The organism is Sinorhizobium sp. CCBAU 05631, from assembly GCF_002288505.1.
GTDB classification, from domain to species: domain Bacteria; phylum Pseudomonadota; class Alphaproteobacteria; order Rhizobiales; family Rhizobiaceae; genus Sinorhizobium; species Sinorhizobium fredii_C.
Genome location: NZ_CP023065.1, coordinates 688,069 through 742,373 on the forward strand (window position 1 = coordinate 688,069; position 54,305 = coordinate 742,373).

The following is a 54,305-nucleotide window of genomic DNA, read 5'->3' on the forward strand; positions in this document are numbered from 1 at the left end:
AACGGCCGAATGGACGACCTTTGGGCTCTGCATGCCGATGAAGCCCGCCTCGAAGCCGGCATCAAGGAGGCCTTGGGGGTCATCTCGACATCGCAGGCGGATCTCTTGACCCCCGCCACCGCGTTCGACAAGTCGATCTCCACGCAGGAAGACGACGCCAAGGAGAAACTGCGTGACGCGCAAAGGATCCTCTCTGCGACAAGCTTTGTCGTTGCGCTCAGAGATGCATTTGCCGCGCGCAAGGACGATGGCGAGGGCTATCGGGCGCTCGCCGCAGCCATGGGCGACCTGAAGATTCACCAGAAGCTGCTACCGATCGCGTTGCCGAAGAAATCCAAGCCGCTGGGCAAGGCCTTTTCGGTCAACGTCAGGGCCTTGAGTGCGCTGGTGGATGACAAGGCGCGCCCGCCGGAAAACATAGAGAAAATCCTGGATGTCTTCGCTGAGCTCAAAGCGCTTAAGGAGCCGTTGGAGGCGGCGGCGACCGCGAAGATGCAGGATGTGTCGACGACTTTCGAGGAGCTCGATGCCTCGGTTGCCAAGGCCGGGCTCGTAATGCAGGACACGCGGCATCTCACCGATGCCATCTACCTGACGCGCATCGCACTTGCCGAATTCATGCTCGACCGTTCCGCAGAAAAGCAGTCGACATTGGCAATGCACCTCGCGCAATGCCGCAACGCGCTCTTTGCGCTGAGCTCCACGGCGGGCGATCTCGGCTTCGCCGGGGAGCAGTCGACCAAGCTCGCAACCTCCTTCGACCGGATTGAACAGTCCGCCGTCGAACTTGTCGGCGCCACCGGCAAGCGCACACAGCAATTCCAGGCCGCTGCCGACGAGATCGACCATATCGGCGAGCAGATATCGCTGTTCGCCGACCTGCAACGGAGCGCCGCCGGGCGCCAGAGCCAGGATGCCAATAGGCTGTCCATCGGCGCCATGGTTCTGGGCGTGATCATCGCTCTCGTTTCCGGCGCGGCGCTGGTGCTGACGCTGAAGGGGCCGATCGGGGAGATCACCCAGACGATGCGCAATCTGGCCGGTGGCCTGCTCGACACGGCTGTCGCTAACCGGAACCGCGCCGACGAGATCGGCGAGATGGCGCGTGCCCTCGACGTCTTCAAGACCAATGCGAAGGCGAGGATCGCGCTCGAACAGCGGTCCGAGCAGGAGCGCGCCGCCGCCGATGCCGAGCGTGAGCGAAACGAGGCGGAAAAGTTGCGCCGCGACCAGGAAATCGCCTTCGCAGTCGACGCACTGGCAGATGGGCTCGACGCCATGGCAAAGGGCCGGCTGACCTCAACGATCGAGACACCCTTCGCCCCGGCGCTTGACAAGCTGCGCACCGATTTCAACGCCGCCGTCGCGGGCCTCAGAGTCGGACTCGAAAAGAACTCAATGGTAGCAATACCTTGCAAGGCGTCGGGTGACGAGGCGAATGTGGGCGATCATGATCCACGCCTCGGCTGAAGCGACTGATTTCTCAAAGTCCTTCGCCAGTCTACGGCATCTGCCAAGCCACGCGAAAGTGCGTTCCACGACCCATCGGCGCGGCAGAACCTCAAAGCCCTTTGCCTTGTCGGTGCGCTTGATGATCTCCAGAGTCCAGCGCCCGATTTTCTTCAGCCGCCTCTTCAGTTTGTCGCCAGCATAACCGCCATCGGCAAAAACATGCAGCAACCACGGCCATCTATGGCGGATGGATTTCAAGAGGTCTGGAGCACCGTCCCGGTCTTGAATGTCGGCGCAGTGGACCATGAGACCGACCAAATCACCCACTTCTTTTTGAGGCAGCCTCTCAGGCAAACCCTCCTCGACATCCGCACGACGTCGTCCGTCATCCGAAGCGGCCGTCAGATGGCCGAGGGCGCCAAGGCGCTCTCCGGTCGCACCGAGCAGCAGGCCGCGTCGCTCGAAGAAACAGCCGCAAGCGTTGATGAGATCGTCGCCACCATCCGCAGGGCAGGCGACCAGGCGGCCAATGCCGACAATACGGTCTCCAAGGCCAAGCAAGACGCCGATCACTCCACCGTGGTCGTGGGCAATGCGACTGCGGCCATGGGGCGGATTGAGGCCGCCTCCAGCCATATCGGCCACATCATCGAGGTCATCGACGACATCGCATTCCAGATCAATCTGCTGGCGCTCAACGTGGGCATCGAGGCGGCGCGCGCCGGCGAGGCCGGCAAAGGTTTTGCCGTGGTCGCGCAGGAGGTGCGGGAACTCGCGCAGCGGTCCGCCGGGGCTGCTCGGGAGATTGCCGCGTTAATCGGAAACTCCACGGCCGAAGTCGCCAAGGGCGCCGGCCTCGTCTCCGAAACCGGTGCTGCGTTGCTGGATATCTCCAAGCACATCCTCGAGATCTCGACCCAGATCGAAGCAATCGCGCTGTCGAGCCGGGAGCAGGCTTCGTCGATCGCCGAGGTGAACGTTGCAATCACGCGGCTTGATCAGCTGACGCAAAGCAACGCGGCCATGGCCGAGGAGACGCAAGCCGCGAGCTGGACGCTGTCGGGCGAGGCGGACTACCTGATGCAACTCGTCGACCGATTCGATCTTGGTGAGAACAGCGGCAGCGCATCGGAAACAATGAAGGCTGCCTGATGGAACCCCGTCAAAATATTTAACAGCAAGCACCATTGCCATTTGGATTGCGGCGCGGGGATCAGGGGCGGTGAAAACGACCCCTCTTCCCGCCGGTCGATTGAGTGTCGCACGCGCCCCACCATCAGGCGATGCCTACCCATTCGTCTTCAAGGCCTTGATATGACCACCTGCACATTATATATTCCGACGGATCGGAAGCATTAATATGGAGGCCCACATGCCCGCAGTTGCGGAAATGCTGAAGGCGAGCGAGGCTGCCGTCGTCTCGCGCGTGAGCCTACGCGACGTCAATCGCGTCATCGATGAGCATATTCTGCCAGAAGCCTTCGTGTCGCTTGACAACGGTCGCCATGTCCTGGCCGGGGCCTGCTCCCTCATCGCCTTCTATTTCGAGAGCGCGCGTCGCCTCACATCGGAAGAGCGACTGTTTGCCATCCGAACCGCAGAGGCCAGGCTGGCAAAGGCGCGCACACTTCCATGGGCTGCCCTGTTGCGAGAGGACTGGACCGTGCACCACGAGTTTCTGACGATCGATCTCATGCCCTTTATGAGAGGGGCGAGCGAACGGCTGGACGACCTTGCCGCAGCACGAGAGATTGTCACATCCTCGCCCGACATTCTTGGCGGTACGCCCGTCGTCCGGGGGACCCGCGTTCCGGTCTACGATGTTGCCGCATCAGTCGCTGCCGGTCATTCGACGGAGCGCATTCTAGAAGCCTGGCCTAGCCTGAACGCGGAAAAGATAAGGCTTGCCTCAATCTACGCGGAAGCTAACCCCTTGCGCGGCCGGCCTCGCGCCTTTGGCGACCTTCCCGAAGGCTCGGTCATCGTCTCAGATCGTCGTGTCCCCCGTCGCAGGAAGACGGGATGAAGTTTCTGATCGACGAGTGCCTCAGTCCTGAACTGGCAAAAATGGCAATCGAAAAAGGCCATGGGGAAACAAGCCATGTGGTCTGGATGAAATTGGGCGGCTTGAAGGACTGGGAGCTTAAGCCAATCACTCTTGAGGGCGACTGGACGTTTGTCACGAAAAACTCGGTTGATTTCCGGGGGCCAAAAGACAGGCCAGGCACCAAGGGGCAATACACCGACGTCGCCATCCATGCCGGGCTAGTCTGCCTTAACGGCCCCCCCGGCATGGACCTCAATATGCAGATCGAGCTATTCGAGCAGGCATTGATTGAACTCGATAACGACGAGGATCTCGTCAATCGAGTGCTGGAAATTTCCCTCGAAGAGGAAGACCTGCGCGTGCTTCGGTACGCTCTCCCGAAAGAATAATCAAAAGGGCTCGGGGGGGAAATGAAGGGTCAGCTAACCGATCCTTCAGCACGGCGATTCGCCCTGTTTCGTTCGGAGCAACGATAGGTTCATTGCGCGGAACACTGTAGTCACGGGTACGAACACCGCGGTAGTGTGCCGAAGGTTCTGCAAATTCTCTGCGAGGGGCGGTCATGGCAGGCTGGTGATGTCGAAGTCACCTGATTCCCTCACGAGGAACGCTACATGACCAAGATTGAAGGTAAGACCGCCAGCACTGCGGTCAAAGACATTCTGCTTTCGAACCCCGATGGGCTGCGCGAGGTAGTCCGCGCGGTCATGCAGGAGGTGCTCGAAGCGGAGATGGACGAGGCCCCGGGGGGCGGTGAAAGGCGAGCGCACGCCAGAGCGGCTCGGCTACCGCTCCGGCTACTACGGTCGGACGCTGATGACGCGGGTCGGCAAACTGGAACTGCGGGTGCCGCAGGATCGCTCCGGGCATTTCTCCACTGAGCTGTTCGAACGCTACCAGCGTTCGGAGCGGGCGCTGGTAGCGCATCCTGGATCGCTTTCGCGCAATGCTAGACGAAGTGGAGGAGTAACGCCGCCTCCCTTGCTGATTATCTCCCCGACGCGATTGCCTATTCACGGATCTGCGTCAGGGTCATCTTGGGCGTCAGCGCTTCCGGATCGATGCGGATCTCGATTAGCGCCGGCTTGCCCGAGGCTTCCGAGCGGCGAAAGGCGTCGACGAAATCTTCGGTCGCCTTCACAGTCTCGCTGTGCAACCCGTAGGAGCGGGCAAGATCGGCGAAGTCGGGATTGCGGGCCGCGTTCCGCAAACGCGGCCCGGATAGCTCCGCTCCTGGTGCATGCGGATTGTGCCGTACATGCCATTATTGATGACGAGGAAGATGACGCGAACGTCGTATTGCATGGCCGTCGCCAGCTCCTGTCCGTTCATTAGGAAGCAGCCGTCGCCGGCAAAGGCCACGACCGTCCTCGCCGGCGCGGTAATTTTGGCCGCAATCGCGGCCGGCACGCCGTAGCCCATGGAGCCGTTGGTAGGGCCGAGCTGGGTGCGGAACGTGCGGTACTGGTAGAAGCGATGCGCCCAGGCAGTGTAATTCCCGGCTCCCATGGTCAGAATGGCATCGTCAGGCAGATGAGCACGCAGCCATGCCATCACCTCGCCCATTTGGACGGGGCCGGGCACCTGCGGATTCTTCAGATAGTCGGCATGGGCAGCCTTCGTCCAATCACCCCAGACTGGCGCAACAGCCGGTTCGAGCCCGGTCGCCTGCGACAGGAAGCCCACGGCGCTGGCATTGATCGGCAGGGTCGCGTGATAAACGCGGCCCAACTCTTCTGCGCCCGGGTGAATATGGACCAGGGTCTGCTTCGGCACCGGGATATCAATGAGCGAATAGGCGCCGGTCGTGATTTCGCCGAGACGGGCGCCAATTGCGATCAGCAGGTCGCAGTCCTTCATGTGTTGAATCAGTTTCGGCCCGGCCGCAATGCCGAGGTCACCGGCATAATTAGCATGTGTATTGTTGAAATAGTCCTGACAGCGGAACGAGGCAGCAACCGGCAGTGAGAAACCTTCCGAGAAGGAACGCAGGTCGGCGACAGCCTGCTGCGTCCAGCCGCCACCACCGGCGACGACCAACGGATGCTTGGCTTTCGCTAGCAGTTCGGTCAGCTCATCGAGTTGCGGCTGACCGGCATAGGTCTCGACGCGCTTGTAAGCGGGTGTATCGGCGACCGTCACGCGATTGGTCAACATGTCCTCCGGCAGCGCGATGACGACGGGTCCCGGCCGGCCATTGGCGGGCGCGATGGAACGCCTGGCTGACGAGTTCCGGGATGCGAGCATCATCCTCGATCTCCACTACCCATTTTGCCATCTGGCCGAACATCCGGCGATAGTCGATCTCCCGAAAGGCCTCGCGCTCCGTCTGTTCACGCGCCACCTGGCTGATGAAGAGGAGCATCGGCGTTGAATCCTGGAAGGCGGTATGCACACCAACGGAAGCATTGGTGGCGCCGGGCCCACGGGTGACGAAGCAGATGCCTGGCTTGCCGGTGAGTTTGCCATAGGCTTCCGCCATATAGGCCGCCCCGCCCTCCTGCCGGCAAATGACGAACTCGATCGCACGCTCGGCATCGTGGAAGGCGTCAAGCGCCGCGAGGTAGCTCTCGCCGGGCACGCCGAAGACGCGTTCCACACCGTGGATCCGGAGGGCGTCGACAAGGATCAGGCCACCGCTTCGCTCCTGTAAGCCGTTTCCCATCGTCTCCGCCTTCCCTTTCTTGCTATCTAGATTCCTATGGGGTCGCGCCAGAAGACCAGGCGCGACCCGAACGCCATCAGGCGTAGATGTAACCACCCGAGACGATCACTTGTTCACCGGTCATGTATGTATTCTTCGGGCCCGCGACCATCACTACGAATTCTGCAATTTCTGCTGGTTCGGCAGCCCGGCCCAACGGATTGGCCGCGGCAAGCTCGCCGAGGAAGCCAAGAGATTTGGCTTTTTCGGTCGCCATGCCCGCCGGCGCGACGGAGTTGATCAGAATCTGATCCTTGGCGAACGCATGCGCAAAGGACCGGGTCAAGCTGACGACCGCGGCCTTGGTCGCGGCGTAGTGTGCGTTCTGCGGGTGCGCCTTGAAAGCGTCGACAGAGGTAATGTTGACGATGCGTCCGGAAACTTCGCCCTCGGCCTTGTGGCCCTGCATGTGCTTCACCGCCGCCACCATCATGTGATAGGTGCCCTTGATGTTGATAGCATTTTCAGCGTCCCACATATCGTCGGTGATTTCGAGCAGCGGTGCGCGCGGATAGATCGCTGCGCAATTGACGAGCGAGTGGATGCGCCCTGCGGCCTTGACCGCAGCGTCGAAGGAAGCGTGCGCGCCTTCTGCCCGTGCGATGTCGCCGACGACCGTGAAAATCTCGGTGCCTTTTCCGGCCAGCTCTGCCTTCGCTGCATCAAGACGCTCCTGATTGATGTCGATGATGACGATCTTCGACACGCCGTCACGGACCATGAGCTTTGCCGTTTCGAGGCCGAAGCCGCTCGCACCACCGACGACGACGATGTTCATACCCTGCATGATCTTTTCCTTCCAAGGTTCGCAGTTAACGAGAAAGTTTGGACATCTGGGCGCCGCCGACTACTTGGCCCGTCGGCATCACTTCCAGGCGGGTTACGTCGACGAAGTCCGTTAACTCCAGCGCCGTACGCAGCAGTCGCGCCATGTGTTCGGGCTGGATCGCCTCATAGTCGTCGTAGAGCTTCTTCTTTGCGCCCTCTTTGCCGAGCGCTGTCCGATAGAGGTTCGTCTCAACGCGGCCGGGAACAAGCTCCGTCACCCTGATCGGTAGACCGATCAGATCGCAGCGCAGTGCAGATGAAAACAGGCTGACGGCCGCCTTCGTCGCGCCGTAAACGGAAGAGTTGGGATGAAGGGGCAAGGCCGCCGCTTGAACCGGTGAAAAAGATATGGCCGCGGCGACGTTCGATCATCTGCTTCAGGACATGCCGCGTCAGCTTGAAGACCGACCGAATGTTGATGTCGATCATTGCGTCAATATCGTCTTCAGACAGGTCGACGAGGCTTGCCGAGGCGGTGAGTAATCCGGCGTTGTTCACCAGCACGTCGATCTTTTCCCCCGCGATTTTCCCATAGACTTCGGAAACGTCAGAGAGATCGCAGACGACGGGCACGATGCCCGCGGTCGAGTGAAGCTCGTCAAGCGCAGCACGGTCCCTGCCAAGAGCAAGGACCCTGAGCCCGGCCGAGGCAAGCTCAAGCGCGATTGCCTTCCCAATACCGCTCGAGGCCCCTGTGACAAGGGCAACTTCGTATCTGTTCATCGGATCCAATCCTCAGTCCTCGAGTGCTATTTGCTAAGCGACGCAACCAGCTTGGCGAGACGTTCACACGCGCTTTCGAGTTCCGCGTCCGAAGCGGCAATCGACAGGCGGATGAACGAAGGCGAGCCGAAGGCAGCACCCGGAACGCTGGACAGACCGAATTCATTGAGGAGATAGGCTGCGATAGCTGTATCATCAGCGAGAACGGTTCCGTCCGGGGTCTTGCGACCAATGAGATTGCCAACGCCGATGAAGGCGTAGAAGGCACCGTCCGGAGGGGTGAATTGGAGTTCGGGGATCTTCGCCAATCCTCTCGCCATCAATTCGGATCGGCGAGCAAACGTCTTGGCGCCCTCAGTCACAAAGGACTGGTCTCCGGTGAGCGCTGCCAGTGCGGGCAGCCTGTGCGACACTGCACACGGACGTGACGCTCTGCGACTGCATCTTGTTGAGGCTGGCGATGAGCGCCTTCGGCCCCGCAGCGTATCCAACGCGCCAACCGGTCATGGCGTAGGCCTTCGACACGCCATTGACGATGAGGGTGCGATCGCGCAGCGACGGGCAGACCGTCCCGAAGGACACGAATGGCTGCGCGCCGAGCAGGATGTGTTCATAGATTTCGTCGGAGATGACCAGGACGCGCGGTTGGCCGGCAAGAACGCGCTCGAGGGACTTGTACTCGGCCTCGCTGTAGATCGCGCCCGTCGGATTGGACGGCGAGTTCAGCATGAGCCACCGCGTGCGCGGCGTGATGGCTTTTTCGAGAATGTCCGCGGTGATCTTGAAGCCGGTTTCCGGTCCGCAATCGACGTAGACTGGTGTGCCGCCGTGAAGAGAGACGATATCGCCATAGGAGACCCAGCATGGCGTTGGGATGATCACTTCGTCGCCGGCCTCAAGGGTGGCGAGGAAGGCGTCGAACAGAATCTGCTTGGCACCATTGCCGATCGTGATTTCGTCGAGCGTGAAGTCGAGACCGTTGTCGCGCTTGAACTTCTCGGCGATCGCCTTGCGCAGGGTCTCATTGCCAGCCGACGCGCCATAGCGGATGCCGCCGGCATGAACGGCGGCGCACGCTGCTTCGCCAACATGGGCGGGGGGTTCGAAGTCTGGCTCGCCGAGCGACAGGTCGACGATGTCGCGACCTTCGGACCGCAGTTTCTTTGCGGCCATGGCAATCGCCATGCTCGGGGATGCCTTGATGCTCGCGGCGCGATGATTTTCGTATGTCATGATGTTTCCCTCGATTGGCGTCATAGGAAAGCTTGGGGGAATGGGATGTCCGCTACATTCGCCCTGCGCGGTCGAAAAAGATGGCCGGCGCGTTGAAGGAGGCGCACCGGCCGAAACGGCCGTCAGGCCCTGGAAGCGATGTAATTGAATTCCACGTCCTGCTTCGCCAACTCGGGCGAGCGTTCGGAGGCTGGGCCGTAGCCGCCGCCACCGGGCAGCTCGAGGATCAACCTGCGACCAGCGGGAACATGCTGGCGTCCCTTCGCGGCGAGTACCGTACCGTCATCGAGTTTAACTGAGCCCGGGGCGCCGTCTTCGCCGCCCTCGCGGCCGCGTGGAGCATTCTTGACGCGGTCAAACATGGCGTTGAAGTAGATCTCGTGCCCCTGCGTCGGCGAGATTTCCACGACCTGGCCCAGACCGCCACGGTACTGACCCGCACCACCGGAACCGTCGCGCAGTTCCTTCCGCCAGAAGATGACCGGGCCGACATGTTCCGTTGCCTCGATCGACATCGACTGAACACCGCTCGGAAACGCCGTTGCACTCGAGCCGTCCAGTTCCGGACGTGCGCCCATGCCGCCGCTGTTGAACAGCAGTACCTCGGCACGCTGGCCGCCTCGGCCGGACCATTGTTGCCCTGGAGCGGGCGGGCGCTGATATGGAGGTTCCAGAGCGCGCCGGATCCTTCGGCAGGGACGCGGCCGGGCAGCATCTTATGGATGGCGCCAAGAACGGCGTCGGGCACGAGATGGCCAAGAACATGTCGAACGGAAACAGGGGCCGGGCGCTGAGCATTCAGGATGCAGTTCGTCGGCGCGGCAATCTTGAACTGTTTCAGCGACACATGGTTGTTGGGGATTTCCGGCGCCAGCGCGCACTTGATTGCGTAGGCATAGGCTGCGGAGTAGATCAACGGGCAGTTGATACCCTTGGGGCTCGGCGGTGAGGTGCCCTCGAAATCGGCAACGATTTGGTCCTTCGAAACGTCCAGGCGGACCGCGATGTCGATCGGTGCGTCGTAACCGTCGACGCGCATCGTGTTGGAGTACGAGCCAAATGGAAGTTCAGCCAAGCGCTCAATTGTCGCGTCGTAGCTGCGCTTGAAGATGAAGACGGCGAGCCCCTCCAGATCCTCCATGCGGAACTCGTCCATCATGTCCATGAGCCGACGCTGGGGGCAAAATTTGCTGCACCATCCCCATCTGGACTGCGTCGTCCCAGGTGGCGGGTTTTCGCCGGACGGTACGCAATGGATCGCCTGCAAGCCTGGGTTTTTCCTGCCGGTCCGGGTGCTCTCACGCCTGTTCCGCCGCTTGTTCCTGCAGCATGTCGCGGAAAGCTCGAAGGTCGCAACGGCGACGGTCGAGCGGATGGCGAAGCTCTGGCAGGTTGAGGAGACCATCCGCAGCCAAAGCCCTGAGGCCCGTGTCGCGGTGCGTCAGCAAACCTCCGCGGCGCTCGTCACCGAGCTCTTCTGATTAGCATTGGTCGAGCATCCGGCCGGCAAAGCCGGAGTCGCGGCCTGGCCCGAGTTTGCTCGTCATCGGATCGACCTCCTTGCCTTGAAAATCTTTTCAATCGTCGTTGAGGCAAGGCCAAAGTTTTGCTTGCCACGACCTAAGAGCCTGACTCGAAAAGGTCTCAACAATATCCGTACCTTGCCAAGCGTCGTGTCAGGACCCGGATGTGGGCGATAGTGATCCAAGCCTCGGCTGATGCGATGGACTTCTCCCAATCCTTAGCCAATCGTCGGCATCTGCCAAGCCATGCGAAGGTGCGCTCCACGACCCAGCGCCGCGGCAGAACTTCGAAGCCCTTGGCCTTGTCGGTCCGCTTGACGATCTGGAGAGTGAAGGCAGCGATCTTTTGGAGTGCGCCCTTCAGCTTCGGTCCGGCATAACCACCGTCGGCGAAGATATGTCTCAGCCACGGCCAGCGCTTGAGAATGGTTTTGAGGACGGCAGGTGCGCCGTCGCGATCTTGGATATCGGCGCTGTGAACCCTGAGGCCGACCATCAACCCGAGCGTGTCGACGACGATATGACGCTTCCGTCCCTTGATCTTCTTGCCCGCGTCATAGCCCGAAATTCCGCCGCTTTCCGTGGTTTTCACGCTTTGACTGTCAATCACGCCAGCAGATGGCGAGGCTTCCCGGCCTTCCAATTCGCGCGCCTCCATCACAAGATGATGGTTGATCCGACCCGGTAATCCTCCCCGCGAATAAGGGGCTTCAAAAGTAGAATTTTCTCGGCAAGATGCTCGAGGAGATTTTGATGAAGAAGAGCCGATTTAGCGAAGCCCAGATCATGGCGGTATTGCGCCAGGCGGAGGGCGGGATGCCTGTTCCCGACCTGTGCCGCGAACATGGCATCAGCACCGCCTCGTTTTACAAGTGGCGTGCGAAGTATGGCGGGATGGACGCTTCCATGATGAGCCAGATGAAGGCGCTGGAAGAAGAGAACCGCCGCCTGAAACGGATGTATGCCGATTTGAGCATGCAAGCCGATCTGCTAAAGGAGGCTCTTGGAAAAAAATGACGCGGCCATCTCAGCGCCGGGAGCTGGCCGAGAAAGCAGTGGCGCAACGCGGTGTGAGTGTCGCGCTGGCATGCCGGACGTTTGGCGTCAGCGAAAGCTGTTACCGGTATAGCCCGCAACGCAATGCCGACAACGAGCAGATCGCCGACCTGTTGCTTGGGCTTGTGAAGGTAAAGAAGACGTGGGGTTTTGGCCTCTGCTTCCTCCACCTGCGCAATGTTCAGGGGCATCGCTGGAACCACAAGCGGGTCTACCGCATCTACCGGGAGCTTGAGCTGAATCTGCGGATCAAGCCTCGTCGGCGGCTGAAGCGCGAGAAGCCGGATGAACTGGCGGTGCCGGATGCGCCGAACATGGTCTGGTCGATGGATTTCATGGCCGACCGTCTCGCAGACGGTCGGCAATTCAGGCTGCTGAACGTGTTGGACGACTTCAACCGCGAGGGCTTGGGCATTGAGGTCGACTTCTCGCTACCCGCCGAACGGGTTGTGCGCAGTCTCAACCAGATCATCGAATGGCGGGGCAAGCCGCTGGCGATCAGGGTTGATAACGGCCCGGAATACGTCAGCGGCACGCTCATGGAATGGGCCGAAACACGGGGAATAGCCCTGAATTACATTCAGCCAGGCAAGCCGCAACAGAACGCCTATGTCGAACGCTACAATCGAACCGTTCGGCATGAATGGCTTGATCTCTATATTTTTGACAGCATAACGGAGGTGCAGGAGATCGCCACAGAGTGGCTTTGGACTTACAATCATGAACGCCCCAACATGGGCATTGGCGGCGTCACACCCGCCCAGAAACTGAAAATGGCCGCGTGAATTCTACAGTCAAACCCCGTTAAAACGGGGAGGATTACCACCCCATAACCCTGTCGCTCGCCATTCGTAGAAATAGGACTGGACAGTTGTAAAAGGCGGAAAATCCTTGGGCATCATCCGCCACTGGCACCCCGTCGTGGCGATGTAAAGCAACGCATTCACGACCTCGCGAAGATCGGTGCTGCGCGGCCTGCCCAACCGCCGCGGTCCAGGCAGGCAAGGCGAGATCAATCCCCATTCCCGGTCCGTCAGATCGCTTGCATACCGCCTTGCGCGTCGGGCATATTGCCGACGGGTGAAATCAGTCCAGCCCATTGTGGTCTCCGTTCGTCCTAAGCAAACAAACAGAATCACAACTGGCTGATTTCACTCAACTCTTTTTCGGTCAGGCTCTAACGATTGGTATTGGTGCTGATCCTATGCTGAGCGACAGAGTTAATGTTCGGTGGCGGATTGCCAGGACTACCTGTACCGCAGGGAGTACTAATTCGACCGGAAAGGTACTGGCCGCTGTTGCAGGGAAGCATGTTCACGTCGAGAAAATAACTTCCCCTCAGCGAATTCTGGTAAGCTATAACTTCCTTCATCGACAAGGGCGCTGAGAATATTGTCGCTCCCTCAAAGCCGGGCAATGCCTCTATTGGCTCGCTCGTCGGCGGGGTTTGTCCGGGCGCACCAGCAGCGCCAATAAGCCATGGCCCGACGGATCCGAAAGTGACGGACTGCGGCCGGTTGGTCGGCGTACCGGTGTCGAAGGGAAAATGCGGGAAGCCACCGTCAAGCACGGCCTCATCCCACTGGTAAGCGGTAAACGCCAGAAAATAGGTGTACGGCGCGAAACGGTCGATGCGAACCTTGCCGTCTGGAGTGAAGGTGTAATAGATCCACTCGGTTCCGGAGAAGTCGCCTGTTGGTCCCAGAAGATTCATATCCCACGGCTTCTGCCAATATGCGGTTTGCGCCTTGTTGCCTTGAAGCAAGCTTTTGGCAAAAGACCACTTTTGCCCACTTGCGCTGGGCTTGGCGCCTAAAGCGAATGACAAGTAAGCGTCGTTGGAATTGGAACTTAATAGCGAGAGTGTGCTACCGCCATTGGGAACCGTATTATCGCGGGTCTTTTCGACCAAAAGGACAGTGAACCCCATGGCCGGGCTGATCGAGGCGATCTCTCTTGTCTCGATTGAAGAGCGACGCGGGAGGTTAAATGAAGTCTTATTCGTATAAAAGTCAAATTCCTGCTTTGTAGTATCAGGCACCGTATAATCCTCATTCGCAGCAGAGTCGTGTATATACAGCTTCGGATAGTCGCCAAAAACAGGCACAACCTTGGGGGTGAGTGTCTGAGACACTTTTGCCGAGGCGCTTTTAAGGCAGTCAGTCTGATTGGCGCATGCGGCAGCTTGGCTTGCGCCAGCACCAAGACACGCTATTACAGAGAGTGGTAGAGAGATTGTCTTTCCAGTTATCATTGGAAGATTCCTCTTTAAGCGGTAGGTCTTACCTTAGCGGCTCAGTTTGCTGGTGTTGCGGCGCCCCAACTGGCGCAGCATGTCGGCAACCACGTCGGGCCAGTCAGTGGTGATCAGATTCGTACGATTGACGATCGCCATTTCCGGTTCGCCGCGATAGTCCGGCACTATACCTCCGTGAGCGACGGATCTGGGATCGGTGTTATGCTCAAAACAACATTTTCCCGCGCTGTTGGCGACGCCCTCCGGATAATAATTACTTTCATGATAGGTGGCGAAGCCCTGCTTTTGATCGACATAGTCGAGATACGCCTGAAGACCGTCACCCTTGTAGAATTGGTTCATTTCAAACTGGACGGGGAACGGCGCCACATTCCACTGATCGTAAATTGTATCTTCGTGAGGATCATAGTTGGATTCCTTAACGTTCTGATCGTCCGGATTTTCAACTATGATCAACCCGCCTATGACGTTGGGATCGTAGGTGGTCCGATTCAGAAACGTACCAATATCCACCGCATCCTTAGCCTTCAGCTTAAACACCACAGCCTTGCTGAGCTTTGGGTTCTTTTTGGCCGCGAGAATATCAAGGCAACGCTGCGTGAGCTCGATGGGATCAGTGGGATCCTGTTCGTCAACCGCCCCTTTCACATCGATGATCATCACATAACCATGCCCATCATCTGTGACGTACTGCGCGAGCAGATCAAGCGCCGCGGAAAACGTCATGAACTTGGCGTTGCGTCCTCGCGAGTCCTTGAACACGCGCCCATGACGGTCGCGTAGATCGGCTTGCTGTACTTGCGAGTAGTTCTGATCGTACAAGAAGCCGGTTCCAGTGGACTCGCGCTCCATCCTGTAATCGTGAGATAGAATGACTTCCTTATCGGCGGTAAACCGGGCATCGACCTCCACGGCTTCAATCTGTGAATTCCAGGCGTCCTGCAAGGCGTAGGCTGAGTTCTCGGGATATACCTCCCAAGATCCGCGGTGCGCAGATAGTAGAACCAAGTCCTGGTCAGGTTTTGGCACTCTAAACATGTTTCTCGTGATGGCGCCGACCAGATATGGTGATGGGTTCACTGGAAGCACCGCCTCTGCCCTGACATTTGACGAACAACATAAGGCAAATATTGACGTAGAAATCAGCGCTACTCGCATGATCAATCCCCGATGAAAACAACGTGACACGCCTGTTCATGACGCCATACTAAGCGCTAATCACCCACGGCCGGCTAATCCACCGAAGATCTGCCGCTGCCGTCTGCTTTAAACGAAATCCTCGCAGCAAGTTCCGTGCCGAATTGGCGCGCCCCTTACGCCGCACCATTTGTCGGCGCCGCGGTCCGGACCTAACGAAATCCTGGCCGGCCACCAACATTCTTGTCCGGCTTAGGACAAACGGTTCGAACAATCTGTTGCAACGAAGATTAATTTGCGCAATGTAATTAAGTGGCAAGGGGGCCCACGCAAGAGGTGTGCATCTTCAAACTTGGGAGAAGCTCATGAAACTGTCACTCGTCCTTGCATTCCGCAGCCATCGCGATTGCTGCGACATTTTCGGCGAGAGCCGGCGCGCTGACCATCAACAGTGCTCAAGGCGGCGGACGCGCGCGCTGTGGCAGCCGGCGCTGCGTATGGCTTTAAACTATCCTGCGCAGGCAGAGGGGATCCTCTCATGGAAAGGTCGGCTTCCTCCCGGAAGCCGCTTTCCTGCTGCTGAGGTCCGAACTCGAACTGAACTCCACGTGGACTAAGTGGCGGAGGGTGGTCTCGCCGGATAGGGGAGGCATTGGGCTTCACTGCGCTCGCCATCCCTCATCAAGAAGTCGGTAGGAGTATATGGCCGCCTGTAAGCCATCCTTTCGCCGGCGATGCTCTTGGTTTCCGAGACCGACGGTCCGTAGTGCATAATCTGGCGGTTGGATTTGGGAAACCATGCTCTCACCCATCAAAAAATCGTGCCTTCGATGGGTGTCCGAAGGTAGATCTGTCGCCGAGATCGCACTGATTCAGGGAAAACGTATCCCTGAAGTCGAACAAAGCCTTGCTCGTGCGCTTGAGGCGCTTGGAGCAAAATCGATAGAGGAAGCGCTCAGAAAGGCCAATATCTCAATATCCAAATAAGATCTCACCTCGAGTGGAGGTGATTGTCTTTCCATCACGGAGGATGGCATGATCCTGCGCCAGGTCGGCGCGACGCAGCCCGGACCCGCGGCAACGCGCATAAGCGAAGACGCTCGACGGCATATCGGCAGACTCGGCCCGCTTCCGGCAATGATTGCGGACCGTGCCCGGCTCCGCACAATGCTCGCGAGCCTCGCGCGAACATTGCATGTCGGGTGCTGGCCGACTGCTTCTTCGATCCCGGCACTGCCGCCTGCCTGAAGCAGGCAACTGATGCCAAAGGCCCGCTGACAGCGCTTTGCCAGCCGACCCTTGTCCTGATGCCTGCATCACCGCAAGACATCGGCCCGCCTGGGCCCGTTCAGCGCAAGAAGCCAGGAGCCTGTTGAACGAGAATCGACTGTCCATCTTCAGCGCAGTATCCTCCAGCAGGACCTCGAGCGAATGATGGTGGTCCTGATCAACATAGACGAGGTTCGGACTGCGTCTGGCTCCTGATGCTGAGCGGGCCGTGGCAGGCTTCGATCGCCGAGCGGGATGCCGTCATCGAGGGGCTGCGGCAGGAGCTGGCCCGATGTGTTGACGCCAGGGTTGTCGCCTTGAAGCGCTCGCGGCGAGACGACGCCGGCTGAGAGAGCCGCGCATCATCTAACCGCCTTGTTCCGCGCGCGCCGATCATGATCCGCGCCTCCTTTAGCTCGCCCGTCGAGGCAGGGCTCGGGTGTGGCAGACGCTGCCAGCCCATCAACCCTGTTCCGCACCAGCACCGAGAACAGGGTGTGACGGGCCGGCCTCCCGCGTCTGCCCCTGCCGCCTCGCCCTCGACGGAGAGGGCGAGCTTAAGGAGGCAGCAATGACCACAGATCGCACCCCTCAGACCCCGACCGATGTCTACGAGCGGGTCACCAGCCAGATCATCGCCGCCATCGAGGCGGGCGCCAGCGACTACCGGATGCCCTGGCATCACGACGGATCGGCCATCACCACGCCCGTCAACGTCGCCTCAAGCAAGGCTTATCGCGGCGTCAACATCCTCTCGCTCTGGGCTGCGGCGCACGCTGAAGGCTATGCCGCCGGCATCTGGGGCACCTACCGCCATTGGCAGGCGCTCGGCGCTCAGGTTCGCAAGGGCGAGCGCGGTCACTTGGTCGTGTTCTGGAAGACCACCGATCGTGACGCGGCGGACGCCCAACACGGCGACGAGGATCGTCACGAGCCCGCCCGGCGTCTGTTCGCCCGCGGCTACACCGTATTCAACTGCGCCCAGGTCGACGGCTACACGCCGCCCGAGATGCCGGTGCTGCCCGAGGCCGAGCGGATCGAGCGGGCCGAACGGTTCTGCGCTTCCCTCGGCATCGACATCCGCCACGGCGGTTCGCAGGCCTATTACCGTCCGTCTACCGATCATGTGCAGATGCCGGTGTTCGCCTGCTTCCGCGACGCGGTCGCCTACTACGCCGTATTGCTCCATGAATGTGGCCACGCTTCCGGCGCCAAGCGTCGCCTCGACCGCGATCTTTCCGGACGCTTCGGCTCGGCCGCATACGCTATGGAGGAATGCACGGTCGAGTTGTTGAGCGCGATGATCTGCGCCGATCTCAACCTCAGCGTCGAGCCGAGACCCGACCACGCCCGGTACATCGCCTCCTGGCTCGAGGTGCTGCGCTCCGACCAGCGCGCCATCTTCACTGCGGCGAGCAAGGCGCAGCAGATCGCCGACTGGATGCACGCGCAACAGAGCGACGCTCAGAGGAACGAGGTCCGGGGCGCTGCATAGGCGCCCCCAGCGATCAGTTGACAGTGCGCTCCTGGAACAACGTTTCGATCAACGGACACTCCGGGAGCGTGCCGTCGCCGCATTGGGCAACGACGGATTTGAGAACGCGCTCCATGCGCCTCAGGTCGGCGATTCGCCGCCGATGCCAAGGCTGAACAGGACAAGGCGAATGATGCAGCAGGACGAGGCGGCGAGCGCGCCGAGAATGCCACCGGCTGCGACCAGGCGCTGTCGTCCGAGCATGAAGCCATAAACAATTGCTGCGCATCCTCCCCCCGGGACAAGGCTGTCATTTCTGTGCCCGCGACACCGCCGAGCTTTGCCGTGCGGCCGGGTGTGACGTTTCCCGACTGGTCGGTCGTCACGTCGCCGGTAGTCCGGAACGCGCTGCTGGCCATGGTCGGCTCCGACCATGTGCTCAAGCGCTGGAGCGGCTATGATACAGCGGCGGACCGCGTGCGCATCGCGCTGGTTAAGCTCTATGCCGAGGGCGGACGAGCCCCAAGCCGGAGCGCGCTTGCGGAGCGCGCCGAACTCAGCGGGGCGGCCATCCGGCCTCTGCTCGCAGAACTTCGCCGGCGCGGTCTGGTCGTTCTCGACGGCGAGCAGATCGTCGGCGCTTATCCCTTCGCCGACCGGGAGACGGGCCATCGGGTGACGCTGTACGGACACGTAGTCAACGCCATGTGCGTCGTCGACGCGCTCGGCATCGGCGCCATGAATCCGACCGCGACATCGCGATCGCCTCGCCTTGCCGCCATTGCGGCGCGCCGATCCGGATCACCACGCGGCAGCGAGGACGGGCGCTGGCCGAGGTCGCGCCGTCGACGGTCGTCATGTGGCAGAGGGTCCGCTATGAACGCGGCTGCGCAGCGAGCTCGCTCTGCGCGACGACGGCGTTTTTCGGCTCTGACGAGCATCTATCCGCCTGGCGCGACGGACGTTCCGCCGACGAGCCGGGCTTCCGGCTGTCGATCGAGGAAGGGCTCGAGGCCGGCCGCGCGCTTTTCGGGCCGAGCCTTGCCGATCTCGATGCGGCATCGAAGAGCGCGACGGTCGCAAGCCGGCCCTTCCCGGCCAACGGCCGCAATGGAGGTGCCTATGACCTCGTCGTGGTTGGCGCCGGCTCGGCCGGCTTCTCTGCCGCGATCACGGCCGCCGATCAGGGCGCGCAAGTCGCGCTCATCGGCAGCGGCACCATCGGCGGCACTTGCGTCAATGTCGGCTGCGTGCCGTCGAAGACCCTGATCCGCGCCGCCGAGACGCTGCACAATGCACGCGCCGCCGCCCGCTTTGCCGGCATCACCGCCGAGGCCGAACTGACCGACTGGTGTGGAACCGTCCATCAGAAGGACGTGCTGGTTTCCGATCTGCGCCGGGCCAAGTATGTCGACCTGCTCCCCGCCTATAACGCTATCGCCTATCGCGTTGAAGGGCCAGCGCGCCTCATCGACGGCGGTGTCGAGGTGAATGGCACGCGCATTCCGGCCGGCAAGATCATCGTCGCCACCGGCGCAAACCGGCGGCCCCCGCCATTCCCGGCATCGAGACCGTGCCGTATCTGACCAGCACGACCACGCTCGACCTCGAGGAACTGCCGCGTTCGCTGCTCGTCATGGGCGCTGGCTATATCGGCGCAGAGCTCGCCCAGATGTTCGCCCGCGCCGGCGTCAAGGTGACGCTCGTCTGCCGGTCGCGCCTGCTCCCCGAGGCTGAGCCCGAGATCGGCGCGGCGCTGACGGGGGTATTTCGAGGACGAGTGTATCACCGTCGTCTCCGGCATCGCCTACCGCGCCATCCGCAGGATCGAGGGCGGCGTTCTACAGACCGTCACGCGCGACGGCCAAGATGTTGCGATCGACGCCGATCAGGTGCTGATCGCGACCGGCCGCACCCCCAACATCGACGGCCTTGCCCTCGCCGACCATGGGATCGCCGTCTCGCTGAACGGCGGCATCGTCGTCGACGGCCGAATGCGCACCACCCGGGTGGCATCTATGCCGCCAGCGACGTCACCGGCCGCGAACGAGTTCGTCTACATGGCCGCCTCCGGCGCAGGCTCGCGGCGAGGAACGTCCTCAACGGCGACGGCCTGTGCTACGACAACAGCGCCATGCCGGCGATCGTGTTCACCGATCCGCAGATGGCGAGCGTCGGGCTGACCGAGGCCGCGGCGCGCGCCGAGCGAAATGCGGTCCCTGTCTTGACGATCGGTCCGACCAGGTGCCCCGCGCGCTTGCCGCTCGCGATACCTGAGGGCTCATCAAGCTCGTCGCCGACGCTGGAACCCGTCGCCTACTCGGCGCGCATATCCTGGCGCCGGAGGGTGCCGACAGCATCCAGACCGCGACGCTGGCGGTCCGGCAGGGCCTCACCGTCGACGAACTGGCGGACACGATTTTTCCGTACCTCACCACCGTCGAAGGGCTGAAACTCGTGGCGCTGGCTTTCGACAAGGACGTCGCCAGGCTGTCGTGCTGTGCCGGCTGATCAACGCTGCTGACAGGGGTTTACTGGGAGAAATCCGTCGCCCCGTCGCTGCTGACGGCTTGACTGTCACGATATGTCGCGGAGCTTGGTAGTTGCTTCCTACGCGCCGATCTCGGTATCGCGCCCGAACTCGAGCCGCGGCCGGATCACGCGTCTGCGGAGCTCCATACGGAGGTGCTCGCGGCAAACGACCAGGCATCCGGAGCGGTTTCACCTATGAGCCGTTTGGACACATTCGATCGAAAGGCGCGAGCGTAGCCAGTCTCATGTTCCTTCTCTTCATTGGTTGCGGCGCTCACTTCTGGCGCTCGATGAGGCATGCCTGACCGGAGAACGGCTTCGCCTCGATTGGCTTCCCGCAACGGCCCTTCAGAACTTTCTTCCCCTGCCGGCTCCGCCGTCATTCCTCACGGAACAACAAAGTTTCTTCCTGCCCGCCCTCCACAATGTTCCGGCCTTTCAGGTGCGGACCGATCGCCCCCCGGTCTTTCCGACAGCCATCGAGGCCGCGAAGGGCGCGGCCCGAAACAACGAAAGGAACATGACAATGGCTACCATCGGCACCTTCACCTCTACCGAAAACGGCTTCACCGGCTCAATCCGCACCCTCGCCCTTAACGTCAAAGCTCGCATCGGCCGCATCGAAAACCCCTCGGACAAGGGCCCGCACTTCCGCATTTACGCGGGTGCCGTCGAACTAGGCGCCGCCTGGCAGAAGCGCTCCGAGCAGGACCGTGACTACCTCTCGGTCAAGCTCGACGACCCGAGCTTCCCGGCCCCGATCTACGCGACGCTGACGGAAGTCGAAGGCGAAGATGGCTACCAGCTCATCTGGTCCCGCCCGAACCGGGACTGATACTCTCGATTAAGGCCTCGCCGCCAGGCGGGGCCTTTCACCGCGGAACTACACAGCATTTACAACAATACTGTAAATGCCGGATTTGCGTCGGTTCTGATGCTATTGTGCCCGCCGGCAAAGACATCTGGAGATCAACATGCCTCGCCCCGGTGGTTCCTACTCAACAAGCGATCTATCCCGGAAGTCCGGCGATATCATCGCCGAGGCGTTGCGCCATCCGGTCACGATCACCCAACGCAACAAGCCGCGCCTCGTCCTCCTTAACATCGACGACTACGAACGGCTGATGCGGCAATACGATGCCCGTTCAGTCGGCACACTCGAAACCCTGCCGGGCGAGCTGCTCAACGAATTCGAGGCGGCGGTGGACGCCTATGGGGAAACCGACGAGACCAATCGATGAGCAGCTATGATGGCATCCAGACCGCGACGGTCATCCGTTATCCCTATTTATGGGCGCGGCAAGCCCGAAAAGGAGAGATAGAGGGGCGGAAGTATCGGCCAGTCGCCGTCGGCGTGAGGCTTGCCCGACCTGATGACGACCTGGTTCTGTTTTTCCCGATCACCACCAAGCAGCCCGAGCAGGCTCGCTGCGCGGCTGAAATTCCGGCCATCGAGAAGCGGCGGGCCGGCCTCGATGCAGACCTGCGCCTCTGGATCATCTTCGATGAATTCAACACGTATATCGTTGGCCGCTCCTTTTACATCGAGCCCGAGCCGCCGATCGGGCGGTTCAGCAAAGCGTTCTTCCTTCCCCTCCTCCGCGAGTTCATCGCGCGCCGCAAATCGCTCACCGAGATCAGCCGGGTCAGATAGCACACCCTGAGATTCGTACCCGGGCGAGTGAGGCCGGACGTCCCCTCCGGCCGGGAAGAACCCATAAGCGGTGGTGGCGCGCCATTCCGATGTCTTCGATGAGGCTGTCGCGGGTGGCGCCTTCGCCAGGCGTTGGATCGGCTTCTTGCCGGAACCCCGCAACATTTCGCGCTGGAAGGGCGCTCCTTTCGGCTCACCGTTGCTGCGACGGCACGCGAGGCAGGGGGCAGCCGTAACACGATTATGCCGAATACAGCGAGTTCATCGATGGATTGGCAAGTCCGCGTGGTCCGGCAATAATCCGCCCGCTCCAAAACAAGAGACTGCCGCGCTGCGGATCTTGATCGGCCAGCTTCAGGAACAAAGCGCCTTCTCGCGACCGAGAATGCCAGGCTTCTCAAGAGGGTGCTCCGGCCGTCGCCAGCGACCCTGAGCTTCGCGCCCAGTACGAGCACCTGAAGATCAGAGGAACCAGGAGGAAGGCCCGTCGACGATATCCCGGTTGTCCTGATGTGTCTCTAGGAGACCTGTGCGCGGGTGTCTGGACTGGCGTGTTGATCTGAGATTCCCTCAATCCGAACAATGGATTGAGGGATGCGATGTCACGTCGGCGCATTGGTCAGGAACAGTTGGGTTTTGCCGTTGCACGCCTTTCGTCGTGCCACAACCTGGCGCCGCCAGAAATCTTCCCCGACGCGTTGCGGCTCCTCGCGAGCCAAAATTCAGGCGGGGGGCAGGTCCTTCACGTCGTTTCGGCCTTTCAGGTGCGTCCCTCCTTCCCAGCCTGCCGCCTGTCCCCGCGATGACCGCAATTGGGACAGAGATCCATCATGCAACAGCTCGCTTAATTCTTCGCCGCTACCGGCCGACGGCTCCGCGTCCTCGGCAAAGGTGAGCAGCCATTCCTTCCGGAAGGGAAAGCTCGGTCTAAAGCTCGCCATCAAGATTCCGTTCTTCATCTAAATCCAAGTGTCCTTCCGGATCTGGAACCGGCGCGGATGAAGCGCTTTCGTGCTCCGCTTCGGCGGGCCATTTTTCCTTCGGCAAGGAAGGTCGCGGACGATAACCGCGTTTTCGTTTCTGTCGGAGCAGATCGAGAAACAATCGGACCGCATCCTCTTCCTGGCCGAAATGATGGACCATCATCTGTCCCTTGGTTCCAATGCGACCCCACTTGCGAAGCAGGCAGATGTCGCCGAAGAGGTTCGGTTCGATCGACATGGCATAGTAGCGGGCCATATTCCTCGAGGGATCCAGGCGCTCGACATAGAGCCGGTAGGGTTGCGAGATCATGAGATCAGAATCGCTGATCCCGACTATCGCGTCCAACGACACTTGTGAATCGGTGGGCACGGATCGATTCATATCGCTGATGTTATGAGAAAGAGCATGTTGGGCGAGACGCCTATGGCGCACGGCTCTACTCGCTGCGCTCACGGAGCCCGCCCGCGGTCCCCGCCCCGTCGGGTGACGATCCTCTCGCGACCTCTCAGTCACACCAGCCGTGTCGCACACCGTCCCAGCGCCTGGCAAGGCCCTCATGAACGAGCGTGCTGCCCCAGCGAGCGCCCCGCTCGTGTCACCGTGCGGAGCTTGCGCCCATACTTGTCCTCATCTCGTAACCCGGTTGAAAGCGAGAATGTCCCCGCTTTGAGCAGGGTGAGAAGGCGTGCGTTCGCCTCCTCCCCCCTTATCCGTTCGGCCTCGCATCGCGGAGGGCGCAACTCAGGTGTGTCGAAATCGGCAATGCGGATTTTTTCGCCCTCGAACCAGAACCGCCATCGACGACGCAGTTGATGTGGCGGCCATCGAAAGCGAAGCCGACAGCAAGTCCGCTTTTGACGTGTTGGCTAAAGTCAGGAGACAAAACTGTGTGCAGAAGCGGGGAGCAGTCGTTCCCGCCTCCCCTTCGGGCCACTATGTTGAGGCTCCTGCGGCTGCCCTGTTTCCCGCTCCTCGCACGACGAGAATGCCCGAAATCCCGCCTGTTGGGCGGCGCTCACGCTGATTTCTCCGATACTCTTCATTCTCCTGGATCCGCCTTGCTCGTTGCACTGCGCGCCGGCTGGATCACGCGGGCTTCAGACATCTTTCCGACCTTGGGAAACCGTTTCGCGCCGCCGCAAGCCTTCATGTCTTCGCGCCGGAACCAGATCGCTCGGCCGCATCGGAGCGGCGCATTGCCGGCCGTAAACACGATCTGTTCATCGGCGCGCATGCGCAGAACTTCGTGTGGCTGGATCAGCGGTCGAGCGGCCAGTTGCTTCGAGCGCGTCCTTGAGGAACCCTTCGCTTGAAAACTGCGGCTGACCTGGTCGATCTCGACCGTGGTCATGCCGCAACGCCTCGAGATATAGTCCGCCGTCTCCGGATCGTTGATCGCGGCAAACGAAATCCAGCTCGCGCTCTCGAACCATTTGCTCGCCGCGTCTCGTCCGCCATAGGTCTCGCGCATCTGGCCGATTGACTGGTAGATCATGGTGAGCATGATGCCATACTTGCGACCGGCATCACGCGCGGTTTCCAGAATCCGCATGTAGCCGAGCCGCGCGACCTCATCGAGAAAGAAGAGCGCCCTCCCCTTTACCTCGCCGTCGCGATTGTAAATGGCGTTGAGGAACGAACCGATGATCACACGCGCAAGACCGGCATGGGTCTCCAATGTCTTCAGGTCGATGTTGATGAACACATCGGTTTCACCGGCCGCAAGCGCGTCGGTCGAGAAGGTCGAACCGGATACGAGTGCGGCGTAGTTCGGATAGGACAGCCAGTGGGTTTCCTTGACCGCATTGGCGTAGACGCCGGAGAAGGTTTCCGGCGTCATATTGACGTACGCGGCCACATTTTCTTTCACGAAATCCGAATTTGAATTGTCGTAGATCGACTGCAGCCGCTCGCGCAGTTTCGGCTCCGGTTCCGCCAGATTGGCCCGAACCTGCCGCAAGGTCTGGTTCTCCTTGTCCGTGTGGCCGGACAGGCAGACGTCGGCAATCAGCGCGGTCAGCAGCTGCAGCGCCGATGCCCGGAAGAAGTCGTCGCGCACGCCGCGCATGCCGCCGCTGTCGCTCATGATCCATGACGCGACCGAGGCGATGTCTTCCTCCTTTGTTCCGCCGAACCGGCCAATCCAGTCGAGCGCGTTGAATCCTGTTTCCGGTTCCTTCGGATCGAGAATGCGGATGAAACGCGCGGCTGCTTTGCGATGCTCATAGACCATCGGGGCCACTTCGTTGGAAGGATCGAGAACGACAAGCGCTCCGCCCCATTTGAGTGCCGTCGGGATTGTCACCGACGTCGTCTTGAAACCGCCCGAACCCGCGAAGACGATCCCGTGCGAGGATCCGAACGAACCGTCGAAGCAAAGCAGCGGCGACTTGCCGCCGGCGCCCCAGGTTTCGGGGTCGCCGGCGCGAAACGACAGCGCCGCCGTGCTGTCCTTGTCGACTCGGTAACGCTCGCCAATGACGATGCCGCCGGTATCGGCAAAGAGTTTTGCCGCTTCCTGCATCTTCATCCAGTCGGCTTCACCGTGGAGCGCCCTTTTTCCCCGGATGCGTTTCGGCTCGGCGTGTGCGAAGGCGGCATTGCCGATCAGTGCGACGCGCAGCGCGAAACATGCGGCCATCAGCGCGCCAGCCGCGCCGAGCATCGTTGCAGGGTCGAGATACGAGGCGATGGACTTGTCCGCCGGCACTTGCCTGGCGAATGCCGCAAGACGTGCCGCCTCGCGTATCCCAGCGATCAGGATCGTTGCCGCGGCTCCGGCCAGGGCGCTCCAGCCGGCGAATTTGATGTTCGCGGAGCCGGCGCTCGCGAACAGGACGATCACCCCGATGGCCGCAGCGGTGACATAGGGCAGAGCGACCCCGATCCGGCCGAGAGTCAGCCTTGCAGCATCGGTCTCGCCGAAGGTGGACAGCCATTGCTCGACGCCGTTCATTCCGATGACGGCCAAGACCATCAGCACGACAGGTGCGACGGCGAGTGTGATCCTATTCACCCTCATCGCCGAAGGCCTCTGCGCCGAGAGCGATCAAACGCGCCCGCTCGCCTTCGTCGGACCTCAACCGGCGACTGAGGTCAACCAACGCCCCGAGCAGGAGCGCGCGCTTCTCGTATCGCAAGCCCGCCTTCACGATCAGGCCGCCGAGTTCGATCTTCTCCCGCGTATCCTTCTTGCGGGCGTCGGATGTCGCAGTCCTCGCCATCCGATCAAGCCTCGACATTGCCGCCCTGAGCCGCGCCAGACCCGACCGCCGTGGTGGATGCGCCGGCGCTGGCGTCTCCATTCCCCTTCTTCCCTCCGGCCGCAAGCCCCTGCCCTCCGCGAAAGCGCTTCGCCAGACTCTCGAAGACTGCCTGAAGTTCGGCTTCCTCGATCTCGATTTCGCCAAGTCCTGCTTTGAGCGCAATCCTGCCGATCCGCTCGGCTTCGCGGGTTTCCGCGGCCTTGAGCTGTTCCTGAAGCTTGGCGATTTCGTCGCGAATTTTCGAGGCAGGTTTCTTCATTCCGTCCGTCTCCGTGGCTGAGAAAGCTTGTCTTTCGAAGCCAGTTTTTCGGAGCGGAGTGCGGAACGCACTACTGTGAATCCTACAATCGCCAAGGGCGATGCTTTGGTGAATGATCCCGGCCGTTCCGAAGGAGCGGCTTCCAAGGGCGCAATTATACGTCGCTGGCGCGACGACTTGGCTTTCGGCCCTGGCGGGGCCACCGCTCCCAACGAACCTGTTGATTTCGTGTGCAATCGGGAAGACTCTGCCGTGGCCGTTCCTCATTTCTCCGTCAGCGTCGTCGCCCGCGGCTCCGGCCGCAGCGCCGTGCTGTCGGCGGCCTATCGGCACTGCGCCAAGATGGACTATGAGCGGGAAGCCCGGACGATCGACTATCGCGCCAAGCAGGGTCTTCTTCACGAAGAGTTCGTCATTCCAGCCGATTCACCCGAGTGGTTGCGGTCGATGATCGCCGATCGCTCGGTCGCCAGCGCCTCGGAAGCCTTCTGGAACAAGGTCGAGGATTTCGAGAAGCGCGCCGATGCTCAGCTCGCCAAGGATGTCACGATCGCGCTGCCGATCGAGTTGACGGTCGAGCAGAACATCGCGCTGGTGCGTGACTTCGTCGAGCGGCATGTCACCGCCAAGGGGATGGTGGCGGACTGGGTCTATCACGACGCGCCGGGCAATCCGCATGTCCACCTGATGACGACGCTAAGACCGCTCACTGCAGATGGTTTCGGGGCAAAGAAGATCGGGGTCCTCGGTCCGGACGGCAGTCCGCTCCGCAACGATGCCGGCAAGATCGTCTACGACCTTTGGGCCGGAAGCCTCCACGACTTCAGTGCGTTTCGCGACGGCTGGTTTGCCTGCCAGAACCGCCATCTCGCACTCGCCGGTCTCGACATTCGCATCGATGGCCGATCGTTCGAGAAGCAGGGCATCGAGCTTACCCCGACCATTCATCTCGGGGTTGGCACCAAGGCGATCGAGCGGAAAGCGACGGCCGATGACCAGGCCGTTTCGCTTGAGCGATTGGAGATGCAGGAGGAGAAGCGCGCCGAGAATGCTCGACGCATCCAGCGCCGCCCGGAGATCGTCCTCGACCTGATCACCCGGGAGAAGAGCGTCTTCGACGAGTGTGACGTGGCCAAGATCCTGCATCGCTATATCGACGACCCCGGGGTCTTCCAAAGCCTGATGGCCCGCATTCTCCAGAGCTCCGAGACGCTCCGGCTCGAACGGGAGCGGATCGCATTCGCGACCGGCATTCGGGTGCCGACCAAATACACGACGCGCGAGCTGATCCGGCTTGAAGCAGAGATGGGATCCCGCGCGATCTGGCTCTCGAGGCGCTCCTCGCATGGCGTTCGGAAGGAAGTGCTCGAGGCGACGTTCACGCGACATTCCCGTCTGTCGGCCGAACAGAAGGCGGCGATCGAGCACGTAGCGGGCGCCGAGCGGATCGCCGCCGTCATTGGCCGCGCCGGCGCCGGCAAGACGACGATGATGAAGGCTGCGCGCGAAGCATGGGAAGCGGCCGGCTATCGTGTCGTCGGTGGCGCGCTTGCGGGCAAGGCCGCCGAAGGCTTGGAAAAGGAAGCGGGGATCACGTCACGCACGTTATCGTCCTGGGAGCTGCGCTGGAACGAAGGCCAAAACCAGCTCGACGACAAGACGATCTTCGTGCTGGACGAAGCGGGCATGGTGTCATCGCGGCAGATGGCGCTGTTCGTCGAGACGGCCACGAAGGCCGGCGCCAAGCTCGTCCTGGTCGGCGATCCGGAACAGCTGCAGCCGATCAAGGCGGGGGCAGCATTCCGGGCGATTGCCGATCGTATCGGCTATGCCGAACTCGAGACCATCTATCGCCAGCGCGAACAGTGGATGCGCGATGCGTCGCTCGACCTCGCACGTGGCAATGTCGGCAAGGTAGTCGATACCTATCGTGCAAATGGCAGGATGATGCGCTCCAAGCTCAAGGCTGAAGCTGTTCAGAATCTGATCGCGGACTGGGACCGGGATTACGATCCGACGAAGACGACATTGATCCTCGCGCACCTTCGGCGCGATGTGCGCATGCTCAACGAGATGGCGCGCGCCAAGCTCGTCGAGCGTGGCATTGTCGATGCTGGTTTCTCATTCAAGACGGAGGATGGCAATCGCCGCTTCGCACCTGGCGACCAGATCGTCTTCCTGAAAAATGACGGAGCGCTCGGCGTCAAGAACGGCATGCTCGGCAAGGTCGTCGAAGCCGCTCGGAACCGCATTGTCGCGGAGATCGGCGAAGGCGAGCATCGGCGGCAGGTCACGGTCGAGCAGCGTTTCTACAATAACCTCGATCACGGTTATGCCACCACAATCCACAAGAGCCAGGGCGCCACCGTCGACCGGGTGAAGGTGCTGGCTTCGCTCTCCCTCGATCGGCATCTGACCTATGTCGCGATGACCCGCCATCGCGAGGATCTCGGGGTCTATTACGGCGCCCGATCCTTTGCGAAGTCCGGTGGCCTCGTCCAGATCCTGTCGCGGAAGAATTCGAAGGAAACCACGCTCGATTACGAGAAGGCAACCTTCTACCGGCAGGCGCTGCGCTTCGCCGAAGCCCGCGGCATGCACCTCGTCAATGTCGCCCGCACGATTGCCCGCGACCGGCTCGAGTGGACGGTCCGGCAGAAACAGAAACTGGCCGATCTGACTCAGCGGCTCGTCGCCATCGGCGCGAGGTTCGGTCTCGCCGTGGGCGCCAAAACAACCAACTCGCAAAACCTCAAGGAGACCAGGCCCATGGTTGCCGGTATCGCGACATTCCCGAAATCGATGGAGCAGGCAGTCGCTGACAGACTCGAAGTCGATCCCGGTTTGAAGAAGCAATGGGAGGATGTCTCGACCCGCTTCCATCTCGTCTATACCCAGCCGGAAGTCGCCTTCAAGGCGGTCAATGTCGACGCGATGCTGAAGGACGAGAGCGCCGCGAAGTCCACGCTATCGAACATGGCCAATCAGCCGGAATCCTACGGTTCGCTGAAAGGAAAAGCCGGTCTGCTCGCAAGCCGTGCCGACAAGCAGGACCGCGAGCGGGCCGAACACAATGTGCCGGCATTGGCCCAGAGCCTCAGTGATTATATGCGCCAGCGCAGCCAGGCCGAACAACGCTATCAGGCCGATGAACTGGCAGTCCGCCGCAAGGTGGCGATCGACATTCCGGCGCTGTCTCCGGGCGCCAGGCAGACGCTGGAGCGCGTGCGTGATGCTATCGACCGCAATGACCTACCCGCGGCGTTGGAGTTTGCTCTCGCCGACAAGATGGTCAAGGCCGAATTGGAAGGCTTTGCCAGGGCGGTCACCGAGCGCTTCGGGGAGCGCGCCTTCCTGCCACTGGCCGCCAAGGACACGAACGGAGAAACGTTCAAGACGATCACAGCTGGAATGAACCCAGGCCCGAAGGCGGAGGTCCAATCGGCCTGGAACACGATGCGTACGGTGCAGCAACTCAATGCCCATGAGCGAACGATCGAAGCCCTAAAGCAGGCCGAGACGCTGCGGCAGACGAAGAGCCAGGGGCTGTCGCTGAAATGAACATTCCTCTCGTTGAATTGACCTCGAGGAGGCGACGCGGTAAGCCGCTCCTCCTCGGGTTAGCCACGATGACAATGGCGGCGGTCGGCACGATCTCGGCCGCCTGGTTCGGCGGCTACCGGATCAATCTCACGCCGAGTGAACCTCTCGGTCTCTGGCGTATCGTCAAGATCGATCGCCCATCCGCCGTCGGCGATCTCGTCTTCATTTGTCCGCCTCGAACCTCGGCCATGCGGGAGGCGCGAATGCGTGGTTATCTGCGCGCCGGCCTATGCCCGGGCGGCATAGCGCCGCTCATCAAGTCGGTCATCGCAGTTGCAGGGCAACGGGTCGAGGTGGGGGTCAGCGTCAACGTGGATGGGCGCCCAGTCCCCTCCTCGGGTCTTGCTCTGCGCGACGGACAGGGACGGCCCATGACGCCGTTCTCGGGCGGCATCGTGCCGGTCGATTACGTTTTCCTGCACTCGCGGTTCGGGGGCTCCTATGACTCCCGTTATTTCGGTCCGGTTCCGGCTGCCGGCATTCTCGGCCTGGCGCAAGAGGTCCTGACCTATGCGCCGTAATCACCTCCAGCCGGCACTGCTGACCGTCACTTCAATTGTAGTCGGAACGGTCGGGTGGAGCGGTTATGCCCTCCTTCTTCCGGTCGCACTGGCATTCCCAATTCTTTGGTCGCTCGCGCTGACGAGATGGGTAGCGGCACTCGTTTCCGCTGGATACTTCCTGGCGGCGTCACGTGGGCTACCGCAAGGCGTCGCGGCGTTTTACGCCTCCGATCTCTGGCCGGGTTTGTTGCTCTGGCTGTGCGCATCGGCGAGCTTCGTTACCGTGCATACGGTGCTCTGGACGAAGTGTTCTGACCGTCGACCGTTTCGCTATCTCTTGGCGGCTGCGCTTATGGCTATACCGCCAATGGGCATCACCGGCTGGGCTCATCCTGTCACGGCCGCGGGAATACTTTTCCCGGGATGGGGATGGTGGGGACTGGTCGCGACGACAGCCGGCCTCATGGGCCTCGTAACCCGCATGTGGCCGGCTGTCGCAATCGCCTTCACAGGCTTTTGGCTTTGGTCCGCCGCAAACTGGACCGAGCCGAAATTACCTGAGGACTGGCGGGGCGTCGATCTCGAACTGGGGTCATCGCTCGGCCGGAACACCAGCATTCAGCGTCACCGTGATCTGATTGCCACGGTGAAGGACCTCGCATCTGGCAACGTCCGGAATGTCGTTCTGCCCGAGAGCGCCTTAGGGTTCTGGACGCCGACCGTCGAACGGCTCTGGGCCAAGGCTCTGCAGGGTACGAATATCTCCGTGATCTCCGGCGCGGCGACGATCGATGCGACCGGATACGACAATGTGCTGGTCACGATTTCCGCGGACGGCGGCAGGGTCCTCTATCGCGAGCGAGTGCCGGTCCCGGGCTCGATGTGGCAACCATGGCGGTCGTGGTTGGGGACGAGTGGCGGCGCCCGAGCGCATTTCTTTGCCAATCCCGTAGCGACCGTAGGCGATCGCCAGGTCGCGCCACTCATTTGCTACGAGCAGCTCGTCCTCTGGACGGTATTGCAATCGATGGCCTACGATCCGGACCTGATCATTGCAGTTGGAAATGGATGGTGGACCAAGGATACTTCCATCGTCGCGATTCAGCGCGCGAGCGCTGTAGCGTGGGCAAAGCTTTTCGCAAAACCGCTTGTTCTTTCCTTCAACACCTGAAGCCCGAGGAGACGTCATGCTCGACGCTGCCCTAGGCCGCAAACTCATAAACGGACTTTCGTAATCGGGAAGAAGATGATTCAAAGGGGCCTTGATTTGGGGGCCTTGCATGACCCGTCGTCGTTTCGACCTGACTGATTTCGAGTGGGCGATTATTCAGCCCCTATTGCCGAACAAGAGTCGCGGCGTGCCGCGGGTCGATGACCGGCGGGTGATCAACGGCATTTTATGGCGGTTCCGCACAGGCTCACCTTGGGCGGATGTGCCGGAGCGATATGGGCCTTACACCACCTGCTACAACCGTTTCGTGCGGTGGCGAAAGGCGGGTGTTTGGGATCATGTCTTGCGTGAGATCGCAAAGGCCTTCGACGGCGACATCGTCATGATCGACAGTTCCTGTGTCCGCGTTCATCAGCATGCGGCCACGGGAAAAAGGGGGATCGAGACGATGGCTGCATGGGACGTTCCCGCGGCGGCCTGACGACGAAAATCCACGCGGTCGTCGACGCCGACGGCAGACCGATCAGCCTTGATCTGACAGCAGGACAAGCCCACGACAATCGGATGGCAGGGCCGATGCTGCAGGACATGCGCGAAGGCGCGATCCTCCTTGCTGACCGCGCCTACGACACCAATGCCTTGCGAGACTTGGCCAAAGAAAAACGCGCCTGGGCCAACATTCCGGCAAAACGGAACCGCAAGGCAAGCTTCCCCTTCAGCGCATGGGTCTATCGACAACGCAATCTGATCGAACGCTTCTTCAACAAACTCAAACAGTTCCGCGGCATCGCAACCAGATACGACAAAGACCCGCGCAACTTTCTCGCTGCCATTAAGTTGGCCGCGACACGCATCTGGATCAGGTCGTTATGAGTCTATGCCCTAATCAAAGAATGCGCCGATCCTTCTCTCAAGCCCGCGATCGTCGAGCAGTTCGTCGCAGCCGCCGGCTCGACGGACCCGCTCGCCGTTTCAGTTGAATCGGGTGGACGATTGATCCTCGTGCCGAAAGCGACTTCCGCCGGCGAGGCGATGGCAATCGTGAGGCAATATGTGGGTCAGGCGGTGGTTCGCGTCGGCCTGACACAGTTTCCAGTGGGCGTCGGCGTGAAGAACGCAGCAGACCTTCAGCCGGACCTCGTCGACGCCTGCGAAAACCTTCGCAAGGGAACCTCGATGTTTGCCAAGGTTCTTAGGATCGTTGCCAAGTCGTATGGCAATCCCGAGAGCGACGACGTCATCCCTCAAATATTCGAGGATGCTGTCTACGCATGGAAGACGGGTGAGTTCGAAGGCGTGAGCGTGTTGGCGCCTGATCCGGGTGGCAGCGTTGCGACGGAAGAAGTGTTGCGGTCGGATGACCGCGATAGTCATACTCAAGACTCGGCCTCTGAATGGCCTGAGGGAAACGACAGCGTTGGATCGGCAGCAATGCGGATCGATCTTTCCCGCATCGGCGGAACGTGAAGCCTAACCCGAATCTCTCAGTGCGCCCCGATGGCGCGTATCACCAGTGGAGGAAGGTTCCACCCAGATAGTTGTCGATAGGGGTAGCTAGCGACCGGTTCGGTTGGGTAACTGGCCGGGTCGAAGCCTCGTGACAAAGGCCACCTTGGGCGGTTGAGCGATCCGATGGGCCGTAATGCGAGTAAAGCCTGAGCAGGCCTCGAAAGTGATGATGTGGATGCCGACGTGCCTGAGATTCGGGGAAGGCCGCGTGAACGGGGAAGCAATCGACATGGGCACCCGTTCGATCCACCCGGGTATTGGGCACGGCACGTTGGAAGGGTGATGCGGGTAACGGGGGAGACCCGTTTGGCATGAGGGTAGCGGCCTCAACGCAGCCAAGGGCGGCGGTGCGAACGGGAGTCGGACAGGGCCATAATACCGCTGAAGCCGGGTAATGCCGGTGGAGGGAAGGGCCCTGACTTCTGATGTGCTTTCGACGTTGGTGAGGAGGGGGTGATTGGCGATGACCCTCGAAACACCCGAAAGATCAGGAACCTGCAGAGGAAGCTGTGTCGCAAGGCGAAGGCGGAGCCCGCTTTCCGCTTCTACGTGCTCTACGACCAGATCTGCCGTGAGGACATGCTGCGCCATGCCTATGGGTTGGCCCGCGCCAATGCGGGTTCGCCGGGCGTGGACGGGGTGACCTTCGCGCAAATCGAGGCGGAGGGCGTGGAAGGGTGGCTGGCGGGCCTGCGGGAGGAACTCGTCTCGAAGAGCTACCGGCCACAGCTGGTGCGACGGGTGATGATCCCGAAGCCGGGGGGCGGTGAGCGCCCGCTCGGCATCCCGACCATTCGGGATCGGTTGGTAAGGCGCCGGTCGAAGAGCGGGACGGTGACGGGAACCGGCGCATGAGCGGCGGCAAAAGCAGCACGCGTGGCACGCCGCTAGGTGGGGTCGCAAGCTCGCTGCTCTCGGTCATCTACATGAACCGGTTCCTGAAACATTGGCGGCTCACCGGACGCCGCGAGGCATTCCGTGCGCATGTCATCTCCTATGCCGATGACTTCGTCATCCTCAGCCGCGGGCACGCCTGGCGTGGACACGGACGGTGATGACGAAGCTTGGGCTGACGCTCAACGAGGCGAAGACCTCGCTGAAGGATGCCCGAACGGAACCGTTCGACTTCCTTGGGTATAGCTTCGGTCCGCACCGTTTCCGGAAGGACGGCCACTGGTATTTGGGTGCGAGCCCGTCCAAGAAGAGCGTGCAGAGGATCAAGACGAAGATTGGTGATCTCCTGGTACCCGGCAACAAAGAGCCGTGGCACGTGGTATGTATCCAGCTGAACAGACTTCTGCGCGGCTGGTCTGGCTACTTCGGCTACGGAACACGTTTGCCGGCCTATCGGGCGGTCGACAACCACGCCTATGACCGTGTTCGCGCTTTCCTCCGCAAACGGCACAAGGTGCAGGGACGCGGCACGCAACGATTCTCCGACGATAGTGTCTTCGGGGACCTCTGCGTGCTGCGTCTTCGACGCGTGCACATTGGATCGCCGCGGTGGGCCTCGCGATGAAACCAGTCGGAAAGCCGGATGCGGGAAATCCGCACGTCCGGTTTGATGAGCGGGGAAGGGAAACGGGGCGATGCCAACACGGCCCAAGCCACCGCGCCCTTCCTCGACTCTACAAGTAGGGGGTTCATCGGGCCCACGAATCTGAGAAGTTGCTTTTACGACAAAGAATTAGCAGAGGGCGCGATGCAAACACACTTATCTCCGCGCAGCTCGAATTTGAAGCCTTCGGCGCTGCTGCTTCGCCACGTCGACGGGGCCATCGGGCTGTTCGACCGGATGGCCGCCTGCTTCGTCGATGGCCGCGATCGCAAGTGCACGGTTCACAGCGTGCGCACGCTGATCGGCCAGCGCGTCGCGGCGATCGCGCTGGCCTAGGAGGATGTCGACGACCACGACACGATGCGCCATGACCCGGTGCTCGCGCCTTTGTCGGAGCGGCTGACGCCGAAGCGGCAGGACTCCGCGGTGCGTGCCGGCAAATCCACTGTGAACCGGCTGGAGCACGGCCGAACCGACCGCGATCACAAGATCGCCCACGCAGGGAACGCGCTGGAAGCGCTGTTCGTGGAACTGATCGAGGCGGGCAAGGAGGCGGGTTCGACCGATTGGGAAATTTTTCAATCGTTCTGCCGATCTCCATTCCGGGTATCATCACTGGTGCGACCATTACCTTCTCTCTCGGCTTCGGTGATTTTATTGCTGCTACATTGGTCGGCGGTGCCGAGGGCGTCATGATCGCCGGCGTGGTCATCAACTTGATGGGCGTCTCATTCGATTGGCCGCTCGGCGCTGCGATCGGCGTCGTTGTTGTGGGCATGGCCCTTGCCCTGATGTCTGTCCTCAATCATCTCGAACACAAGGCAACGGTGCGGCTATGAATCTCACCTTCGGCTCCAAATGGCTGATTCATCCACTTGCCACATTGACCTTGGTCGGCTCGCACACCGTCAAAGGCAACGAAGCCGCCGCTCCAGTGCTGTCGTAAACGATCTTGATCGACCAGGCGTGGATGAGCCCGCTCCAAGGCACGTGCCGTCCGCGTTCCTGGAAGCGGAAGCTCAGTCACTTAGCCAACCGGCCAACTGAGCTCAATGACATCTCCGGTTCGGCAAGGAGGCCCTTCTTTTTCGCCGTGCGGAAAAACGTCTCGCGCGCCGCATTCACATGCATCTCTCCAACAAGGCATTTGCTTAACGCCTGCCAAGTGATGCGGGCGACGAGATCCTCCGCGTCGGGTCGCTTTCGCTCCACGAAGACGATCGCTTGCTCACGGAACAGATTTCCTTCACGAGAGTGCGGCCATTTTGCGCATAGACCAGGTCGTTAAAGGATCCCCGCATCATGACCTCCGCCGTCGGGTCCAAAGAACTGTAACCGGACGCCCCGGTTTTCGGAGCGACTTTCATCTGGGAGGCACATCTTGGGCCTTCAAGATGTCAGCGTCATGTCGAAGGAAAGAGGCTGGCTACTCGACCTGGACTTCGTCGGCCGGAGTTTTTGGACTTATGCGGCCGATGTGCCATTTCCGCCTTGTGGGTCTTGATGGGATTCGAACCAACGGCCATCCTTTGGATGGGCTAACGCCTTGAATATACAGCAAGGCTCGATAATTTGAATGCCGAGCCGCAAGGCACTACTTCGCGAACTCACGATACAGCTCGACCGTCGGTGCGTGCGTATCGATCGTGTCGGCGACCTTGGCGGCCATCGGCAGATTTTTCTTTTCCGCCTCCCATACCGCCCTAAAACGTTCAACCGTCTCGCGCGCCGTGTCGATCACCAGCTTTTCGGAAAGCTCCGCTTTCGCAGCCAGATGCGCCAGCTCGTCCTTCGACAGCGCCGCCATCTTTTTTGTGCGGGAGAAATTGAGCGCCGCCGTATCTTGCCCCTCGATGTAAGGGATAGTCGACAACAAGTCATACGCTGGCGAGAGCGCAGGGGTGCGGCGATCAGGATAGATGAGCGACCAGTTCTTCAGGTGCATGTCGCCATTGCCGATTAGCGTGCTGAAGACTAGACGCCGGATGAATTCCGCCACGTCGGCCGTGCTGGTTTCGATCCCCAGCACGCGGCCGATCATCCGGTAATTGCCCTTATCGTATTTGTGGTCGGGAAAGACGCCGAAGACTTGCGCAAAGTCCTCGATATGCACCGCTCCCTCCGGCGTGCGGTCAAAACGCTTGATCGCCAGCGCCTGCCCGTGCAGTTCACCCACCCCCTGCGGCAGGCCGCTTACGGCGTCGAGATCAACCAGCTGGAGCTCAGGCACGTCCATACCCATCATGCGGGCGATGGTCATCATCGCGAACTCATTCTCGGGCACGCCGCTATATTGCTGAGACGGCAGCTTCACGATCCACGAGCCACCCGTGCCCTCGGCCGGAATGGTCAAGCCGCCGCCCTTTTTGTCGTTCTTAAAGGCCGAGAACTTCAGCTGCACACCTGCCAGCGAAAAGCGCAGCGCGTTCGGCCGCGCTTCGACGATAGCCTGCTCGTCATCCGGAGGCGCGTCATCCCCTTCGGAGGGATGCACCGTCACAGCCCCAGGCAGGTCGCGGCCGAGCATCCAGAGCAGGAAGAATTCACGCGACGGCTTCACACCCGCACGATCAGCGAGGTATTTGCGCAGCGGTCCTTCCGGCAGTAGGTTCGAGAAGAAGGGAGGGACCACCATGTTGTACGGCCTGAACTTCGTGATGAGCGCCCCGAACGGGTCTTTCAGGGACAGGCTAAGCGTCCGCCGCTTTTCGTCTTCGATATAAGCCTCGTTGAACGCGAAGATGGTGCGCCCGTCCTGCAGATTCGTCAGGGTCGAAACCGGTTCCCCATACAGCCTGACATCGAGTACCGTGACCTTAGGCATTATCGTCTTCCTCATCCAGCGCATAGGCCGAGCGAGGGACCGCGTCGTCGCGGTCGCGGTGCACCGCGGCGTTGCGTAGGTGTCTTACGGCATGTGCGATCCTGCTCAGTTCCTGACGGGATGGAGGATCAGCCTGCCACCGGTCGAGGCGTGCAGTCGCCTCGTTGAATGTGTCCATCTCCTCGGCCGACAGAGGAAGATGCCGTAAGAGCGCGAGGCTATCTTTGAATGTATCTGCCTCGGAAGCACTACCGAACCCGCCCCTGTGCTGCGCAAACCACCGCTCAAGGCGCCCCACCAGTTTGCGCTGGTCGGATGTCAGGACATCACTCGATGCCGATGCACTATCGAGGATATTGCGGATTGCCGGCATCAGTTTTTTCGGGGCAAGGACTATCTCGAGGTCGAGCGCGCGCGCCACATCCACTAGGCTGCCAAGTCCGGGCTCCATGGTGCCCCGTTCTATCTGAGAAATATGGCTTTGCGTCAGGCCCGATCGTGCGCTCAGCTCGCGCTGGCTCATTTTCTGCGCTTCGCGCGCAGCGCGCAGCTGCTGCGTTATATGCTCCGTTTTATATGCCATATCATTATCCTGTATCGCAGGATGCGAAACATACAGGATAATATATAGAGGATTCTCAGAGCAATGCAATGTCGATATACAAAACCGTATCAAAACGCTGACTTATATGGAATTATATATCAACTTGCAGTCTTAGGACTCACAGTTACCCATCAGCTCCTATAGCCACCCATCAGTGCGCGCAGCAGATCAACCTGCGCAGACCCTGCAGGTATCGTGTCTGCTGTAAAGGGGACATTGATGTAGGCTTGCCCGTCCGGTTGCGACCGCGCATGCACGCCGAATTCCTCGAAAAGCCGGAAGCCTACCGCCCCGACATCGACCAGCGCATTGTAGCTGTCCCATTTCCCCCGAGTACCCCATAGCGTGCGCTGCTGGTCCACCAACCGGCCAATGGCAGTGACAAAGGCACGATCCTCGGTCGGTAGCTCAGGCGCCACTTCGCAGAGCGTACCGGTATCGTTCATCCCGTCCAGATGAGCGAACAGGTAGGACGCGATCCGCAGGGGCTCAAGGATGACAATGCCGACGTCATGGAAGACGTGCACCACCATGCAGCCGATATGACTGGATAGCATCGCGCGCTCTGATACGACAATCCGTCAGCCCGATCGCGAGATTGTTATCGATACCGGATCAATACTCCCCAAATGTGCCGTTTGAATCTTCCCCAGTTTGCGCCGTGACCGGTCTTCCGGGGCGCGCCCCGGAAGATTGGTCGCATGTCATCACCGATACTACTTCCGATTGTCGGAAGGGGGATGTTGGTGATCAAGCTCGGGGAGATGATGATGATCTTGGATTTGCATCGACAAGGCTTATCGGTGTCGGCGATCGCCAGGCAGACCGGCGCGGACCGAAAGACTGTCCGCAAGTATATCGATCGCGGTCTGGAAGCGCCGGCCTATGGGCCAAGGAGACCACGCGCGACGGTGATAGACCCATTCGCTGCTTATCTTCGGGAGCGCGTGGCGGCCTATCCTGGGCTAACGGCGCGACGACTTCTGCGCGAGCTGAAGGAGCGCGGCTACAGCGGCGGCTATACCGCTGTCACCAAAGCGGCATAAATTGCCTGACACGCATTCAGCCGCCATGGCTGCGCTCGATTTGCTCGATCAATGCCGCCAGGGTTGCCAGATCATCTGGACGCACGAACGACCTACCGGCCGCGATCTCAATGAAAACATCGGGGGCAGCGACGTCCGTCCATGACGCAAGCAGAGAGCGAAGCCGCCCATCCGCGTCGTAGAACATGACGCGGTCCTCGCCCCAGTTCTGCTTGCGTGTCGACAACACGAAGCGCTGGCCGCGCCACGGATGGAACGGGTGCGTGACCTCGAATTCTATACGCGCTTGAGTGTCAGTACGAACTGCAGTCCTGGACTTGAAAGAAAGCCAAGGTCGAGAGGCCATTCCGCTACATACGCGAAGACTTCTTCCTGGCTCGCTCGTTCCGCAACCTTGATGACCTGAACGCGCAGCTGCGCCATTGGCTGGATACCGTCGCCAATCCCAGGGTGCATGCCACGACCTTGCGCGTCGTCAATGAGGCTTTCGCCGAAGAGCGATCTCATCTACGACCACTTCCCCTGGCCCGTTTCCGATCGGTCCTGAAGCTGGAGCGGCGAATCTCGCGTGACGGCATGGTCATGACGCTGTTGCAACGGCTATGGCTCGGGAGACCCGCCGATGAGCGCCGCCCTTGATGCTATGCCGTCGATGATCGAACGCATCCGTCACGATCTCGTCGGCCTCAAGATGCCGCGTGCTCTCGAGGCGCTCGACCACGTGGTCCGCCGCCTCGAGCATGGCGAACTCTCAGCCCTGGAAGCAATCGACATCCTTCTATCGGAGGAACTGACCCTGCGTGAGAACAGCCGCATCAAAACGGCTCTTCGCATGGGACGCCTTGCAACCATCACCATCCGCCATCCCAAATCTCCAGCTCTTGCCGAAAACCTTCTGGCAGAATCCTCAATGTTCACAAACACGCGAAATCAATGGGATGTAAGCGGCGCATACGCTCGATTTTACCCTGCAGTAGGATTATTCGCCTCATCGCGTGCCAAACGGAGTCTCATCAGTCGGGGTAACCAACTCGACGTGACTAACACCCAAGGCTTGAGCCAGCTCATAAAGAGTAATCACGGTAGGGTTGCGTCGCCCGCGCTCAAGGCTGCTCAGATATTGTTGGCTGAAACCGGAACGAGCTTCGACCTCTTCCTGTGTCAGGCCCTTCTCCCGACGCAGGCGGGCGAAATTAGAGCCGACCAGCTTGCGCATATCCATGCGCTGAAAGATCGTCGTTTACACACCATAAGTTTATCAACTAAAGTATGTAAACGCGGCGGCTCGGAACGCCCGTCGGCTCGAAGCAGTTGTTTAAATGTCGAGTTTAGATTCAACTGCCTTGCCTCAAGCCCAGAGAATTTGGCCGTAGCGGCTAGACCGATACAATGCCGACCTTGGGTGCTGGGCAGTGAGGAAATCAAATCAGGGAGAAGCGGATGAACGATATGGGCTCATCCGAGGTGAACGACGAAAGCAAGGAGAAAGAAGCGCGCTACAGTGTCATGACCAAGTCAGAGCTTGAGGCACTGGCAGTTTCCGCGATTCGCGAACACCGCCGGCTCCTCTGGGCCGATCAGGCCGTTTACGAGGAGTGGTTGCGCGCAAGCGACGATCCGTCGATTTCCGGTCCGGTCCTCCAGACGCTCCAGGATGAGTACGTTGCACGCCAGAAGAGGTCGGAGGCCCAACAGGAGGAGCTATCGGACATTCTGGACGCGCTTGGCTTTGTGCCCGACGTGCCTTTCGACGATGACAACTAGAACTCAGACCAGGCCGCGATCCTTGGCAATGGCAACGAGTTGCGGCACTGATTCCGCGTCAAGCTTTGCACGTGCTTTATCGAGATAGTGCTGCACGGTTCTGGCATTGATTCCAGTGAGGTTGGCGGTTACGGACGCAGTTTTTCCCTTCGAAGCCCACACCAGGCAAAGCATCTCGCGCGGCGACAGCATTTGCTTGGGATTAAGCACCGTTTTCGCCGCAATGATCTTCAATTGGTAGTGCACCATCATCAGCAATTGAACTGCCTTTTTGGGATCGAGCACGCCCGAAATGTCCACTTTCCTTTCCGGCGATGCGAAGGTCAGCATCATCGCGGATCCGTAGCTTCCCTCCACGGGAATGGTGACGCCGCAGCGAATGCCGTGGCTGATTGCCTCGTCACGAAACCGCCGAAGAGGAGACGATCCTCGGGCAGGCCAAGCGTCGGCGGTCCAGAAAAAAACGTCCCGCCGGCGCTTTGCTTCCGCCAGCACGGGATCGATGTTGAAATAGTCGCTACCAAGGTAGATGCTTTCCCATGGTCCGGGATAGGAATGGAACGTCCTAACCTGGGTGCCGTCTTTTTGCAGGTAGGCGAACCTGTCATACCCGCAGGAATGCGCGAAGCTTCTAAGAGCAATCTTGATCATGTGCCCATCTTGCGCGGCTTCCAGCATATCGATGAGCGAGCGAAGGTTTCCGTTCACGGACATCTCTCCTATCTTCTTGACCGCCGAGCTCGTCCTTTGCGAAACGAGCGGCCGTTAGGGCAATCGGGTCATGACTGCGATTTACGCACACAATTACTTTTTGCGGCAACCGCAGGTTAATACAGCATGCGGAGTATTCCCTCGGACCGTGTACATTAGCACTACCTGTGGAGATGCAGCTTTCAAGCCACGTCGGCCTAGAAATGTACAAGTGAGGAAAGGTTTTGCGCTGCAGTGATTGTAGCGCCACACCGCGCGCCAACCAGCGGCAGATACGGAGATCAGATCTGTGGGCCCTGCGCCGCTAATTGTCACGATAGGCGGACGGAAAGATGATGTCCTGGTCAACGAGGACATTGAACTTATAGCCGGGTCGGATGCGGATTGTTGGCTGGACGTTCAGGTTCTTCGATATGGTCTGCTCAGCCACCCGGCCGAACGATTCAGCGAAGTTTCGGCGTACGGCGTCTGAGGCAGTATCCTGTGTCGCCAGCGTCGAGCTCTCGGGCATCGACATGTCGATTCCGGTCCCAATCAGCGCGATCAGCGCTGCCGAACTCCAAGTGCGCCAGAGATGCCGGTCGACCTTGTCCTTGAAGCCACCATAGCCCTCGGCGTCCGTGCCAGCCATACCGCCAATCTGCAGGGTCGATCCATTTGGGAAAATGAGATCGGTCCAGACGACGAGAACGCGCTCCTGGCCAAACGAGACCTTTGAGTCATAGCGCCCGAACAGTTTGGCGCCCTGCGGGATAAGCAACCGGTAGCCGGTGGCGCTGTCATAGACATTCTGGCTGACCTGCGCTGTGATGCGACCCGGGAGGTCGGAATTGAGGCCGGTGATCAAGGTGGCGGGAATGACCGAGCCGCGCTTCAACTCATAGACCGACATCTGCGGCACGACCCGATTTGGGAGGTAGCCAACATCCTTGATGTCCTGGTTGAAGAAATCCTCCTTCGACGCCTGGGCGTTCGGATCGAGGTTCTCGCCCATGATCCCCGATTTCATGGCGGCGGCGTAGAGGTCCGACGCATTGTTGGTTGCTGCCGTGGGATTTTGACCGGTGTCACTGGCGTTCCTGGCTACTTTCTCGACATCGGAAATATCCACCTTCAACGGCGAGTCCAAAGCGGTTGCTCGTGCCTGCAGCCGGGCCATCCGCTGCCGCCGGACCTCGCGGATAATTTGTTCGTCCTGCTCGCGCTTCAGGCGCGCCTTCCATTCTTCCTCCGTTTCGAGCCGCGGGCGTCGCTCTTCCGGTTCCGTAGGCCGGTCGACGACAGTCGGTTCCTTGTCGACCTTCTGTTTCATGGCGGGCGTCGGCTGAAACGCTTCCCGTTCCACCGGCTCGCCGATGATACCGTCGGTGACGCCGCGCTTGAGCTGGTCGCCGAAATTCGTTGCCGGGGTATTCGATGCGCTGTGGATATCATTGTTGCGGTTGAACGGAAGACCGCGCCATGCCAGTCCGATGACGACGACGCCGACGAACAGCGCAACGATGACGATGGCGACGATGATCGGCAGGCGATTGAGACGGCGCATGCCGTTCTGATCTTCTGTCTCGTTGGCGGCACCAAGCCGCAGAGACTGGACCATATCTGTCTCCGTCAGTTGCGCTGCATGATGGAAAGCGGACTTGCCGGCACAGCACCCGCTGCCGTTGCCGAGTAGGCCCGGCCAAGCGCGATAGAGGGCGTCGAAAGTCGCGCGAGCACCTGACCGTCAACACCGTCGATCGAATAGCCGAGCTCGACCAGTTTCACGTCCTTGCCGACCCTGCCGACCTTGCCATCAGTCACGACCGTATAGCCCCAGCCTTTCAGCGCCGCCTCGAGCGCGCTCGCGAAATCCGACGAGTCTTTTTCGATCTTGATGGTCGTCGTCGCAGACGGGCCGATCTGCTCGGCGAGCCGGCTTGCCATATCGCCGGCAATCGCGCTCGCCGCGGGCCCGGTGACGGTGGTTGGCGTGGAACTGGTCGTCAGCCCGTCCTCGGCCGTTTGGCAGCCGGAAAGAATAGCCACCGTAACGAAGGAGATCAGAAGCTTCCGCATCGTTCAGCCTCCCCGCCGAATAGTGATCTTCTGCTGCCGCCAGCCGACGCCGGAGACGAGGATCGCCTTGTCGACCGCGTAGTCCACGATCATCATGTCATTCTTCATGCGGTAGTTGACGATGCGGTTTTGGCCGCCGCTGACGACGAAGAGCACCGGCGCGTCCTGTCCGGAGATCGATTTCGAGAATTGGACGTAGGTTTTTGCGCCGTCCGAATAGACCCGTTTCGGCTTCCACGGCGCGCTCCCGCTGACCGAGTAGGAGAAGTTCGGCTTGTCGGGTGCCGTTCCTGGAATGCCGCCGGTCTCGAGCCTTGAATTGATGTCAGCAAGCTTCGTCGAACCTCCTCCGTATACTCGAAACCGACCCGGGCCATATACTGGCTCGGATGGGATTTCAGCTGGATGTGATAGGTGCGGCGCGACGTCGTGACCACCATCGAGGTCACAAGTCCGGGCTCCGATGGCTTGACGATCAGGTGGATCGCCTGCCCGCCTATGGCACCCGATGTCGCAGGTTCGACCTTCCAGCGCACGCTATCGCCAACGAGAACGTCACGGACGATTTCGCCGCCTTGCAATTCGATATCGCAGACCTGCAAGGGCGAGCAGACGACCGACGGCTGCGTCTCGCCGTACAGGAAGATGACCTTGCCGTCGGGACCAGTCGTCACCAACCCGGCCGTGCCGCGCCATTTCCTCGAAATACTGGTGCCCTTCACCTCATTGGTGGTCATGCTCTGCGCTTCAGCGGCGCTCGCAAAGACGAGTGTTGCCAGGCAGCCGGCGGCTGCGATCAATCCGGTTCTGTGCATTGAGAATTCCCCTGCCCTTAAAGCTGCGCTGTCCAGTCAAAATCCCGGACATAAAGGCCGATTGGATTGAGGCGGATGGTTGCCTCGTCCTGCGGCGCGGTGAGTGTCACCGTCGCGATGCCCCGGAACCGGCGCGTGCCGATCTCCTTGCCCTTGCGGTCCCGTTCGTATTCGGTCCAGTCGATCTGATAGGTCTGGTTTGAGAGCGCCACGATGTTGTTGACTTCGATCGCGACCGTTGCGGTTTTCGCCTTCTCGAATGGCGAATTGCCTCGGAACCAGGCGTTGATCTTCTCCGTCGATGGATGCGAGGTCCGAAGGAGCGCGTAGGTGCGGTCGATATATTGTTTCTGCACCGCGGCGTCCGGCGTGATCGAACGGAAGCTGGTCACGAAATTGCCGAGCGTGGCGCGCACTACCCGCACATCCGCATATTCAATCTGTTCGGGGAAACCGGTCGTGACCGACGTGCCAAGCTTGTCGACCTGGACGATGTAAGGCACGAGCTTGACCTCGGTGCTGAGATACATAGCATATCCGAAACCGATTACGGCCATGGCCAGGCCCAGAATGCCGACTGTGCGCCATGCCGCGGCGGCTCGCACATAGGATCCGTATCGTTCCGTCCATTCCTGCCGCGCGGCAAGATAGGGGTTTTCGGGGGCGCGGTTCGCTGCCATCGTCTATCACTTTCTGATTGCTGTTAGTCTTTGCGTTCGGGAGGTGGCTTGTGCCCGCTATGACCGCCCCGGCTCTCATCGAGCTTGGCGTTGGCGAGGCCGAGGATTGATCCGGCATAGGCGCCGGGTGAACCGATCGCCTTTTCCTTGGCGGCAGAACCAGCAGCACTGCTGGCGGATCCGATCCCCGCGCCGAAACCCCGAAGCGCCGCGCCGGCGAGGGATGAACCCGCCGCTCGTGCCGACTGACCGGCCGTGAAACCCGTTCTCGCGGCGCCGCCCGCGAGGAACCCAGCGCCGGCGGCGAAGGATGCCGCCTGGCCGCCGTGACGGATCGTTTCCATCCCCCCGGAAACCGAGGCGCCTTGCACTACACCTTGGATGATGCTCGGCACGTACATGGCGATGATGAAAACCACGACGGAGATGCCGGCGATCGCCAGGGTCGTGACAAATTGGTCGGAAGACGCGGTTGGAGCATTCGCCAGGCCCAAGAGGACCTGCGATCCAATCTTAGCTATCATCACGAGCGCCATCAGTTTCATGCCGACGCCGAAGGCATAGACAAGATATCGGACAGCGAAGTCTTTCGTGAAAGAGGAACCGCCAAGCCCAAGCATGATCATGCCAGCGAGCAGGCCGACATACATCTCGACCATGACCGACACGAAAATTGCTGCAACCAGCGAAAAGCAGATGACCACGACACCCATCGCCAGCACCGCAGCGATTGCGAGCGCATTGTCCTCGAAGACGCCGAACTGGGCTTGCTGCGACATTTGTGAGGCGACCCGAATGCCAGCGTCGAAGATTTCAGCGGGGGATGCCGAGCCCCCGCCAGCGCCGATCTGGAACAGGCTATCGATCACGGCGCGCGCGAAGGTCGGGCCCTGCGTCAGAACGAAAGCAAAAAATCCGACGAACATGATCCGCCGGACAAGCTCAGCAAACCAGCTGTCGAGCGAAGCCGCCTGGAGCGCCAGCGAGATGGCTGCGATGCCGATCTCGATGGTGGCCAAAATCCAAAACAGCGATTTCGCCGCGTCAAGGATGGTGGTTTCCCATCCTTTCGCGGCTGCCGAGATGTGGTTCTCCAACTCCGTGAGGACTAGTCCTTCCTGCGCGAAAGCGCGTGCCTCGAAGGCGACATAAGCCAAGCCTGCAATCAGCAACGAACGTGCAAGACTGATCTTCACCATCTTGGACCCATCTCCTGACCATCCTTGATCGGCGGAAGCGCCTTCCCCGCGCCGAAGAATTTTTCTTTGGCGGTGCGTTGCTCCTCAGGTGCGGATGGGTTGGAGGCTCTGGAGTTGACGATCAGCGCTGTCGCTGTGGTCGAAACCGCAGCGACGAGGATCACTAAGGCAATGATAGCGGCGCGGCTCACCAGCGTGGCTCCATTTTCTGACCTTCCGGAATGCTCTTGACGTCGGCGTTGAAGAATTTTTCCCGCCGTGCTTGCGCCAGGTCCTTGTCGGTCTGCTCCGTCTGGAGCCAGGTTCCCATCATGGTCATCTGCTGCGAGACAAGGCCGCGGAGCTTTTGCATCTGCCCGACCTGTTGGGCCGCGATTTCGTGGCCCACCTGCAGAGCCTTCATCTGCCCGTCAGCGGTCTCTGACATCGAGCGCAGCGAGGACATTGTCGTTTCCTCGCTGTCGAACTGATCGGCCGTGAGGCTCGCCGCATTCAGCGTGCTGGCAATCGTATCGCGGTTGGTGTCCGACCAGGTTTCATAAGTCGAGGAGAATGTCTCATTCCTTGGCAGGTTGGTCTTGAGGGTTGCATAGCTCTGGAACCGCTGCTGCAGTACGTCGTCGGCGTTGCCCATGGAAAAGGCGATGCTCTGACCTTGATCGACGATGCTGCGGAGCCGATTGAGATCACGCTCGACCTGCCCCCACATATGAGACGGAAGCGTCGCCGTGTTCTGGAGCAGGTTCTGATAGATGTTCAGCTGCGTCTCGATCTGTTGTGCGAGCTGGCTGATCTGGGTGAGTTGGTTCTGAATTTGCTCATTGGACTTCCCCACCAGGGCAACCAGCTCCCCATTGTTGAGAACCTGCGTCCACTCGGTTGCGGCGCCAGTGGCGGTGCCGGCACCGGCCGGCTCGCCTGTGCCGACCGTTACGGCGACGACCGCCAGACCGGCGAGCAATTTATTCGACATTGAACAGCGACGCGGCATCGTGAACTCCTCTCATCTGAAGCCAGTGGACCGGCCAGTCGCGGTCGTATTCGGAATGAAGTGTTCGGATGCGCTTCAAATCTTCCTTGCCGGATGCGCCAACGAAACTAAGCGCCACCGGACCGAGCACCATATCAAAAAGCCGCCGGCCTTCAGGGGTGACGACATAGTATTCGCGCTTGGGAGTGGCGTTCGAAACGATCTCGATCTGCCGCTCGTTGAAGCCGATCCGTTCGTAGAACTCGCGCGTCCCGGGTTCGCGAGCGGCCCCATTCGGAAGGCAGATCTTCGTCGGGCAGGACTCCTTCAGGACGTCGATAATTCCGGACCGCTCGGCATCCGAGATCGACTGGGTCGCAAGCACGACAGCGCAATTCGCCTTGCGTAGCACCTTCAGCCACTCCCGGATTTTACTGCGGAAAACTGGATGGCCGAGCATCAGCCAGGCCTCGTCGAGCAAGATCAGACTCGGGGATCCATCGAGCCGCTTTTCGATGCGCCGAAACAGATAGGTCAGCACCGGGACGAGGTTCCGCTCGCCCATGTTCATGAGCTGCTCGATTTCGAAGGTCTGGAAGGCGCCGAGGGTGAGGCCATCCTGTTCGGCGTCGAGAAGCTGACCCATTGGGCCGTCGACCGTATAATGATGCAGCGCGTCCTTGATCTCGCGCATCTGCACGCCGCTCACGAAATCGGAGAGCGATCGCCCGGGAGCGCTGGCCATGAGGGTGACCTGGCGGGACATGGCATTGCGATGATCGGGCGTGATAGTGACACCCTGCAGAGCGACCAGCATCTCGATCCACTCCGCGGCCCAAGCCCGATCGGCGTCACTTTCGAGATCCGACAGCGGACAAAAGGCCAGTGCCTTACGCCCTTCCGCATTGTCGCCGCCGATCTCGTAATGATCGCCCCCGGCAGCCAGCGTCAGCGGTAGGAGCGCGGTTCCTTTGTCAAAAGCGAAGATCTGGGAACGATCATAGCGTCGGAACTGTGCCGCGATCAGCGCCAGCAGCGTGGATTTGCCGGACCCCGTCGGACCAAAGATCAGTGTGTGGCCGACGTCGTCGACATGCAGGTTCAGCCGGAACGGTGTCGAACCGCTTGCAACCTGCATCAGTGGCGGAGAATTGGGAGGATAGAAAGGGCAAGGTGCGACCGGGCTTCCCGACCACACGGAGTTCAGCGGAATGAGATCGGCGAGATTGCTGGTGTTGATCAGCGGTTCGCGGATATTGCAATACCAGTTGCCGGGCAAGCTCCCGAGATAGGCCTCGGTCGCGTTGAGCGTTTCGATCCTCGCCCCAAATCCTTCGGCCTGGATCAGCCGGCGGATAGCCTCGGCTTTTTCCTGCAGCGCTTCGCGATCACTGTCGAAGAGAATGATCACGGGTGTGTAATAGCCATAGGCGACAAGCTGCGAAGACGCTTGCGCGATGGCATCTTCGGTTTCGGCCACCATTGTCATGGCGTCCCGGTCGACCGACCGGCTTTGCGTCTGAAATAGCTGGTCGAAGAACGGCCGGACCTTCTGCTGCCACTTCTTGCGCGTGCGTTCGAGCTTCTGACGCGCCTCTTCCGCATCAAGGAAGATGAAGCGCGACGACCAGCGATACGTCAAAGGCATGAGGTCGAGGCTGTTGAGGATGCCCGGCCAGCTCTCGGCGGGGAGCCCGTCGATCGCCACGACACCGAGGAATCGGTTCTCGACCTTCGGCGTCAGACCATGCTCGAGTTCGGCGGTCGCGATCCAGTCGAGATACATGGGAGCAGCTGGCAATCGGATCGGATGGTTTTCGCCGGTGATGCAGAATCGGATAAATTGCAGCAGTTCATCATAGCGGGCGACACGCTCCCCTCCCCTCTCGGCGGCCTCGCGCGTTTCCATGCGCCGGATCGAAAGGGTGTTGGCGAAATACTGCTCGATCTCGCGGATGGCGTTCTTGAAAATGAAGAGCACAGTGTCCGCATAGGTCTTCCTACGGCTCTCCTCGTCCGAGTAGATGTATTTGCTGAGCGCTGTCTTTTTGGCCTCCGACGGCCGATAGGTCAGGATGAGCGCATGCTTGCTTTCGAAATGTCCTCGCTCGCGCGCGAAATGCGCCCGTCGCTCAGCGTCAATTGCGCGCGTCACAGCATCGGGGAAATGGCAGCGGACTTCCGAGGGATAATCGTACGTCGGGATACGGGCGGCTTCGACTTGATGATGTGGACGCCCCCGCGCCGGCGGTTGCCGCTATGATGCCGGCCAGTTACCCCGCAGCAATAAGAGGAGCGTTGACAATGCAGATCACGACCGTTGGATTGGATTTGGCCAAGAGCGTGTTTCAGGCGCATGGTGTCGATGAGGCAGGCGGCACCGTGCTGGTGAAACGGCTGCATCGCAAGCAGATGCTGCCCTTCTTCTCGAAGCTGCCACCCTGCCTAATCGGAATGGAAGCGTGTGGCACAGCGCACCATTGGGCTCGGACGCTCGCCGCCATGGGGCACGAGGTTCGGCTCATTCCCCCATCGTACGTGAAGGCCTATGTGAAGCGCGGCAAGAGCGACGCGCTGGATGCCGAGGCAATCTGCGAAGCCGTGCAGCGCCCGACGATGCGGTTCGTGCCTGTGAAGACGGTGGCGCAGCAGAGCATTCTCATGACGCATCGCGCGAGGTCGCTGCTCGTTCGCCAACGCACCATGGTCGCAAATGCGTTGCGGGCGCATCTGGCTGAACTCGGCTTTGTCGCCAATCCAGGCATTGCCAATCTGGCAAAGTTGGCGCAGCAAGCGCTGTCTGGCGAGAGCAGCTTGCCCTCCTATGCCCGGACCACGCTGGACATTCTGATCCGGCAGATCCTGGTGTTTACCGATGAGATCGCTGCGCTGGATCAGCAACTTCTCGCTTGGCATGCCGACAGCGAGGCCAGTCGCAGGCTTTCCGCTATCCCCGGCCTCGGCATAGTCACAGCCACGGCGGTCGCCGCCACCGTCACCGATCCCGAGCAATTCCGCTCCGGCAGGCAATTTGCCGCCTGGCTCGGCCTGACGCCGCAGCAGTGTTCGACCGGAGGAAAAACCCAGCTCGGCGGCATCTCCAAGCAGGGAGACCGATACTTGCGGAGGTTGCTCGTCGTCGGCGCCACCGCCGTTATCCGTCATACGAAGGACAAGGCAACGCCCCTGGCGAACTGGATCAGAAAGCTCCTGGAGAAAAAGCCGTTCAGGCTGGTCTCCGTTGCCCTCGCCAATAAACTCGCGCGGATCGCATGGGTCGTGCTGACCCGCAAGGAAGCCTATCGGGCCCATGAAATGATCGCCTGAGTTCAATCCCAGAGAACCGGAATTGGTAACGGCAGTCGATGATGTGTAACGATCGAGCCAATGGTGAGGCCAACCCGTCTGATTCAATGCGCTTCAAACGCGCGCCAGCTTGATCAGGGTCCTCATCGGCGGATTTCCATCAGGGCCAGCGGTCAAACTTCATACCGCACAAACAGGCCGGACATATGAAAGCAACCGATCAAACCACCCGACAAAAAGCCCTTGCCATAGGGGGCGTCCACATATGAATCATCCAGCCGGTTCCGAGCCGCGACAGGATTGCGTTGATCTGGCGCGATAGTTCGTTGCGTTCGAAGTCTGTGGCGCTGTCGGAGTCCGGCCCGGCAAAATACCAGCCGGCCATCAGGCTTCCGTCTTTCAACAGAAGCACGCCGTTGTCGACCAGGCCGGCATAGGGGACGAGATCCGCGAAGGATGGGCCGGTTGCCCGAAACCGTTTGAGCGCGACCATACCAGCCTCCTCAATACCGCCGCCACGGAGAGGTGGTCGCCTTGTAGTAGGGTTTGTAGGAAATGTGCCGGACATAGACCTGCCGCATCAGCGGATCGGACTTCGCCATCATGCGGAGCAAGCCGACGATCACGATCCACACGACAACCCCGAAGAGCGCCGAGTAGACAGTCAGCACCACAAAGATCAGGATGACCGCGGCAAGCCCGGTGATCAAAACCAGTTCCCGGTCCGCGCCCATCAGGAGGTTCGGCCGGGAGAGCGCACGGTGAATGCGATTGCGGTAACGTTCGGATAGCGCCTCAGCCATGTGCCCCCTCCCCTTCTGCACTCGGGCGCGTCGAAGTGACGCGATCATTGGTCAGGCCGATCGAAGCGCCGGTCGCGCCGAACAGCCCGACAATGGTCGTGGCGCCGAGGAGGATGCCGGCAACAAGCACGACATACATCAGCCGCCGCGCGAAATCGTTCAGCTCACCGCCGAAAATCAGCATGCCGCCGGCGATCGCGACTGCCGCAAGTGCTATGTAGCCCGCGACTGGCCCCGTGATGGACTCCTGGATCTGCTCGAGCGGTCCTTCCCAGGGCAGACTGCCGCCTGAACTGGCCAGTGCCGGTGCTACCGACGCCAAAATGAGTGGCGAAGCAAGAAGCGCGATGGAGATAAATTCATTCTTACGCGACATGCCGCGCCTCCCGTTCTTCGGTGAGTTGGTCGGATTCGATCTCGTATCGGCCGTTGGCGAAGCGCTCGACCTGGATGATGTCGCGCACACGCCGGCCTCGCGGCGTACGCTCGATGGAAACGATGAGGTCGACAACCTCCCCGATCACCTCGTGCATCGGCTGTTGGCTTGCTTCGGCCGTCAGCTGCTCCAGGCGCCGGAGCGCGGAAGTCGCCGTGTTCGAGTGGATTGTTGCCACGCCGCCTGGATGTCCGGTGTTCCATGCCTTGAGCAAGGTGAGGGCAGCACCATCGCGCACCTCGCCGACGACTATTCGGTCGGGACGCAGGCGCATCGTGCTCTTGAGCAGCCGCGCCATGTCAACCGTATCGCTGGTACGAAGAAGCACGGCGTTGTCGGCCGCACACTGGATTTCGGCGGTGTCTTCGAGGATGACGAGCCGGTCTTCCGGCGCGCTCCTTACGATCTCATGGATTACTGCATTTGCGAGCGTCGTTTTGCCGGAGGCAGTTCCACCGGAAATGATGATGTTGAGGCGTGAGTCAATGGCGCTGCGGATCGTCGCAGCCTGGGCCTCGGTCATCACACCGGAGCGGACATAGTCGTCGAGTGGGATCAGGCGAGATGCCCGACGACGGATTGTGAAGGAGGGCTTCGCGACCACTGGCGGCAATAGACCCTCGAAACGATGTCCGCCGATCGGAAGCTCACCGGAAATGATGGGTTGTTCGGTGTCCACTTCGGATTGGAGTGCATGAGCGACCGTCCCGATCACCATTTCCGCCGCAGCCGACGACATCTCGCCAGCGGGCGCGACGCCGTGCCCGAGCCGTTCTATGAACAGCTTACCATCGGGATTCAGCATTATCTCGACTACGTTACTATCGTCCAAAGCAACGCAGAGCTGGTCGCCAAGCGCCTCCTGAAGCTTGCGGACGAGGCGAGGATGAGAGCGAAGCTGTTCCACTGATTTCTCCTTACGCTGATTGGCCAAAAGTGCTGATGATTTGAGAGCGGTAGTTGGCGGGGCGGAGCCTCATGAATGTGTCTGCCTTTGCCGGCAGAGTGCCCGCCACGGCCACGGTCGCTCCGATCGGCCTTGGCTCGCCAATGCGCTGAAGCGGCCAACCGACGCGGGCGAGGATCCGTTCGAACCGAAGATCCGTCACCGTGACGATTTCGGTGTAGCGGTTTGCCACCGACCATTCGATGATCCCCGCGAACATTGTGAGCGTCGCCTCATGAATGGAGCCGTCTCCCCTGCTCTCAGCAAGGAAGGTGTCCACGCAAAAGCGCGAGCTCTCGACCATGGAGGAATGAGCGTCGAGGTGACCGGCAGAAAGGAGCGAGGGGAAAACGTTGGCCACCATCGTGGGGCCGAGCGCAGGCAGTAGGCGAGCACATCCAACCACTCGATCGTTGCTCGATACGGCTAGGATGTAGGTGGGTTGAAGATCGTCGAAAGTATCTGACTCACAGCCTCCGACGACATTGACTTCCCAGCCCAAACGATCGGAAAAGACGCGGGCGCGCAGTTGGTGATGGCTGCGGAGAAGTTGGGCTTCTTCGATATTTCGCGGCTTTGAGATCGCGAGAATCTGCATGAATTTCTCCGTCGTTGTTGGACCGCGGGGAAATCAGCACGAATCGGATTCGAGTGGCAGTTGTAGGATCCTACAAGGTTCCCTGGAACGCGTCGGGCGTTGCGTCGCGTCACGTCTGCCTTTGCAGACCCGAAGCCCCACTTGCGTCTTGTAGGATTCACAGGAGAACAATTCGTGTCCATAGACGGCCGTGATCCGCGTCTAACCCTCAGCGGACAAATACAAATTTGCGAAAGTAATCCTTCGGCTCACCTGAGCCAGGCAGGGTCTTTTCAACCCATTGTCAATCCCAATCTTCTGGACGGTCAGGAAGAATCACCTTCTATTTTTGCGGGGCATGGCCTGTAACGGACAGTACGCCGCCGAGAGGGACAGATGGTGAAAGCAAGTCGAGCAGAACCAGTTGTTGGGCCCAATGAAGAAGTTGGCAGTAAAGTTATGTGCCCCGGCTCTCTTTCCGGGCAACCGCAGCAACTCAGAACTCGAATATATTCACCAAGGCTGAGTCGGGTGAGTCGCGGGGAGCAATACGACCGCTATTTCGCGGTGACGTTTGGTAGCCAGGCGAACGGCCGTATTTCTCCCCTGGAAAAGTGCTGGCGCCTGGCGGAGCGCAAGCGGCTATCTAAGTGCCTAAGAATGAAGGAGAAACACGCATGTTTTGCCGGCGAGCAGGGGCTGCTCGGGACGCGGTATAAACCCTTTGTTAACTCTATATTCCTTGTCAGTCGGCGAGAATCGCACATAATAACGATTATGTCGGTTCTCGGGCCGAAAAACCGTTATTCGAGAGTTCCCCTGCA

43 protein-coding genes and 22 pseudogenes (1 of these 65 running past the window's edge) are annotated in these 54,305 nt (G+C 60.5%); 28 read left to right on the forward strand and 37 right to left on the reverse strand.

Annotation, left to right across the window (positions count from 1 at the left end):
- Positions 1–1,470, forward strand: the 3' portion of a protein-coding gene (locus SS05631_RS29920) for a methyl-accepting chemotaxis protein (RefSeq protein ID WP_245369182.1). 357 nt of this gene lie to the left of the window's left edge; 1,470 of the gene's 1,827 nt are visible here — the last part of the coding sequence; its start codon lies beyond the left edge, outside the window; its stop codon occupies positions 1,468–1,470.
- Here SS05631_RS29920 and SS05631_RS29925 read toward each other — a convergent pair.
- A pseudogene (locus SS05631_RS29925) lies at positions 1,396–1,776 on the reverse strand (transposase); the annotation flags it as partial. The gene SS05631_RS29920 and the pseudogene SS05631_RS29925 sit on opposite strands and share 75 nt — an antisense overlap.
- An 81-nt stretch (positions 1,777–1,857) precedes the next feature.
- On the opposite strand from SS05631_RS29925, the gene SS05631_RS29930 reads away from it, so the two are divergent.
- The 4 genes and pseudogenes from SS05631_RS29930 to SS05631_RS29950 all read left to right on the forward strand — a co-directional run.
- Complete coding sequence (locus SS05631_RS29930; protein ID WP_050994798.1) at positions 1,858–2,604, forward strand: methyl-accepting chemotaxis protein; 747 nt, start codon at positions 1,858–1,860, stop codon at positions 2,602–2,604.
- Positions 2,605–2,812: 208 nt separating this feature from the next.
- On the forward strand, positions 2,813–3,478 hold the full coding sequence (locus tag SS05631_RS29935; protein WP_080579329.1) for a DUF433 domain-containing protein: 666 nt from the start codon (positions 2,813–2,815) through the stop codon (positions 3,476–3,478).
- A complete protein-coding gene (locus tag SS05631_RS29940; protein ID WP_037427488.1) occupies positions 3,475–3,888 on the forward strand; it encodes a DUF5615 family PIN-like protein in 414 nt (137 codons plus the stop codon). Before SS05631_RS29935 ends, SS05631_RS29940 begins: the two co-directional genes overlap by 4 nt.
- Before the next feature lie 225 nt (positions 3,889–4,113).
- A pseudogene (locus SS05631_RS29950) lies at positions 4,114–4,423 on the forward strand (transposase); the annotation flags it as partial.
- A gap of 150 nt (positions 4,424–4,573) precedes the next feature.
- On the opposite strand, the pseudogene SS05631_RS32710 reads toward SS05631_RS29950, so the two are convergent.
- The 6 genes and pseudogenes from SS05631_RS32710 to SS05631_RS29975 form a co-directional block, all read right to left on the reverse strand.
- Positions 4,574–5,656 (reverse strand): annotated as a pseudogene (locus SS05631_RS32710) (thiamine pyrophosphate-dependent enzyme).
- A complete protein-coding gene (locus SS05631_RS32715) occupies positions 5,574–6,164 on the reverse strand; it encodes a thiamine pyrophosphate-binding protein (RefSeq protein ID WP_348225566.1) in 591 nt (196 codons plus the stop codon). Before SS05631_RS32715 ends, SS05631_RS32710 begins: the two are co-directional and overlap by 83 nt.
- Positions 6,165–6,240: 76 nt before the next feature.
- On the reverse strand, positions 6,241–6,990 hold the full coding sequence (locus SS05631_RS29960) for an SDR family oxidoreductase (RefSeq protein WP_037427491.1): 750 nt from the start codon (positions 6,988–6,990) through the stop codon (positions 6,241–6,243).
- A gap of 25 nt (positions 6,991–7,015) precedes the next feature.
- Positions 7,016–7,754 (reverse strand): annotated as a pseudogene (locus tag SS05631_RS29965) (SDR family oxidoreductase).
- Between the two features lie 26 nt (positions 7,755–7,780).
- Positions 7,781–8,987: pseudogene (locus SS05631_RS29970) on the reverse strand (pyridoxal phosphate-dependent aminotransferase).
- Between the two features lie 122 nt (positions 8,988–9,109).
- Positions 9,110–10,161: pseudogene (locus tag SS05631_RS29975) on the reverse strand (hydantoinase B/oxoprolinase family protein); the annotation flags it as partial.
- Position 10,162: 1 nt separating this feature from the next.
- Between SS05631_RS29975 and SS05631_RS32720 the strand changes: the two are divergent.
- Positions 10,163–10,465: pseudogene (locus tag SS05631_RS32720) on the forward strand (transposase); the annotation flags it as partial.
- A 166-nt stretch (positions 10,466–10,631) separates the two neighbouring features.
- Here the strand turns inward: SS05631_RS32720 and SS05631_RS29990 are convergent.
- Positions 10,632–11,189 (reverse strand): annotated as a pseudogene (locus tag SS05631_RS29990) (IS5 family transposase); the annotation flags it as partial.
- A gap of 74 nt (positions 11,190–11,263) precedes the next feature.
- On the opposite strand from SS05631_RS29990, the gene SS05631_RS29995 reads away from it, so the two are divergent.
- A protein-coding gene (locus SS05631_RS29995) for an IS3 family transposase (RefSeq protein ID WP_095678167.1) occupies positions 11,264–12,351 on the forward strand; the annotation gives its coding sequence in 2 pieces (ribosomal slippage) (positions 11,264–11,525 and positions 11,525–12,351; 1,089 coding nt in all).
- A 42-nt stretch (positions 12,352–12,393) separates the two neighbouring features.
- Here SS05631_RS29995 and SS05631_RS30000 read toward each other — a convergent pair.
- The 3 genes and pseudogenes from SS05631_RS30000 to SS05631_RS30010 all read right to left on the reverse strand — a co-directional run.
- A pseudogene (locus SS05631_RS30000) lies at positions 12,394–12,666 on the reverse strand (transposase); the annotation flags it as partial.
- A gap of 77 nt (positions 12,667–12,743) precedes the next feature.
- Positions 12,744–13,820: a hypothetical protein gene (locus SS05631_RS30005; protein WP_037426355.1), complete on the reverse strand. Its 1,077-nt coding sequence runs from the start codon at positions 13,818–13,820 to the stop codon at positions 12,744–12,746.
- Between the two features lie 33 nt (positions 13,821–13,853).
- On the reverse strand, positions 13,854–14,981 hold the full coding sequence (locus SS05631_RS30010; RefSeq protein WP_078070379.1) for a glycerophosphodiester phosphodiesterase family protein: 1,128 nt from the start codon (positions 14,979–14,981) through the stop codon (positions 13,854–13,856).
- A 1,023-nt stretch (positions 14,982–16,004) separates the two neighbouring features.
- Between SS05631_RS30010 and SS05631_RS32405 the strand changes: the two are divergent.
- Both SS05631_RS32405 and SS05631_RS30025 read left to right on the forward strand, forming a co-directional pair.
- Positions 16,005–16,445 (forward strand): annotated as a pseudogene (locus SS05631_RS32405) (integrase); the annotation flags it as partial.
- 355 nt (positions 16,446–16,800) lie between these two features.
- A complete protein-coding gene (locus SS05631_RS30025; RefSeq protein WP_037426346.1) occupies positions 16,801–17,724 on the forward strand; it encodes a zincin-like metallopeptidase domain-containing protein in 924 nt (307 codons plus the stop codon).
- Positions 17,725–17,737: 13 nt separating this feature from the next.
- Here SS05631_RS30025 and SS05631_RS32410 read toward each other — a convergent pair.
- Positions 17,738–17,866, reverse strand: a pseudogene (locus SS05631_RS32410) (MerR family transcriptional regulator); the annotation flags it as partial.
- Positions 17,863–17,967 (reverse strand): annotated as a pseudogene (locus SS05631_RS30035) (mercury transporter MerT); the annotation flags it as partial. The pseudogenes SS05631_RS32410 and SS05631_RS30035, both read right to left, overlap by 4 nt.
- Before the next feature lie 6 nt (positions 17,968–17,973).
- Between SS05631_RS30035 and merBA the strand changes: the two are divergent.
- From merBA to SS05631_RS31600, 4 genes and pseudogenes are all read left to right on the forward strand, one after another.
- Positions 17,974–20,214 (forward strand): annotated as a pseudogene (gene merBA, locus SS05631_RS31595) (bifunctional organomercurial lyase/mercury(II) reductase MerBA).
- Between the two features lie 547 nt (positions 20,215–20,761).
- Positions 20,762–21,070: a DUF736 domain-containing protein gene (locus tag SS05631_RS30060; protein ID WP_037426368.1), complete on the forward strand. Its 309-nt coding sequence runs from the start codon at positions 20,762–20,764 to the stop codon at positions 21,068–21,070.
- 139 nt (positions 21,071–21,209) lie between these two features.
- Entirely contained in the window at positions 21,210–21,476 is a 267-nt protein-coding gene (locus tag SS05631_RS30065; RefSeq protein WP_010875404.1) for a type II toxin-antitoxin system prevent-host-death family antitoxin, read from the forward strand.
- Positions 21,473–21,889: a hypothetical protein gene (locus SS05631_RS31600; protein ID WP_037426343.1), complete on the forward strand. Its 417-nt coding sequence runs from the start codon at positions 21,473–21,475 to the stop codon at positions 21,887–21,889. Before SS05631_RS30065 ends, SS05631_RS31600 begins: the two co-directional genes overlap by 4 nt.
- Positions 21,890–22,930: 1,041 nt before the next feature.
- On the opposite strand, the pseudogene SS05631_RS32420 reads toward SS05631_RS31600, so the two are convergent.
- The 5 genes and pseudogenes from SS05631_RS32420 to traC all read right to left on the reverse strand — a co-directional run.
- Positions 22,931–23,182 (reverse strand): annotated as a pseudogene (locus tag SS05631_RS32420) (WGR domain-containing protein); the annotation flags it as partial.
- Positions 23,183–23,378: 196 nt separating this feature from the next.
- Positions 23,379–23,756: pseudogene (locus SS05631_RS32425) on the reverse strand (thermonuclease family protein).
- Between the two features lie 156 nt (positions 23,757–23,912).
- Positions 23,913–25,895, reverse strand: coding sequence for a Ti-type conjugative transfer system protein TraG (gene traG, locus SS05631_RS30085; protein WP_157213218.1), 1,983 nt, complete (start codon positions 25,893–25,895; stop codon positions 23,913–23,915).
- A complete protein-coding gene (locus SS05631_RS30090) occupies positions 25,882–26,097 on the reverse strand; it encodes a type IV conjugative transfer system coupling protein TraD (protein ID WP_037426337.1) in 216 nt (71 codons plus the stop codon). Before SS05631_RS30090 ends, traG begins: the two co-directional genes overlap by 14 nt.
- A 4-nt stretch (positions 26,098–26,101) precedes the next feature.
- Complete coding sequence (gene traC / locus SS05631_RS30095) at positions 26,102–26,398, reverse strand: conjugal transfer protein TraC (RefSeq protein ID WP_037426336.1); 297 nt, start codon at positions 26,396–26,398, stop codon at positions 26,102–26,104.
- A 252-nt stretch (positions 26,399–26,650) separates the two neighbouring features.
- Here traC and traA point away from each other — a divergent pair, with 252 nt between their 5' ends.
- The 10 genes and pseudogenes from traA (at position 26,651) to SS05631_RS31605 (ending at position 35,581) form a co-directional block, all read left to right on the forward strand.
- Positions 26,651–29,959 carry a Ti-type conjugative transfer relaxase TraA gene (gene traA / locus SS05631_RS30100; protein WP_037426333.1) on the forward strand — a complete coding sequence of 1,103 codons (3,309 nt, stop codon included), beginning with the start codon at positions 26,651–26,653 and terminating at the stop codon, positions 29,957–29,959.
- Positions 29,956–30,522, forward strand: a complete 567-nt coding sequence (traF, locus tag SS05631_RS30105; protein WP_037426330.1) for a conjugative transfer signal peptidase TraF — start codon at positions 29,956–29,958, stop codon at positions 30,520–30,522. The genes traA and traF overlap by 4 nt, the downstream gene beginning before the upstream one ends.
- Complete coding sequence (locus SS05631_RS30110) at positions 30,512–31,675, forward strand: conjugal transfer protein TraB (RefSeq protein ID WP_037426328.1); 1,164 nt, start codon at positions 30,512–30,514, stop codon at positions 31,673–31,675. Before traF ends, SS05631_RS30110 begins: the two co-directional genes overlap by 11 nt.
- Before the next feature lie 109 nt (positions 31,676–31,784).
- Positions 31,785–32,548, forward strand: a pseudogene (locus SS05631_RS30115) (IS5 family transposase).
- A gap of 12 nt (positions 32,549–32,560) precedes the next feature.
- Complete coding sequence (locus tag SS05631_RS30120) at positions 32,561–33,142, forward strand: TraH family protein (protein ID WP_037426322.1); 582 nt, start codon at positions 32,561–32,563, stop codon at positions 33,140–33,142.
- A 495-nt stretch (positions 33,143–33,637) separates the two neighbouring features.
- A complete protein-coding gene (locus SS05631_RS32430; RefSeq protein ID WP_240533494.1) occupies positions 33,638–34,039 on the forward strand; it encodes a hypothetical protein in 402 nt (133 codons plus the stop codon).
- Positions 34,036–34,239 (forward strand): reverse transcriptase domain-containing protein, encoded by a 204-nt coding sequence (locus SS05631_RS32435; protein ID WP_234818732.1) that lies wholly within the window; start codon positions 34,036–34,038, stop codon positions 34,237–34,239. The genes SS05631_RS32430 and SS05631_RS32435 overlap by 4 nt, the downstream gene beginning before the upstream one ends.
- A complete protein-coding gene (locus tag SS05631_RS32440; RefSeq protein ID WP_240533493.1) occupies positions 34,239–34,703 on the forward strand; it encodes a group II intron maturase-specific domain-containing protein in 465 nt (154 codons plus the stop codon). Before SS05631_RS32435 ends, SS05631_RS32440 begins: the two co-directional genes overlap by 1 nt.
- A gap of 228 nt (positions 34,704–34,931) precedes the next feature.
- A pseudogene (locus SS05631_RS30130) lies at positions 34,932–35,276 on the forward strand (transposase); the annotation flags it as partial.
- Positions 35,277–35,434: 158 nt separating this feature from the next.
- Positions 35,435–35,581: a hypothetical protein gene (locus SS05631_RS31605; RefSeq protein WP_158499789.1), complete on the forward strand. Its 147-nt coding sequence runs from the start codon at positions 35,435–35,437 to the stop codon at positions 35,579–35,581.
- A gap of 755 nt (positions 35,582–36,336) precedes the next feature.
- Here SS05631_RS31605 and SS05631_RS30145 read toward each other — a convergent pair.
- From SS05631_RS30145 to SS05631_RS30155, 3 genes are all read right to left on the reverse strand, one after another.
- Positions 36,337–37,566, reverse strand: a complete 1,230-nt coding sequence (locus SS05631_RS30145) for a HipA domain-containing protein (RefSeq protein ID WP_037426314.1) — start codon at positions 37,564–37,566, stop codon at positions 36,337–36,339.
- The gene (locus SS05631_RS30150; protein ID WP_037426312.1) at positions 37,559–38,149 is read right to left on the reverse strand and encodes a helix-turn-helix transcriptional regulator; all 591 of its coding nucleotides are present in this window, start codon (positions 38,147–38,149) and stop codon (positions 37,559–37,561) included. The genes SS05631_RS30145 and SS05631_RS30150 overlap by 8 nt, the downstream gene beginning before the upstream one ends.
- 152 nt (positions 38,150–38,301) lie before the next feature.
- Positions 38,302–38,727 (reverse strand): hypothetical protein, encoded by a 426-nt coding sequence (locus tag SS05631_RS30155; protein ID WP_240533492.1) that lies wholly within the window; start codon positions 38,725–38,727, stop codon positions 38,302–38,304.
- Positions 38,728–38,916: 189 nt separating this feature from the next.
- Here SS05631_RS30155 and SS05631_RS30160 point away from each other — a divergent pair.
- A pseudogene (locus SS05631_RS30160) lies at positions 38,917–39,210 on the forward strand (helix-turn-helix domain-containing protein); the annotation flags it as partial.
- Between the two features lie 22 nt (positions 39,211–39,232).
- On the opposite strand, the gene SS05631_RS32590 reads toward SS05631_RS30160, so the two are convergent.
- Positions 39,233–39,562, reverse strand: a complete 330-nt coding sequence (locus SS05631_RS32590) for a DUF5372 family protein (protein ID WP_015633592.1) — start codon at positions 39,560–39,562, stop codon at positions 39,233–39,235.
- On the opposite strand from SS05631_RS32590, the pseudogene SS05631_RS30170 reads away from it, so the two are divergent.
- Together SS05631_RS30170 and SS05631_RS30175 are read left to right on the forward strand one after the other, a co-directional pair.
- A pseudogene (locus SS05631_RS30170) lies at positions 39,541–39,798 on the forward strand (IS21 family transposase); the annotation flags it as partial. The gene SS05631_RS32590 and the pseudogene SS05631_RS30170 sit on opposite strands and share 22 nt — an antisense overlap.
- A gap of 40 nt (positions 39,799–39,838) precedes the next feature.
- Positions 39,839–40,069 (forward strand): annotated as a pseudogene (locus SS05631_RS30175) (AAA family ATPase); the annotation flags it as partial.
- Positions 40,070–40,204: 135 nt separating this feature from the next.
- On the opposite strand, the gene SS05631_RS30180 reads toward SS05631_RS30175, so the two are convergent.
- Positions 40,205–40,438, reverse strand: a complete 234-nt coding sequence (locus SS05631_RS30180) for a helix-turn-helix transcriptional regulator (protein ID WP_010875417.1) — start codon at positions 40,436–40,438, stop codon at positions 40,205–40,207.
- 218 nt (positions 40,439–40,656) lie between these two features.
- Here SS05631_RS30180 and SS05631_RS30185 point away from each other — a divergent pair, with 218 nt between their 5' ends.
- Positions 40,657–40,980 (forward strand): transcriptional repressor TraM, encoded by a 324-nt coding sequence (locus tag SS05631_RS30185; protein ID WP_014858045.1) that lies wholly within the window; start codon positions 40,657–40,659, stop codon positions 40,978–40,980.
- Positions 40,981–40,983: 3 nt separating this feature from the next.
- On the opposite strand, the gene SS05631_RS30190 is transcribed toward SS05631_RS30185, so the two are convergent.
- The 9 genes and pseudogenes from SS05631_RS30190 to SS05631_RS30230 form a co-directional block, all read right to left on the reverse strand.
- Complete coding sequence (locus tag SS05631_RS30190) at positions 40,984–41,694, reverse strand: autoinducer binding domain-containing protein (RefSeq protein WP_010875419.1); 711 nt, start codon at positions 41,692–41,694, stop codon at positions 40,984–40,986.
- Between the two features lie 301 nt (positions 41,695–41,995).
- The gene (gene trbI / locus SS05631_RS30195; RefSeq protein WP_037426308.1) at positions 41,996–43,291 is read right to left on the reverse strand and encodes an IncP-type conjugal transfer protein TrbI; all 1,296 of its coding nucleotides are present in this window, start codon (positions 43,289–43,291) and stop codon (positions 41,996–41,998) included.
- Positions 43,292–43,302: 11 nt separating this feature from the next.
- Positions 43,303–43,749 (reverse strand): conjugal transfer protein TrbH, encoded by a 447-nt coding sequence (trbH, locus tag SS05631_RS30200; RefSeq protein WP_014858040.1) that lies wholly within the window; start codon positions 43,747–43,749, stop codon positions 43,303–43,305.
- Positions 43,750–43,752: 3 nt separating this feature from the next.
- Positions 43,753–44,564, reverse strand: a pseudogene (trbG, locus tag SS05631_RS30205) (P-type conjugative transfer protein TrbG).
- Between the two features lie 17 nt (positions 44,565–44,581).
- Complete coding sequence (locus SS05631_RS30210; RefSeq protein WP_014858038.1) at positions 44,582–45,244, reverse strand: conjugal transfer protein TrbF; 663 nt, start codon at positions 45,242–45,244, stop codon at positions 44,582–44,584.
- A gap of 23 nt (positions 45,245–45,267) precedes the next feature.
- Entirely contained in the window at positions 45,268–46,443 is a 1,176-nt protein-coding gene (trbL, locus tag SS05631_RS30215; RefSeq protein WP_037426305.1) for a P-type conjugative transfer protein TrbL, read from the reverse strand.
- On the reverse strand, positions 46,437–46,634 hold the full coding sequence (gene trbK / locus SS05631_RS30220) for an entry exclusion protein TrbK (RefSeq protein ID WP_037426303.1): 198 nt from the start codon (positions 46,632–46,634) through the stop codon (positions 46,437–46,439). Before trbK ends, trbL begins: the two co-directional genes overlap by 7 nt.
- Positions 46,631–47,434: a P-type conjugative transfer protein TrbJ gene (gene trbJ, locus SS05631_RS30225; RefSeq protein ID WP_037426300.1), complete on the reverse strand. Its 804-nt coding sequence runs from the start codon at positions 47,432–47,434 to the stop codon at positions 46,631–46,633. Before trbJ ends, trbK begins: the two co-directional genes overlap by 4 nt.
- A pseudogene (locus SS05631_RS30230) lies at positions 47,406–49,637 on the reverse strand (conjugal transfer protein TrbE); the annotation flags it as partial. The pseudogene SS05631_RS30230 and the gene trbJ, both read right to left, overlap by 29 nt.
- Positions 49,638–49,717: 80 nt before the next feature.
- Here SS05631_RS30230 and SS05631_RS30235 point away from each other — a divergent pair.
- Complete coding sequence (locus SS05631_RS30235) at positions 49,718–50,740, forward strand: IS110 family transposase (protein ID WP_037427716.1); 1,023 nt, start codon at positions 49,718–49,720, stop codon at positions 50,738–50,740.
- A gap of 199 nt (positions 50,741–50,939) precedes the next feature.
- On the opposite strand, the gene SS05631_RS30240 is transcribed toward SS05631_RS30235, so the two are convergent.
- Genes SS05631_RS30240 through SS05631_RS30260 form a run of 5 tightly spaced genes read right to left on the reverse strand, consistent with a single transcriptional unit; the run spans position 50,940 to position 53,502 of the window.
- Complete coding sequence (locus tag SS05631_RS30240) at positions 50,940–51,212, reverse strand: conjugal transfer protein TrbE (RefSeq protein WP_066004106.1); 273 nt, start codon at positions 51,210–51,212, stop codon at positions 50,940–50,942.
- A gap of 10 nt (positions 51,213–51,222) precedes the next feature.
- Complete coding sequence (locus tag SS05631_RS30245; protein WP_010875429.1) at positions 51,223–51,522, reverse strand: conjugal transfer protein TrbD; 300 nt, start codon at positions 51,520–51,522, stop codon at positions 51,223–51,225.
- Complete coding sequence (locus SS05631_RS30250; protein ID WP_034859524.1) at positions 51,515–51,898, reverse strand: TrbC/VirB2 family protein; 384 nt, start codon at positions 51,896–51,898, stop codon at positions 51,515–51,517. Before SS05631_RS30250 ends, SS05631_RS30245 begins: the two co-directional genes overlap by 8 nt.
- Entirely contained in the window at positions 51,888–52,865 is a 978-nt protein-coding gene (gene trbB, locus SS05631_RS30255; protein ID WP_015633597.1) for a P-type conjugative transfer ATPase TrbB, read from the reverse strand. The genes SS05631_RS30250 and trbB overlap by 11 nt, the downstream gene beginning before the upstream one ends.
- A gap of 10 nt (positions 52,866–52,875) precedes the next feature.
- Positions 52,876–53,502, reverse strand: a complete 627-nt coding sequence (locus tag SS05631_RS30260; RefSeq protein ID WP_037427079.1) for an acyl-homoserine-lactone synthase — start codon at positions 53,500–53,502, stop codon at positions 52,876–52,878.
- Positions 53,503–54,305 lie beyond the last annotated feature (803 nt).

Excerpts from the sequence above, each read along its gene's own strand:
- SS05631_RS29930 (WP_050994798.1), top strand. The coding sequence starts at position 1,858 with ATGGCCGAGGGCGCCAAGGCGCTCTCCGGTCGCACCGAGCAGCAGGCC.
- SS05631_RS29935 (WP_080579329.1), top strand. The coding sequence starts at position 2,813 with ATGGAGGCCCACATGCCCGCAGTTGCGGAAATGCTGAAGGCGAGCGAG.
- SS05631_RS29940 (WP_037427488.1), top strand. The coding sequence starts at position 3,475 with ATGAAGTTTCTGATCGACGAGTGCCTCAGTCCTGAACTGGCAAAAATG.
- SS05631_RS32715 (WP_348225566.1), bottom strand. The coding sequence starts at position 6,164 with ATGGGAAACGGCTTACAGGAGCGAAGCGGTGGCCTGATCCTTGTCGAC.
- SS05631_RS29960 (WP_037427491.1), bottom strand. The coding sequence starts at position 6,990 with ATGCAGGGTATGAACATCGTCGTCGTCGGTGGTGCGAGCGGCTTCGGC.
- SS05631_RS30005 (WP_037426355.1), bottom strand. The coding sequence starts at position 13,820 with ATGATAACTGGAAAGACAATCTCTCTACCACTCTCTGTAATAGCGTGT.
- SS05631_RS30010 (WP_078070379.1), bottom strand. The coding sequence starts at position 14,981 with ATGCGAGTAGCGCTGATTTCTACGTCAATATTTGCCTTATGTTGTTCG.
- SS05631_RS30025 (WP_037426346.1), top strand. The coding sequence starts at position 16,801 with ATGACCACAGATCGCACCCCTCAGACCCCGACCGATGTCTACGAGCGG.
- SS05631_RS30060 (WP_037426368.1), top strand. The coding sequence starts at position 20,762 with ATGGCTACCATCGGCACCTTCACCTCTACCGAAAACGGCTTCACCGGC.
- SS05631_RS30065 (WP_010875404.1), top strand. The coding sequence starts at position 21,210 with ATGCCTCGCCCCGGTGGTTCCTACTCAACAAGCGATCTATCCCGGAAG.
- SS05631_RS31600 (WP_037426343.1), top strand. The coding sequence starts at position 21,473 with ATGAGCAGCTATGATGGCATCCAGACCGCGACGGTCATCCGTTATCCC.
- traG (WP_157213218.1), bottom strand. The coding sequence starts at position 25,895 with ATGAGGGTGAATAGGATCACACTCGCCGTCGCACCTGTCGTGCTGATG.
- SS05631_RS30090 (WP_037426337.1), bottom strand. The coding sequence starts at position 26,097 with ATGGCGAGGACTGCGACATCCGACGCCCGCAAGAAGGATACGCGGGAG.
- traC (WP_037426336.1), bottom strand. The coding sequence starts at position 26,398 with ATGAAGAAACCTGCCTCGAAAATTCGCGACGAAATCGCCAAGCTTCAG.
- traF (WP_037426330.1), top strand. The coding sequence starts at position 29,956 with ATGAACATTCCTCTCGTTGAATTGACCTCGAGGAGGCGACGCGGTAAG.
- SS05631_RS30110 (WP_037426328.1), top strand. The coding sequence starts at position 30,512 with ATGCGCCGTAATCACCTCCAGCCGGCACTGCTGACCGTCACTTCAATT.
- SS05631_RS32435 (WP_234818732.1), top strand. The coding sequence starts at position 34,036 with ATGAGCGGCGGCAAAAGCAGCACGCGTGGCACGCCGCTAGGTGGGGTC.
- SS05631_RS32440 (WP_240533493.1), top strand. The coding sequence starts at position 34,239 with ATGACGAAGCTTGGGCTGACGCTCAACGAGGCGAAGACCTCGCTGAAG.
- SS05631_RS31605 (WP_158499789.1), top strand. The coding sequence starts at position 35,435 with ATGATCGCCGGCGTGGTCATCAACTTGATGGGCGTCTCATTCGATTGG.
- SS05631_RS30145 (WP_037426314.1), bottom strand. The coding sequence starts at position 37,566 with ATGCCTAAGGTCACGGTACTCGATGTCAGGCTGTATGGGGAACCGGTT.
- SS05631_RS30150 (WP_037426312.1), bottom strand. The coding sequence starts at position 38,149 with ATGGCATATAAAACGGAGCATATAACGCAGCAGCTGCGCGCTGCGCGC.
- SS05631_RS30155 (WP_240533492.1), bottom strand. The coding sequence starts at position 38,727 with ATGCTATCCAGTCATATCGGCTGCATGGTGGTGCACGTCTTCCATGAC.
- SS05631_RS32590 (WP_015633592.1), bottom strand. The coding sequence starts at position 39,562 with ATGGCCTCTCGACCTTGGCTTTCTTTCAAGTCCAGGACTGCAGTTCGT.
- SS05631_RS30180 (WP_010875417.1), bottom strand. The coding sequence starts at position 40,438 with ATGGATATGCGCAAGCTGGTCGGCTCTAATTTCGCCCGCCTGCGTCGG.
- SS05631_RS30185 (WP_014858045.1), top strand. The coding sequence starts at position 40,657 with ATGAACGATATGGGCTCATCCGAGGTGAACGACGAAAGCAAGGAGAAA.
- SS05631_RS30190 (WP_010875419.1), bottom strand. The coding sequence starts at position 41,694 with ATGTCCGTGAACGGAAACCTTCGCTCGCTCATCGATATGCTGGAAGCC.
- trbI (WP_037426308.1), bottom strand. The coding sequence starts at position 43,291 with ATGGTCCAGTCTCTGCGGCTTGGTGCCGCCAACGAGACAGAAGATCAG.
- trbH (WP_014858040.1), bottom strand. The coding sequence starts at position 43,749 with ATGCGGAAGCTTCTGATCTCCTTCGTTACGGTGGCTATTCTTTCCGGC.
- SS05631_RS30210 (WP_014858038.1), bottom strand. The coding sequence starts at position 45,244 with ATGGCAGCGAACCGCGCCCCCGAAAACCCCTATCTTGCCGCGCGGCAG.
- trbL (WP_037426305.1), bottom strand. The coding sequence starts at position 46,443 with ATGGTGAAGATCAGTCTTGCACGTTCGTTGCTGATTGCAGGCTTGGCT.
- trbJ (WP_037426300.1), bottom strand. The coding sequence starts at position 47,434 with ATGCCGCGTCGCTGTTCAATGTCGAATAAATTGCTCGCCGGTCTGGCG.
- SS05631_RS30235 (WP_037427716.1), top strand. The coding sequence starts at position 49,718 with ATGCAGATCACGACCGTTGGATTGGATTTGGCCAAGAGCGTGTTTCAG.
- SS05631_RS30240 (WP_066004106.1), bottom strand. The coding sequence starts at position 51,212 with ATGGTCGCGCTCAAACGGTTTCGGGCAACCGGCCCATCCTTCGCGGAT.
- SS05631_RS30245 (WP_010875429.1), bottom strand. The coding sequence starts at position 51,522 with ATGGCTGAGGCGCTATCCGAACGTTACCGCAATCGCATTCACCGTGCG.
- SS05631_RS30250 (WP_034859524.1), bottom strand. The coding sequence starts at position 51,898 with ATGTCGCGTAAGAATGAATTTATCTCCATCGCGCTTCTTGCTTCGCCA.
- SS05631_RS30260 (WP_037427079.1), bottom strand. The coding sequence starts at position 53,502 with ATGCAGATTCTCGCGATCTCAAAGCCGCGAAATATCGAAGAAGCCCAA.